This window comes from Streptomyces sp. NPDC127106 (assembly GCF_042677605.1).
Classification (GTDB): Bacteria; Actinomycetota; Actinomycetes; order Streptomycetales; family Streptomycetaceae; genus Streptomyces.
This window is the reverse complement of record NZ_JBHXTC010000006.1, coordinates 89538-138167: the sequence shown is the minus strand read 5'-3', so window position 1 is coordinate 138167 and position 48630 is coordinate 89538. Positions and strand designations below refer to the sequence as shown.

At 72.4% G+C, this 48630-nt stretch carries 43 protein-coding genes and 2 tRNA genes (1 of these 45 cut by a window edge); 17 read left to right on the top strand and 28 right to left on the bottom strand.

Annotation, left to right across the window (positions count from 1 at the left end; genetic code table 11):
- The first annotated feature begins 131 nt into the window (after positions 1–131).
- From ACFVGY_RS08845 to ACFVGY_RS08835, 3 genes are all read left to right on the top strand, one after another.
- Positions 132–1319: an amidohydrolase family protein gene (locus ACFVGY_RS08845; RefSeq protein WP_385673439.1), complete on the top strand. Its 1188-nt coding sequence runs from the start codon at positions 132–134 to the stop codon at positions 1317–1319.
- A gap of 54 nt (positions 1320–1373) precedes the next feature.
- Entirely contained in the window at positions 1374–2030 is a 657-nt protein-coding gene (locus ACFVGY_RS08840) for an NAD(P)H-binding protein (RefSeq protein ID WP_385673198.1), read from the top strand.
- A 272-nt stretch (positions 2031–2302) separates the two neighbouring features.
- Positions 2303–2503, top strand: coding sequence for an EF-hand domain-containing protein (locus ACFVGY_RS08835; protein ID WP_385673195.1), 201 nt, complete (start codon positions 2303–2305; stop codon positions 2501–2503).
- A gap of 180 nt (positions 2504–2683) precedes the next feature.
- Here the strand turns inward: ACFVGY_RS08835 and ACFVGY_RS08830 are convergent.
- Positions 2684–2765: transfer RNA gene (locus ACFVGY_RS08830), tRNA-Tyr, on the bottom strand.
- 200 nt (positions 2766–2965) lie between these two features.
- On the opposite strand from ACFVGY_RS08830, the gene ACFVGY_RS08825 reads away from it, so the two are divergent.
- From ACFVGY_RS08825 to ACFVGY_RS08815, 3 genes are all read left to right on the top strand, one after another.
- On the top strand, positions 2966–3454 hold the full coding sequence (locus tag ACFVGY_RS08825) for a YajQ family cyclic di-GMP-binding protein (RefSeq protein ID WP_360624110.1): 489 nt from the start codon (positions 2966–2968) through the stop codon (positions 3452–3454).
- Positions 3455–3739: 285 nt separating this feature from the next.
- A tRNA-Ala gene (locus ACFVGY_RS08820) sits at positions 3740–3814 on the top strand.
- 450 nt (positions 3815–4264) lie between these two features.
- A complete protein-coding gene (locus ACFVGY_RS08815; RefSeq protein WP_385673192.1) occupies positions 4265–5695 on the top strand; it encodes a SulP family inorganic anion transporter in 1431 nt (476 codons plus the stop codon).
- A 71-nt stretch (positions 5696–5766) separates the two neighbouring features.
- On the opposite strand, the gene ACFVGY_RS08810 is transcribed toward ACFVGY_RS08815, so the two are convergent.
- The 13 genes from ACFVGY_RS08810 to ACFVGY_RS08750 all read right to left on the bottom strand — a co-directional run bounded on the left by ACFVGY_RS08810 (position 5767) and on the right by ACFVGY_RS08750 (position 18337).
- The gene (locus ACFVGY_RS08810; protein WP_385673188.1) at positions 5767–6747 is read right to left on the bottom strand and encodes a glycosyltransferase family 2 protein; all 981 of its coding nucleotides are present in this window, start codon (positions 6745–6747) and stop codon (positions 5767–5769) included.
- Positions 6748–6790: 43 nt separating this feature from the next.
- The gene (locus ACFVGY_RS08805; RefSeq protein WP_385673185.1) at positions 6791–7183 is read right to left on the bottom strand and encodes a YccF domain-containing protein; all 393 of its coding nucleotides are present in this window, start codon (positions 7181–7183) and stop codon (positions 6791–6793) included.
- Positions 7180–8043, bottom strand: coding sequence for a zinc metalloprotease HtpX (gene htpX, locus ACFVGY_RS08800; protein ID WP_385673182.1), 864 nt, complete (start codon positions 8041–8043; stop codon positions 7180–7182). The genes ACFVGY_RS08805 and htpX overlap by 4 nt, the downstream gene beginning before the upstream one ends.
- A 208-nt stretch (positions 8044–8251) precedes the next feature.
- Positions 8252–9865, bottom strand: a complete 1614-nt coding sequence (locus ACFVGY_RS08795; RefSeq protein WP_385673179.1) for an NADH-quinone oxidoreductase subunit N — start codon at positions 9863–9865, stop codon at positions 8252–8254.
- Entirely contained in the window at positions 9862–11433 is a 1572-nt protein-coding gene (locus ACFVGY_RS08790; protein WP_385673436.1) for a NuoM family protein, read from the bottom strand. The genes ACFVGY_RS08795 and ACFVGY_RS08790 overlap by 4 nt, the downstream gene beginning before the upstream one ends.
- A 38-nt stretch (positions 11434–11471) precedes the next feature.
- Positions 11472–13475: an NADH-quinone oxidoreductase subunit L gene (locus ACFVGY_RS08785; protein WP_385673176.1), complete on the bottom strand. Its 2004-nt coding sequence runs from the start codon at positions 13473–13475 to the stop codon at positions 11472–11474.
- A complete protein-coding gene (nuoK, locus tag ACFVGY_RS08780; protein WP_385673173.1) occupies positions 13472–13831 on the bottom strand; it encodes an NADH-quinone oxidoreductase subunit NuoK in 360 nt (119 codons plus the stop codon). The genes ACFVGY_RS08785 and nuoK (ACFVGY_RS08780) overlap by 4 nt, the downstream gene beginning before the upstream one ends.
- A complete protein-coding gene (locus ACFVGY_RS08775; protein ID WP_385673170.1) occupies positions 13831–14484 on the bottom strand; it encodes an NADH-quinone oxidoreductase subunit J in 654 nt (217 codons plus the stop codon). The genes nuoK (ACFVGY_RS08780) and ACFVGY_RS08775 overlap by 1 nt, the downstream gene beginning before the upstream one ends.
- Positions 14481–15095 carry a NuoI/complex I 23 kDa subunit family protein gene (locus ACFVGY_RS08770; RefSeq protein ID WP_385673433.1) on the bottom strand — a complete coding sequence of 205 codons (615 nt, stop codon included), beginning with the start codon at positions 15093–15095 and terminating at the stop codon, positions 14481–14483. Before ACFVGY_RS08770 ends, ACFVGY_RS08775 begins: the two co-directional genes overlap by 4 nt.
- Entirely contained in the window at positions 15092–16051 is a 960-nt protein-coding gene (locus ACFVGY_RS08765) for an NADH-quinone oxidoreductase subunit H (RefSeq protein WP_385673166.1), read from the bottom strand. Before ACFVGY_RS08765 ends, ACFVGY_RS08770 begins: the two co-directional genes overlap by 4 nt.
- Positions 16048–17355 carry an NADH-quinone oxidoreductase subunit C gene (locus tag ACFVGY_RS08760; RefSeq protein ID WP_385673163.1) on the bottom strand — a complete coding sequence of 436 codons (1308 nt, stop codon included), beginning with the start codon at positions 17353–17355 and terminating at the stop codon, positions 16048–16050. The genes ACFVGY_RS08765 and ACFVGY_RS08760 overlap by 4 nt, the downstream gene beginning before the upstream one ends.
- A complete protein-coding gene (locus tag ACFVGY_RS08755) occupies positions 17352–17939 on the bottom strand; it encodes an NADH-quinone oxidoreductase subunit B (protein WP_385673160.1) in 588 nt (195 codons plus the stop codon). The genes ACFVGY_RS08760 and ACFVGY_RS08755 overlap by 4 nt, the downstream gene beginning before the upstream one ends.
- Positions 17930–18337, bottom strand: a complete 408-nt coding sequence (locus ACFVGY_RS08750; protein ID WP_385673158.1) for an NADH-quinone oxidoreductase subunit A — start codon at positions 18335–18337, stop codon at positions 17930–17932. The genes ACFVGY_RS08755 and ACFVGY_RS08750 overlap by 10 nt, the downstream gene beginning before the upstream one ends.
- A gap of 147 nt (positions 18338–18484) precedes the next feature.
- On the opposite strand from ACFVGY_RS08750, the gene ACFVGY_RS08745 reads away from it, so the two are divergent.
- The 5 genes from ACFVGY_RS08745 to ACFVGY_RS08725 all read left to right on the top strand — a co-directional run bounded on the left by ACFVGY_RS08745 (position 18485) and on the right by ACFVGY_RS08725 (position 25550).
- On the top strand, positions 18485–19654 hold the full coding sequence (locus ACFVGY_RS08745; protein ID WP_385673155.1) for a sensor histidine kinase: 1170 nt from the start codon (positions 18485–18487) through the stop codon (positions 19652–19654).
- 142 nt (positions 19655–19796) lie between these two features.
- A complete protein-coding gene (locus tag ACFVGY_RS08740; RefSeq protein WP_385673431.1) occupies positions 19797–21200 on the top strand; it encodes a sensor histidine kinase in 1404 nt (467 codons plus the stop codon).
- Between the two features lie 280 nt (positions 21201–21480).
- Positions 21481–22140: a LuxR C-terminal-related transcriptional regulator gene (locus tag ACFVGY_RS08735; RefSeq protein WP_385673429.1), complete on the top strand. Its 660-nt coding sequence runs from the start codon at positions 21481–21483 to the stop codon at positions 22138–22140.
- A 394-nt stretch (positions 22141–22534) separates the two neighbouring features.
- Positions 22535–24490: a 2-oxoacid:acceptor oxidoreductase subunit alpha gene (locus ACFVGY_RS08730; RefSeq protein WP_385673152.1), complete on the top strand. Its 1956-nt coding sequence runs from the start codon at positions 22535–22537 to the stop codon at positions 24488–24490.
- Positions 24483–25550, top strand: coding sequence for a 2-oxoacid:ferredoxin oxidoreductase subunit beta (locus ACFVGY_RS08725; protein WP_385673149.1), 1068 nt, complete (start codon positions 24483–24485; stop codon positions 25548–25550). Before ACFVGY_RS08730 ends, ACFVGY_RS08725 begins: the two co-directional genes overlap by 8 nt.
- Positions 25551–25611: 61 nt before the next feature.
- Here the strand turns inward: ACFVGY_RS08725 and ACFVGY_RS08720 are convergent, their stop codons facing one another.
- Positions 25612–25968 carry a winged helix-turn-helix transcriptional regulator gene (locus tag ACFVGY_RS08720; RefSeq protein ID WP_385673426.1) on the bottom strand — a complete coding sequence of 119 codons (357 nt, stop codon included), beginning with the start codon at positions 25966–25968 and terminating at the stop codon, positions 25612–25614.
- Positions 25969–26170: 202 nt separating this feature from the next.
- On the opposite strand from ACFVGY_RS08720, the gene ACFVGY_RS08715 reads away from it, so the two are divergent.
- The 3 genes from ACFVGY_RS08715 (at position 26171) to ACFVGY_RS08705 (ending at position 29707) form a co-directional block, all read left to right on the top strand.
- On the top strand, positions 26171–27025 hold the full coding sequence (locus ACFVGY_RS08715) for an NmrA family NAD(P)-binding protein (protein ID WP_385673146.1): 855 nt from the start codon (positions 26171–26173) through the stop codon (positions 27023–27025).
- 164 nt (positions 27026–27189) lie between these two features.
- Positions 27190–28158 carry an EamA family transporter RarD gene (rarD, locus tag ACFVGY_RS08710; protein ID WP_385673143.1) on the top strand — a complete coding sequence of 323 codons (969 nt, stop codon included), beginning with the start codon at positions 27190–27192 and terminating at the stop codon, positions 28156–28158.
- 232 nt (positions 28159–28390) lie between these two features.
- Entirely contained in the window at positions 28391–29707 is a 1317-nt protein-coding gene (locus tag ACFVGY_RS08705) for a M28 family metallopeptidase (RefSeq protein ID WP_385673140.1), read from the top strand.
- A 21-nt stretch (positions 29708–29728) separates the two neighbouring features.
- Here the strand turns inward: ACFVGY_RS08705 and ACFVGY_RS08700 are convergent, their stop codons facing one another.
- The 4 genes from ACFVGY_RS08700 to ACFVGY_RS08685 form a co-directional block, all read right to left on the bottom strand.
- Positions 29729–30145: a hypothetical protein gene (locus ACFVGY_RS08700; RefSeq protein ID WP_385673137.1), complete on the bottom strand. Its 417-nt coding sequence runs from the start codon at positions 30143–30145 to the stop codon at positions 29729–29731.
- On the bottom strand, positions 30142–30345 hold the full coding sequence (locus ACFVGY_RS08695) for a plasmid partition protein ParG (protein WP_256987143.1): 204 nt from the start codon (positions 30343–30345) through the stop codon (positions 30142–30144). Before ACFVGY_RS08695 ends, ACFVGY_RS08700 begins: the two co-directional genes overlap by 4 nt.
- A 140-nt stretch (positions 30346–30485) precedes the next feature.
- A complete protein-coding gene (locus ACFVGY_RS08690) occupies positions 30486–31712 on the bottom strand; it encodes an outer membrane lipoprotein carrier protein LolA (protein WP_385673133.1) in 1227 nt (408 codons plus the stop codon).
- Between the two features lie 262 nt (positions 31713–31974).
- Complete coding sequence (locus tag ACFVGY_RS08685; protein ID WP_385673130.1) at positions 31975–32985, bottom strand: polyprenyl synthetase family protein; 1011 nt, start codon at positions 32983–32985, stop codon at positions 31975–31977.
- Between the two features lie 345 nt (positions 32986–33330).
- Here ACFVGY_RS08685 and ACFVGY_RS08680 point away from each other — a divergent pair, with 345 nt between their 5' ends.
- The gene (locus ACFVGY_RS08680) at positions 33331–35337 is read left to right on the top strand and encodes a CocE/NonD family hydrolase (RefSeq protein ID WP_385673424.1); all 2007 of its coding nucleotides are present in this window, start codon (positions 33331–33333) and stop codon (positions 35335–35337) included.
- 38 nt (positions 35338–35375) lie between these two features.
- Here the strand turns inward: ACFVGY_RS08680 and ACFVGY_RS08675 are convergent, their stop codons facing one another.
- Complete coding sequence (locus ACFVGY_RS08675; RefSeq protein ID WP_385673127.1) at positions 35376–36194, bottom strand: Cof-type HAD-IIB family hydrolase; 819 nt, start codon at positions 36192–36194, stop codon at positions 35376–35378.
- A gap of 141 nt (positions 36195–36335) precedes the next feature.
- On the opposite strand from ACFVGY_RS08675, the gene fahA reads away from it, so the two are divergent.
- Both fahA and ACFVGY_RS08665 read left to right on the top strand, forming a co-directional pair.
- Complete coding sequence (fahA, locus tag ACFVGY_RS08670; RefSeq protein WP_385673124.1) at positions 36336–37559, top strand: fumarylacetoacetase; 1224 nt, start codon at positions 36336–36338, stop codon at positions 37557–37559.
- 221 nt (positions 37560–37780) lie between these two features.
- A complete protein-coding gene (locus ACFVGY_RS08665; protein ID WP_385673121.1) occupies positions 37781–38380 on the top strand; it encodes a Uma2 family endonuclease in 600 nt (199 codons plus the stop codon).
- 75 nt (positions 38381–38455) lie between these two features.
- Here ACFVGY_RS08665 and nuoN read toward each other — a convergent pair whose 3' ends face one another.
- The 8 genes in view from nuoN to ACFVGY_RS08625 are tightly spaced (at most 50 nt apart) and all read right to left on the bottom strand, a layout consistent with a single transcriptional unit that may run on beyond the window.
- Entirely contained in the window at positions 38456–40057 is a 1602-nt protein-coding gene (gene nuoN / locus ACFVGY_RS08660) for an NADH-quinone oxidoreductase subunit NuoN (protein WP_385673421.1), read from the bottom strand.
- Positions 40058–40107: 50 nt separating this feature from the next.
- The gene (locus tag ACFVGY_RS08655; protein WP_385673119.1) at positions 40108–41715 is read right to left on the bottom strand and encodes an NADH-quinone oxidoreductase subunit M; all 1608 of its coding nucleotides are present in this window, start codon (positions 41713–41715) and stop codon (positions 40108–40110) included.
- A 1-nt stretch (position 41716) separates the two neighbouring features.
- Complete coding sequence (gene nuoL / locus ACFVGY_RS08650) at positions 41717–43657, bottom strand: NADH-quinone oxidoreductase subunit L (protein WP_385673116.1); 1941 nt, start codon at positions 43655–43657, stop codon at positions 41717–41719.
- 12 nt (positions 43658–43669) lie between these two features.
- The gene (nuoK, locus tag ACFVGY_RS08645) at positions 43670–43969 is read right to left on the bottom strand and encodes an NADH-quinone oxidoreductase subunit NuoK (RefSeq protein ID WP_179174150.1); all 300 of its coding nucleotides are present in this window, start codon (positions 43967–43969) and stop codon (positions 43670–43672) included.
- Positions 43966–44781 carry an NADH-quinone oxidoreductase subunit J gene (locus ACFVGY_RS08640; RefSeq protein ID WP_385673113.1) on the bottom strand — a complete coding sequence of 272 codons (816 nt, stop codon included), beginning with the start codon at positions 44779–44781 and terminating at the stop codon, positions 43966–43968. Before ACFVGY_RS08640 ends, nuoK (ACFVGY_RS08645) begins: the two co-directional genes overlap by 4 nt.
- Positions 44778–45389, bottom strand: coding sequence for an NADH-quinone oxidoreductase subunit NuoI (gene nuoI / locus ACFVGY_RS08635; protein ID WP_385673111.1), 612 nt, complete (start codon positions 45387–45389; stop codon positions 44778–44780). The genes ACFVGY_RS08640 and nuoI overlap by 4 nt, the downstream gene beginning before the upstream one ends.
- Positions 45382–46749, bottom strand: a complete 1368-nt coding sequence (nuoH, locus tag ACFVGY_RS08630; protein ID WP_385673108.1) for an NADH-quinone oxidoreductase subunit NuoH — start codon at positions 46747–46749, stop codon at positions 45382–45384. The genes nuoI and nuoH overlap by 8 nt, the downstream gene beginning before the upstream one ends.
- Positions 46746–48630, bottom strand: the 3' portion of a protein-coding gene (locus ACFVGY_RS08625; protein WP_385673105.1) for an NADH-quinone oxidoreductase subunit G. The gene runs 599 nt beyond the window's last position; only the last 1885 of its 2484 coding nucleotides appear in the window; its start codon lies off the right edge, out of view; the stop codon is at positions 46746–46748. The genes nuoH and ACFVGY_RS08625 overlap by 4 nt, the downstream gene beginning before the upstream one ends.

Below are 48630 nucleotides of genomic sequence, written 5' to 3'. Positions count from 1 at the left end.
ACCACCGACTCCCCCCCCCCGCCCCCGACGCGCGCCCGGCCCGCGGCGCGGGCGGCGCGGGGCCGGCGCGGGGGGGCGGGGCCCAGGGCCCGGCCCCGGGGGCGCACCCGGCCGCCGCCGAGTCCACCGCGCTGCTGCTCGCCGGGGCCCGGCTCACGGACGGCCGTACGGTCGACGTCCGCCTCGGCGGTGGCCTGATCCAGGCCGTCGGCCCCGCCGGCAGCCTGCCCTCGGCGGCGCTGGCCCGGGTGGACCTGTCCGGCTTCCTGCTGCTGCCCGCCCCCGCCGAGCCGCACGCCCACGGGGACACCGCCCTGACCGCCGACGCCGAAGGGCCCGTCTCGTACGCGCCGGACCAGGTGCAGCGCCGGGCCACCGAGGCCGCCCTGCTCCAGCTCGGTCACGGCGCGACGGCCCTGCGCTCGCACGTCCGGATCGGCGGTGTGCACGGCCTCGGGGCGCTGGAGGCCGTACTCGCCGCCCGCCGCTCGCTGCGCGGGCTCGCCGATCTGACCGCGGTGGCCGCGCCCCGGCTGCTGACCGGGACCGCGGGCGCGGACGGGCTCGCCCTGCTGCGGGACGCGGTCAAGATGGGCGCCTCGGTCATCGGTGGCTGCCCGGACCTCGATCCGGACCCGGCCGGCTTCCTGGAGGCCGTGCTGGAGCTCGCCGCCGAGCACGGCTGCCCCGTGGACCTGCACACGGACGGTGACGACCCCGGCTGGCTGGCCCGGCTCGCCGCGATGGCCTGCGGGATGCGGCCGGGCGTGGCGATCGGCCCGTGCGGCGGGCTGTCCCGGCTCCCGCTGGACGTGGCCCACCGGACCGCCGACCGGCTGGCCGCGGCCGGCGTACGGGTGACCTGCCTGCCGCAGGGCGACTGTGCGGCCCTGGAGCGGCGGGGCCTGCGCACCGCGCCCGTACGGCTGCTGCGTGCCGCCGGGGTGCGGGTCGCGGCCGGTAGCGGGGCGCTGCGCGACGCCGGCAACCCGGTCGGCCGGGGCGACCCCCTGGAGGCCGCGTACCTGCTGGCTTCCCAGGGCGGGCTGCGTCCGGGGGAGGCCTACGACGCGGTGAGCACCACCGCCCGGGAGGCGATGGGCCTGCCGGAGGTGCGGGTGGAGGCCGGCTTCCCGGCGGAGCTGCTCGCGGTGCGCGGGGAGCGGCTCGCGGGGGTGCTGTCCCTCGCGTACAGCCGGATCGTGATCCACCGCGGGCGGGTCGTCGCCCGGACGAGCGCCGTGCGGGAGTACTGCGACTCGGCGGTCGCGGTGGCCCTGGACCTGCCCCGGCAGGGCCGTATGGAGCCGGGCCCCTGAGCGTCCGGCGGGCGTTCGCGGGCGGCCGGGCCCGGGTCGTCGTACGGTCGGCTCATGCGCATCGTCATCGCGGGTGGACACGGTCAGATCGCGCTGCGGCTGGAGCGGTTGCTCGCCGTGCGCGGATACGAGGTCGCGGGCATCATCCGCGACCGGACGCAGGGCGACGACCTGCGGGAGGCGGGCGCCGAACCGGTGCTGTGCGACCTGGAGTCGGCGACGGTCGAGCACGTGGCGGGCATCCTGCAGGGCGCGGACGCCGCGGTGTTCGCGGCGGGCGCGGGCCCGGGCAGCGGCATCGCCCGCAAGGACACGGTGGACCGGGCGGCGGCGGTGCTGTTCGCCGATGCGGCCGAACGGGCCGGGGTGCGGCGCTTCCTGATCGTGTCTTCGATGGGTGCGAACGCGCAGCACGAGGGCGACGAGGTGTTCGACGCCTATCTGCGGGCGAAGGGCGAGGCGGACGACCACGTCCGCACCCGCCTCGGCCTGGAGTGGACCGTTCTGCGCCCGGGGTCGCTGGTCGACGACCCCGGGACGGGGCTGGTGCGCCGGGAGGCGCACGCGGGCGGCGGCGCGGTGTCGCGCGACGACGTGGCGGCGGTGCTGGCGGAACTGCTCGAAACCCCGGCGACGGCGGGCCTGACCCTGGAACTGGTCGCGGGCTCGATTCCCGTCCCGGTGGCCGTCAAGGACGTCGCGGGCAACTGAGGGGGCCGGGAGGTGACGGACGGTGACAGTCGGTCAGAAGTCGGCGGCCACCTCGTCGCCCCCGGCGACCGACGCGCAGCCCGGATCGGGACGCCACTTTCACCCGCCCGGCCCACCGCTCACGGGCGCTCCGGGCGCCGCCCCCACGCGTCGCGCGGAGCGGAGTACGCGTCAGCGCGGATCACCCGAACGCCGAGCCGACCGCCCGTGCCTGCCGCGGCGGCCGGTCGTTGACCCGTGGCCAGTACCTGCGATTGCGAGGGAGACCCCGGATGAACGCCGACAAGCGCGCAGCCTTCGACGAGATCGACACCGATGGAGACGGATTCATCACCGCCGACGAATTCAAGGCGTCCCTCCAGGCCACCAGCACGAAGGTCTCCGACGAGAACGTCGAGGTGATCGTGCGGATGGCCGACGAGAACGGCGACAAGAAGATCACCTTCGACGAGTACGCCAAGTTCGCCCGCTGAGCCGACGCCCAAGGGCGGCCCCGGCCCCCATCGGCCCGCGGCCGCCCTTGGCGCTGCTATCCGTACCAGCAGTACGCCCCTCCCCCAAGCCCCCGACTGTCGCGTCCACCTGCGGCGTCACCGCAACGCAGAACGGCCCCCGATCCGCGTTTCCGCAGATCGGGGGCCGTTCTTTCCATGTGGCGGCGCCAGGATTCGAACCTGGGTAGGCTAAGCCGACGGATTTACAGTCCGCTCCCATTGGCCACTCGGGCACACCGCCATGGGACGTCACCTTCGAGACCGCTTTCCCGCGGTTCTCCCTGGCAACGACGTAAACAATACCCGATGCTCCGGGGTGCTTCGCCACCGGATTGATCAGCGCCGCCGGCGGGTCCGGTGGCTAGGCTTTGCGGAGCGGCCGGGTAGGCCCGCCGCCGCCCCTCCGGGGCACCCACAGCCGACTTCAAGGAGCCACAGCACATGGCCGACTCCAGTTTCGACATCGTCTCGAAGGTCGAGCGGCAGGAGGTCGACAACGCCCTCAACCAGGCCGCCAAGGAACTCTCGCAGCGCTACGACTTCAAGGGCACCGGCGCCTCCATCTCCTGGTCCGGCGAGAAGATCCTGATGGAGGCGAACTCGGAGGACCGGGTCAAGGCCGTCCTCGACGTGTTCGAGACCAAGCTGGTCAAGCGCGGGATCTCGCTGAAGGCGCTGGACGCCGGCGAGCCGCAGCTGTCCGGCAAGGAGTACAAGATCTTCGCCTCGATCCAGGAGGGCATCTCCCAGGAGAACGCCAAGAAGGTGGCGAAGATGATCCGCGACGAGGGCCCGAAGGGCGTCAAGGCGCAGGTCCAGGGTGAGGAGCTGCGCGTCAGCTCCAAGAGCCGCGACGACCTCCAGGCCGTCCAGGCGCTGCTGAAGGGCAAGGACCTGGACTTCGCGATCCAGTTCGTGAACTACCGCTGATCAAGGTCTCTGACCTGCGCAAACACGCTGGGCCGACGCTGGCAGGGCGCAACGGGGGCACATCGCCGAGGATCGTCTCGACGGCTGCCCGCGTTGTGTCCTCGTCAGACGTCGAGCAGTACGCGCTCGGCCTCGGTGCCGTCGAGGCCCGGGCGGCGGCCGCCCCGTCGGGCTGCTCGACGCTGACCTGTGCTGGCTGACTCATCCGGCGGCCCTCTCTGCCGTGCACGGCCGCCCGGAGAACTACTGGCCCGTGGTGGGGCAGGCTGCCTATGATCATCGCAAGCGGGGTCGTAGCACAGAGGTAGTGCGCCTACACAGCATGGAGGAGGACGCCGGTTCGAATCCGGCCGCCCCGCCCTTCAACCTTGAGGACCGCGGTTCCTCGGCTTGCCGTCGAGAGGGCCGGCAGAGCCGCATCCCGCCACCGCGGTCGAGCGGCTGCCAGCAACGTGCCGAGCGGCGAGCCAGCCAGCGCAGCGCCAGCGTGGGGCTTCGCTCTGCTGCTCGCCGGTGGGCTGCTCTCCGAGGCGCAGCCCTTCGCCCCGAACGGCGCGACGTTCGCAGTGTCAGCCGGCTGTCCCGGCATCCAGGAGGCCGCCCGCGGGCTCGTTCGGCAACCCAGTCTTCGCGGTCTGCGGCTGGTCGGAGGCGGCGCGCTGCGGGGGACGGGGAGCGTGGGGGACATGTGCCCCGCGTGCGCGGCGTGTGCGCCCGGGAGGCTTCCGGTGGGGGCTTGGGCTGTGGGGTGCGCGCCCGCCAGGCTGGGGCCATCCGTTGCCACCCGCCACCGCGTCAGGGGGTCTCGTTATGCCTTGGGCCGACACCTTCCGCGAGGACTTCGGGGCTTCCGTCGTCGTCGCGCTGGTCGCCTTGCCGCTGTGCGTCGGGGTGGCGGTCGCCTCCGGGGTGCCGGCCGAGTGGGGGATCGTCACCGGCGTGGTCGGCGGGCTGGTCACCGGCTGGTTCCGGGGCAGCGCGCTCCAGGTGAGCGGGCCGGCCGCCGGGCTGACGGTGCTCGTGTACGAGGCGGTGACCACGCACGGCCTGGCCGCGCTCGGGGTGCTGGTGCTGGTCGCCGGGATGCTGCAGGTGGGGATGGGGGTGCTGCGGCTCGGGCGCTGGTTCCGGGCGATCTCCGTCGCGGTCGTGCAGGGGATGCTGGCCGGGATCGGGCTCGTGCTGATCGCCTCGCAGTTGTACGCGGTGGGCGGGGTGCCGGCGCCCGGGGGGACGTGGGAGAAGCTGGGGGCGGCCCCGGCACTGGCCGGGCAGGCCGACTGGACGGCGGTGGCACTGGGGGCCGGGACCATCGCGGTGATCGTGGGCTGGCGGCGGATGCCGGCGCGGCTGCGGCTGGTGCCGGGCGCGCTCGTGGGGGTGGTGGCCGCGACGGCCCTCTGCGTGCTGCTGCGGCTGCCGGTGCAGAAGGTGCGGGTGGAGGGGGTCGTGGAGGCCGTGGCGCCGCCCGGCTGGGGCGCGTTCGGGGTGCTGGCGTCGGCGGGGGCCGTCGGGACGGTGATCGCCCTGGCGCTGATCGCGTCCGCGGAGACGCTGTTCAGCGCGGCCGCCGTGGACCGGATGCACGACGGGCCGCGGACCCACTACGACCGGGAGCTCGTGGCCCAGGGTGTCGGCAACACCGTGTGCGGACTGCTGGGGGCGCTGCCGATGACCGCGGTGATCGTGCGCAGCGCCGCCAATGTGGAGGCGGGGGCGCGCACCCGTGCGGCCCGGGTGATGCACGGCGCCTGGCTGCTGCTGTTCGCGGTGGCGCTGCCGCAGCTGCTGGCGGCGGTGCCGCTGGCGGCGCTGGCCGGGGTGCTGCTGCATGCGGGCTGGAAGCTGCTGCCGGGCCGGGCGGTGGCCGCGCTGTGGCGGACGCACCGGGGCGAGGCCGTGGTGCTGGTGGCGACCGCGGCCGCGATCGTGGCCACGAACCTCTTCGAGGGGGTGCTGGTCGGGTTGGGCATCGCTATCGCGAAGGCGGCCTGGGAGACCTCCCACGTGCACGTCGAGCAGGTGGCGGAGGAGGGCGGGGAGCTGTGCGTACGGGTCCTGGGGAACGCCAGTTTCCTGCGGCTGCCGAAGCTGCTCGACGCGTTGGACGCGCTGCCGGCCGGGCAGCCGGTGCGGCTGGACCTGAGCGGGCTGCGCCACCTGGACCACGCCTGCCTGACGGCCCTGCACGGGTGGGAGCGCGGTCGGGCCGCGCTGGCCGGCCGCGAGGGCGTCGGCTGACCGGCACGCCGTTCGGCGGCGCGGGTCGGCCCCCTCCGGGCGAGTTCCCTCCGGGGCGAGTTCCCTCCGGGTCAGGTCCCGTCCGGGTCCGGGCGCTTCGGGGTGTCGTCGCGCGCCGAGTCGTAGCCGACGAAGTACGTGGGACGGCGCTGGACGGCGGTGTAGATGCGGCCGATGTACTCGCCCAGCAGGCCCACGCAGATCAGTTGGATGCCGCCGAGGAAGAGCATGGCGACGAACAGCGAGGTCCAGCCGGGCACCGTCCTTCCGGCCAGGAAGACCCCGAGCGAGACGGCGATCATCACGAGGCAGGCGAGGAAGCTGACCACGCCGAGCCAGGTGGCGAGCCGCAGCGGGGCCGCGGAGAAGTTCGTGATCCCGTCGACGGCGAGCCGGATCATCTTGCTCAGCGGGTACTTGGTCTCGCCGGCGACCCGTTCGCCCCGCCGGTAGGTGACCTGGCCGCTGGGGAAGCCGAGCCAGGGCACGAGCAGGCGGTAGACCTGGTGCTGGTCGGGCAGGGACGTGAGGGCGTCCACGGCCTCGCGGCTGAGCAGCCGGAAGTCCCCGGCCTGGGCGGGCACCTGCTTGCCGACGAGGCGGCGCATCAGCCAGTAGTAGGCGCCTGCGGTGTGGCGTTTGAAGCCGGTGTCGGTGCTGCGGTCGGAGCGGACTCCGTAGACGATGTCGAGCTGCTGGGAGCGGGCCAGATCCAGCATCTCCGGGATCTTCTCCGGCGGGTCCTGGAGGTCGGCGTCGATGCTGGCGACGTACGCGCCGACGGCGCGGTGCAGGCCGGCGCGCAGGGCGGCCTGGTGGCCGGAGTTGCCGCGCAGCCGGACGATGCGCAGCTCGGGCCAGTCGGTGCGGAGCTTCTCCAGGAGTTCGGCGGTCCGGTCGGTGCTGCCGTCGTCGACGGCCACCACCTCGTACGCGACCCCGGTGCCCTCCAGTACCGGCCGGAGGCGTGCCACCAGGGCGGGAAGGGCTTCTTCCTCGTTGTACATCGGCACGATGACCGACAGGGTCGTGCCCGTGATCGCAGCCGACACTGGTTCTTCCTGCCCGTGGGTTGAGGCGGCGCCGTCGACCGGCTTACCGGGACGCGAACGGGGCGTCGGTGGGGACGATCTCGCGGCCCAGCGGGAGTAGGGAGAGCGGGACCATCTTGAAGTTGGCGATGCCGAACGGGATGCCGATGATCGTGATGCACAGCGCGATGCCGGTCGCGATGTGGCTCAGGGCCAGCCACCAGCCCGCCAGGAGGAGCCACAGCACGTTGCCCACGCAGGATCCGGCGCCCGCGTCACGACGCTCGACCGCGGTGTACCCGAAGGGCCACAGGGCGTAGACCGCGATGCGGAACGCGGCTATGCCGAACGGGATGCCGATGATGGTGATGCACAGCAGCACGCCGGCGAGGCAGTAGCCGAGGAACAGCCAGATGCCGCTGAGCACGAGCCAAATGACGTTGAGGATGGTCTTCACTGACTGCGGCCTGCCATCTGTTCGAGCCGGGCGATGCGCTCGGCCATCGGAGGGTGCGTGGAGAACATCTTAGAAAGGCCCGCGCCGGGGCGGAACGGATTGGCGATCATCATGTGGCTCGCGGTCTCCAGTCTGGGCTCGGGGGGCAGGGGGCGCTGTTTGACGCCGGCGTCGAGCTTGCGCAGGGCGTCGGCCAGGGCGAGCGGGTCTCCGGTGAGCTGGGCGCCGGAGGCGTCGGCCTCGTACTCGCGGGACCGGCTGATGGCCAGCTGGATCACGGAGGCGGCCAGCGGGCCCAGGATCATGATCAGCAGGAAGCCGAGGATGCCGGGGCCCTCGTCGTCGTCGGAGCGGCCGACCGGTATGAGCCAGGCGAAGTTCACCAGGAACATGATCACGGAGGCGAGGGCTCCGGCGACCGACGAGATGAGGATGTCGCGGTTGTAGACGTGGCTCAGTTCGTGGCCGATGACTCCGCGCAGCTCGCGCTCGTCGAGGAGGCGCAGGATCCCCTCGGTGCAGCAGACCGCGGCGTTGCGCGGGTTGCGGCCGGTGGCGAAGGCGTTCGGCGCGTCGGTGGGCGAGATGTAGAGCCGGGGCATGGGCTGGCGCGCGGACGTGGAGAGCTCGCGCACCATGCGGTAGAGCGCGGGGGCCTCGAACTCGCTCACGGGGCGGGCGCGCATCGCGCGTAGAGCCAGCTTGTCGCTGTTCCAGTACGCGTACGCGTTGGTGGCGAGGGCGACGATGACGGCGATGACCAGGCCGCCCCGTCCGAAGAGGCTCCCGATGAAGATGATGAGTGCGGACAGCCCGCCGAGGAGTACGGCGGTCTTCAGCCCGTTGTGCCGGCGGTGCACGGTACGCCCTCCAAATGGTGCGGCGGGGGACCTCGCGAGGGGCCCACGGTCCAGTGGACCCTTCCTTCCTGGTCAACGCGAGGTGAGGGCGTCTGGTTCCCGGCCGCGTGCCGTCGCGGCCGCCCCGGTGGCCGGGGCGGCGGGGCACGGGCGCGGGTTGCGCCGTCCGGGTGAGCCCGTCTCCCACGGGGCTGCGACGGCCTGCGGCCTACAGCGGGAAGAGGCCGCCCTCGGCGAAGCGCAGCACCAGCTGCGGGGCGCCGGACAGCACCACCGAGACGGCGGCGGTGATGGCGATCGCGACGACGACGGGCCACGGCGTGCCGGCCCGGCCCTCTGCGGCGCCCGTTGCCGCCCCTGCCGCCCCGGCGTCCGCCCCGGCGGCCGGGAGCGGCTCCGGCGCGCGGAAGAGCACGGCGGTCCAGCGCAGGTAGTAGTACAGGGCGATGACGACGTTGACGGCCATGAGGACGGCCAGCCAGCCCAGGCCCGCGTCCACCGCGGAGCCGAAGACGGCGACCTTGGCGAACAGGCCGATGATGCCGGGCGGCAGGCCGGCCAGGCAGAGCAGGAAGAAGGCCAGGGCGAGGGCGGCGGCGGGCCGCTCGGCGTACAGGCCGCGGTAGTCGTCGATCCGCTGCAGCGGCTTCGTGCGGCCCACGAGGGCGGCGACGGCGAAGGCGCCGAGGTTCACGGCGGCGTACATCAGGGCGTAGGCGACGGTGGAGCCGATCTGGTCGCGGTCGGAGTACGCGGCGGCGGCGATCGGGACGAGCAGGTAGCCGGCCTGCCCGACGGAGGACCAGGCGAGCAGCCGTACGGCGCCGCCGGGCCGGTCGGCGGACTGGCGCAGCGCGGCGGCGTTGCCGAGCGTCATGGTCAGCGCGGCGAGGACGGCGAGGGCGGGGCCCCAGATGTCGGAGTACGCCGGGAAGGCGATGACGGTGACGAGGATGAGGCCGGTGAAGCCGACGGCCTTGCCGATCACGGACAGGTAGCCGGCGACGGGCAGCGGCGCGCCGACGTAGGTGTCCGGCACCCAGAAGTGGAAGGGCACGGCCGCGGTCTTGAAGGCGAAGCCGACGAGGGTGAGCGCGACACCGGCCATGGCGAGGGTGTCGAGCTGCCCGGGGACGTCCTCCAGCCGGTCGGCGACCTGGACCAGGTGCAGGGAGCCGGTGGCGGCGTACACGAGGCTGATGCCGAACAGGGAGACGGCGGTGGCCGTGACGGAGGAGAGGAAGAACTTGAGGGCGGCCTCGGAGGAGAGCCGGTCGCCGCGGCGCATGCCGACGAGGGCGAAGGCGGGCAGGGAGGCGACCTCCAGGGCGACGATCAGCGTGGCGAGGTCGCGGGAGGCGGGGAGCAGGGCCGCGCCGGCGGCGGAGGACAGCAGCAGGAACCAGTACTCGCCGGCCGGCATGCGCGCGTCGCGGACGGCGGTGACCGACAGCAGGGCGGTGACCAGGGCGCCGGCCAGCACGAGGAACTGGATGACCAGCGTGAAGTGGTCGGCGGTGTAGCTGCAGGCGGCCGGGTCGCCGGTGAGGCAGAACGTGGCCCGGTCGCCGGCGCGCAGCGGCAGCAGGGAGACGGTGGCGGCGGCGAGGCCGGCGAGGGAGGCCCAGCCGAGCAGCGGCTTGCGGTGCTCGGCCAGGAAGAGGTCGGCGACGAGCACGATCAGGGCGACCGCGGCGGGGATGACCACCGGCATGATCGCGAGCCAGTCGACGCTCTGGACCAGGCTCGCCGCGGGCCCACCGGCGGCAGTGGCCGAGACGGTGGCGGTGGCCGTGGCGGTGGCCGTGTACAGGGCCGTCATGCGTTGCCTCCTGCGAGGAGCTTCTGGACGGCCGGATCGGTGAGGCCGAGGAGGACCGCGGGCCACAGGCCGGCGAGGACGGTGAGGGCGACGAGCGGGGTCCAGGCCGCGAACTCGTACCCCTGGACGTCCGCGAGGGCGGGCACGGCGCCGGCCCCGGTCCGCGGCTGCTGAGCGGGGTCGCCCATGCACACCCGGCGTACGACGATCAGCAGGTAGGCGGCGGTGAGCAGGGTGCCGAAGGCGCCGAGGGCCATCCAGGTGAGGAAGGCGGGCCGGGACAGCCCCTCGGCCGGGTCGAAGGCGCCGAACAGGGCCAGCATCTCGCCCCAGAACCCGGCGAGGCCGGGCAGGCCGAGGGAGGCGACGGCGGCGAAGGCCAGCAGTGCGCCGAGGCGGGGGGCGCGGCCGTAGAGGGCGGCGCCGGTGGCTCCGGCGAGGGTGTCGAGGTCGGCGGTTCCGTAGCGGTCCTTGAGGGCGCCGACGAGGAAGAAGAGCAGGCCGGTGATCAGGCCGTGCGCGATGTTGGCGAACAGGGCGCCGTTGACCCCGGTCGGCGTCATGGAGGCGATGCCGAGGAGGACGAAGCCCATGTGGCCGACGGAGGAGTAGGCGATGAGCCGCTTGAGGTCGCCCTTGTTGCCGCGGCGGGCGAGCCACAGGCAGGCGAGGGATCCGTAGACGATGCCGACGGCCGCGAACGCGCCCAGGTACGGGGCGAGGGCGGCCATGCCCTCGGGGGTGGCCGGCAGCAGGATGCGGACGAACCCGTAGGTGCCCATCTTGAGCAGGACGCCGGCCAGCAGGACGGAGCCGACGGTGGGGGCGGCGGTGTGGGCGTCGGGCAGCCAGCTGTGCAGCGGCCACATCGGGGTCTTCACGGCGAGGCCGATGCCGATGGAGAGGGCGGCCAGCAGCTGGGTGGTGCGCGTGAGCCCGCGGCCGTTGTCAGCGGCGAGTGCCACCATGTCGAACGTGCCGCTGTTCAGGCCGATCAGCAGCAGGCCGAGCAGCATGACCACGGAGCCGAGGAGGGTGTACAGGATGAACTTCCAGGCGGCGGCCTGCCGCTGAGCACCGCCCCAGCGGGCGATGAGGAAGTACATCGGGATGAGGACCATCTCGAACGCGAGGAAGAACAGCAGCAGGTCGAGGACGGCGAAGGTCGCGAGGGTGCCGGACTCGAGGACGAGGAGCAGCGCGACGAAGGCCTTCGGGGAGGGGCCTGCGGGGAGCTTGAAGTAGCTGTACAGCGCGCAGAGGAAGAACAGCAGCGCGGTCATCACGAGGAGGGGGAGCGAGATGCCGTCGATGCCGAGGTGGATCCGGACGTGCAGGGCCGGGATCCAGCTGATGTCCGTGGACGCCTGGAAGCGGGCGGGGGTGTCGTGGTCGAAGCCCGCGGCGAGGGCGAGCGCGGCGACGAGGACCGCGCCGGTCACGGTCACGCCGTGGCGGAGCACGGCCTGTTCGGGGCTCTTGCCCTTCAGTCCGGGCGGGGCCGGCAGCAGGGCCGCGGCGGCGCCGAGGAGCGGTGCGGCCACGGCGAACACCAGGAGGAACTGCATCACGGTCGGGCTGATATCGATCACGGCTGACTCACGGCTCACGATCCGGCGTTGACGTTGGCGAGGACGGCGGTGGCGATCGCCAGCACCACGGCTCCGGCGAACAGGGCGCTCAGGTAGCTCTGCACGTTGCCCGTCTGGGCGCGGCGGACGAGGCTGCCGAGGAGCCGGGGGCCGGCTCCCGCGCCGCTGACGTACGTGTCCACGACCTCGCGGTCGAGGAAGCGGACGAGGCCGGCGGCCGCGCGGACGGGGCGGACGAAGAGCCGGTCGTAGACGGCGTCGAGGTGGAAGCCGGCGGCGGCGTGCCGGTGGAGCGGTCCGAGCAGCGCGCGCCCGGGGTCGGGGGCGGGGCCGGCCGGGACGGCGGGGTGGTCGTGGGTCACCTCGGCGACCTCGGGGGTCTCGGCGGCGGATTCCGCGGCGGCGACGGCCGCGGGCACGGCGGCTTCCCGGTAGGCGCCGGCGGCGGCCCGGGCGGCGGCGCGCTGCCACAGGGCGTGGGTCAGCACGGCGCCGACGACGGCGACACCGGTCCCCAGCAGTGTGGTGGTCAGGGTCGGGGTGAGCCGCCCGCTGTCGAACCAGTCGGCGAGCGGGACGGCGGCGAGGCCGAAGGCGATCGAGGGGATGGCCAGCAGCCACAGCACGCCCGTCATGGCGAAGGGCTCCTTGCCGTGGTCGGGGGCGGGGGCGCCCTTGCCGCGGAAGGCCATCAGCCACAGCCGGGTGGCGTAGGCGGCGGTGAGCAGCGCGGTCAGCAGTCCGGCGACGAGCACGAGCCAGCCGACGGCGCCGGGTACGGACTCGGTGTGCCCGGCCGCGGCCTGCTCGGCGGCGACGAGGACGGCTTCCTTGGAGAAGAAGCCGGCGAACGGCGGGATCGCGGCGAGCGCGAGCAGGCCGATCGTCATGGTCCAGAAGGCGTCGGGGATGCGCTTCGCGAGGCCGTCCATCCGGGACATGGCGGCCAGGGAGTTGGTGCCGGCGGCGTGGATGATCACGCCGGCGCCGAGGAAGAGGAGCGCCTTGAACGCGCCGTGGGACAGCAGGTGGAAGACGGCGGCGCCGCGGTCTGCGACGGCGAGGGCGCCGGTCATGTAGCCGAGCTGCCCGATGGTGGAGTAGGCGAGGACGCGTTTGACGTCGTCCTGGGCCAGGGCGGCGAGGCCCGAGCCGATCATGGTGACGGCCGCCATGGCGGCCATCACGATCAGGGTGGCCGCGGAGGCCGTGAACACGGGCAGCAGCCGGGCGATGAAGTACACGCCGGCGGCGACCATCGTCGCGGCGTGGATCAGCGCGGAGACCGGGGTAGGGCCGGCCATGGCGTCGGGCAGCCAGGTGTGCAGCGGGACCTGCGCGGACTTGCCGGCCACGCCGGCGAGCAGGAGCAGCGCGGTCAGCGTCGGGTGGTCGAGCCGGCCCTCGCCGACGGCGTTCAGGACCTCGGTGATCCGGAAGGAGCCGGCGTCGGTGGCGAGGGCGAACAGGCCGATGAGGAAGGGGACGTCGCCGAGCTTGGTGACGAGGAAGGCCTTCAGGGACGCGGAGCGGGCCGCTTCGGTCTCCCAGTAGTGCCCGACGAGGAAGTAGGAGCAGATGCCCATGATTTCCCAGCCGACCAGCAGCACCATCAGGTCGCCGGTGTAGACGACGACCAGCATGGCGGCGGTGAACAGGGAGACCAGGGCGGCGTACGAGGGGTAGCGCGGGTCCTCGCGCAGGTACGCCGTCGAGTACAGCTGGACGCAGGTGGAGACGACACCGACGAGGACGGCGGTCAGCACGGCGAAGCCGTCCAGGTACAGCGACAGGTCGATCGGCACGGAGCCGGTCGGGGTGAGCCGGGTCGCGGTCTCGATGGGCTGTCCGCCGCCCTGCCGGACGGCGACGAGCACGGCCAGGACGGCGGAGGCCAGGGCGGGGAGGACGGCGAGCGGCCGGACGAAGCCGGGGGCGGTGCGACCGAGGAGGAGTCCCGCGACGGCGCCCAGGAAGGGCAGGAGGGGGACGAGGACGGCGAGGGTCGTGGTGCTCACGCGGTGGCCTCACTCCGGGAGTGCGGGGTGTCGGCGGGGACGGGCTCGTGGCCCTCGACGGTGTCGCGCAGCTTGTCGACGTCCGAGGTGCCGCGGTTGCGGTACACCATGAGCACGATCGCGAGGCCGATGCCGATCTCGGCGGCGGCGATGGCGATGGTGAAGAGGGTGAGGGCCTGGCCGGCGTGCAGGGTGTCGCGGAGCCAGACGTCGAAGGCCACCAGGTTGAGGTTGACGGCGTTGAGCATCAGCTCGACGGACATCAGGACCAGGATGGCGTTGCGGCGTGCGAGGACGCCGTACAGGCCGGTGCAGAACAGCAGCGCCGCGAGCACGGCGGGGTAGGCGAGGTGCATCAGCGCGTCCCCTCGTCGCTGGTGGCGGCGGTGGCGGTGGCTGCGGTGGCGCCGGTGGCTGCGGTGGCTGCGGTGGCTCCAGGGGCCTCGGTGTCCTTGCGGGACAGCACGATGGCGCCGATGAGGGCCGCGAGGAGGAGGACGGAGAGCGCCTCGAAGGGCAGCACCCAGTGCTGGAAGAGGATCTCGCCGGAGACCTTCGTGGAGCCCTGGACCGGCCCGTCGAGGTCGATCCAGGTGGTGCGGAAGGCGTCGACGACGACCCAGACGAGGGTGGTGGCCGCGACGGCGGCGACGCCGAGCGCGACCCACCGGTTGCCGGAGTCGGCGTCCGGGGAGCGGCCGATGGGCGCCCTGGTGAGCATCAGCCCGAACAGCAGCAGGACGACGACGGAGCCGAGGTAGATCAGGACCTGGACCCAGGCGATGAACTCGGCGGTGAGCAGCAGGTACTCCACGGCGATCCCGCCGAGCGCGACGACCAGCCACAGGGCGGCGTGGACGAGCTGGCGGGTGGTGACCGTGATGACGGCCGCGCCGAGGGTGGCGAGGCCGACGAGGAGGAAGGCGATCTCGACACCGGTCGGGGACAGGAACCCGCGGTCGGTCGTGGCCGTCGCGGCGGCGGCCAGGGTGGTGGCTGCGGGGGTCACGCGTCTGCCTCCCCAAAAGTCGGCCCGTCGGTCTCGGGCGCGGCGGGTCCGGCGGCCTCGGCGGCTGCCTCGGCGGCGGCAGCGGCCGCGGCGGCTTCGGCCTTCTCCGCCGCCTTGCGGGCGGCGGCGAGCTCCTTGGGCTCCTCGGCGGCCGGGTCCAGGGCGGGCGGGGCCGGGACGGTCCACATCCACTGGCGCAGCTTGTCGCGCTCGTGGGTCAGTTCGAGGATGTCGGTCTCCGCGTACTCGAACTCCGGCGACCAGAACAGGGCGTCGAAGGGGCACACCTCGATGCAGATGCCGCAGTACATGCACAGGGAGAAGTCGATCGCGAAGCGGTCGAGGACGTTGCGGCTGCGCTCGCGGCCGCCGGGGGTGGCGGCGGGGACCGTCTCCTTGTGGGAGTCGATGTAGATGCACCAGTCGGGGCACTCGCGGGCGCACAGCATGCACACGGTGCAGTTCTCCTCGAACAGGCCGATGACCCCGCGGGTGCGGGGCGGCAGTTCGGGCTGCACGTCGGGGTACTGGGCGGTGTGCGAGCGCTTCGTCATCGTGCGCAGTGTGACGGCGAGGCCCTTGGCGAGGCCGGATCCAGGGATGGGCATCAGCTGATCGCCACCTTCACGATGCCGGTGAGCGCGATCTGGGCGAGCGCGAGCGGGATGAGTGTGGTCCAGGCGAGCTTCTGGAGCTGGTCCTCGCGCAGTCGCGGGTAGCTGACGCGCAGCCAGATCACGACGAAGGCGAGGACCGCGGTCTTCAGCAAGGTCCAGCCCCAGCCGCCGCCGAAGGGCCCGTGCCAGCCGCCGAGGAAGAGGACGGTGGTCAGGGCGCACAGCACGACGATGCCGGCGTACTCGGCGAGCAGGAACAGGGCGAAGCGGAGGCCCGTGTACTCGGTGTACGCGCCAAAGATGATCTCGGAGTCGGCGACGGGCATGTCGAAGGGCGGGCGCTGGAGTTCGGCGAGGCCGGCGGTGAAGAAGACGAGCGCGCCGACGATCTGCCAGGGCAGCCACCACCACTCGAAGGCGTCGACGATGCCGGGTAGGGACACGGTCCCGGCGGCCATCGCGACGGAGGCGGCGGCGAGCAGCATGGGCAGCTCGTACGCGAGCAGCTGGGCGGCGGTGCGCAGGCCCCCGAGCAGGGAGAACTTGTTGGCGGAGGCCCAGCCGGCCATCAGGCTGCCGAGGACGCCGACGCCCATGACGGCGAGGACGAAGAACAGGCCCGCGTCGATGACCTGGCCGACCGCGCCTTCGCCGGGCCCGACGGGGATGGCGATGAGGACGAGGAGGTAGGGCAGCAGGGCGACGGCCGGGGCGAGCTGGAAGATGCGGCGGTCGGCCTGGGCCGGGACCACGTCCTCCTTCTGCGCGAACTTCACGCCGTCGGCGACGAGCTGGGCCCAGCCGTGGAAGCCGCCGGCGTACATGGGGCCGAGTCGGCCCTGCATGTGCGCCATCACCTTGTGCTCGGTCTGCCCGACGACGAGCGGGAGCACGAGGAAGACGGCGAAGACGACGAGCAGCCGCAGGGCGACGTCGAGTACGTCGTTCACGCGTCGCCTCCGGTGTCTCCGTTGTCAGGGGTGGTGTCGGGGGTGGTGTCGGGGGTGGTGTCCGTGCCGGGTTCGGCCTTGCGGGGTCGCCCGGCCGGCGGTTCTTCCTCGTCGAAGGCGGGCTTCGGATCGTGCCAGGGGGCGTCCGAGCTCCGCCGGACCAGCGGTTTGCGCTCGTCGCCCGCGTCCCCGGCGCCGGTCGGCGCGGCGGCCTGGCTCGCGGAGCCGTCGGCGGCGGACCGGGTGCGCCGCGGGGGCCGTACCGGAGCCTCGGCGCCCGCATCCGGAGCAGCAGCGCCCGTGGCAGCGGCGTCGGCCGGCGCGGGCGCCGCCTGACTGACCGAGCCGTCGGCGGTGGAACGCGTACGGCGCGCCGGCCGCGCCGGAGCCTGCGCTCCCGCTCCCGCCCCCGCTTCCGCAGCGGCACCGGCCGTGGGCGCCGCCTGGCTCGCGGAGCCGTCCGCGGCGGACCGGGTACGCCGTACCGGCCGCGCGGCCGGGGCCTCGGCGGCCGCGTCCGGAGCGGCGGTCCCGGCGGGTCCGGCGGTCCCGGCGGGCGCGGCGGGCGCGGCGGTCCCGGCGGTCCCGGCGGTTTCCGCGGTCTGGCCGACGGATCCCTGCGCCGCCGAGCGGGTCCGCCGGACCGGGGCGCCCTCGCGCGGGGTCCGGGCGGCCGCTCCCGCGGCGCGGGGCGTGCGCGTCGGGCGGGCCGGGGCGGGCGGGAGCTGGCCCTTGAGCGGCCCCCAGTCGTTGGGGTCGGGGACGCCCGGCGGCAGCATCTGGCGCCGCTTGGGGCCGCCTTCGGCCTCGGCGCCCTCGCCCGGCTCCTTGGCGCCGGGCCAGGCCTTGGCGACGCGCGCGGCGAGGACGAAGTCCTTGCGCAGCGGGTGCCCCTCGAAGTTCTCGGGCAGCAGCAGCGGCACCAGGTGGGGGTGGTCGGTGAAGACGACCCCGAACATCTCGAAGGTCTCGCGCTCGTGCCAGGCCGCTCCCGCGTAGACCGCGACGGCGGACGGCAGGGAGGGCGCCGTGTGGGGGACGGTCGTGCGCAGCAGCAGCCGGCGTACGCGGCGGTCCTCCAGCGACACCACGTGCGCGCACACGCGGAAGCCGGTACCCGGCTCGTCGACGGCGCTCAGCCAGTCGAAGTAGGTGCAGCCCAGCTTGTCCCGGGCGATCTCCAGGGCGGGGATCCAGCTGCCGACGGGCACGTCGACCGTGAGGACGTCGTACGCGACCTCGGCCACGGCCTCCGGCCCGAAGACGGTCGCGGCGGCGTCGGGGAGCGAGTCGTAGAGGTTCATGCGCCGGCTCCCGGGGCGGGCGGGGGCGTGACCAGGCCGCTGGTGAGCTGTGCGACCGACGGCCCCTGCGTGTAGCGCTCGGCGAGCGACTCCCGGGCGATCTTCTCCTGGAGCTTGAGGATGCCTTGGAGCAGCGCCTCCGGTCGGGGCGGGCAGCCGGGCACGTAGACGTCGACGGGGATGATCTGGTCGACGCCCTTGGTGACGGAGTACGAGTCCCAGTACGGGCCGCCGCAGTTGGAGCAGGCGCCGAAGGAGATGACGTACTTCGGTTCCGGCATCTGCTCGTACAGCCGCTTCACGGCCGGGGCCATCTTGTCGGTGACCGTACCCGAGACGATCATCAGGTCGGCCTGGCGGGGGCCGGGCGCGAAGGGGATGACGCCGAGCCGGATGAAGTCGTGCCGGGCCATGGAGGCGGCGATGAACTCGATCGCGCAGCAGGCGAGGCCGAAGTTGAAGACCCACAGGCTGTAGCGGCGGCCCCAGTTCAGGACGACCTTCATCGGCTCGGGGGCCAGCCGGGACAGGACGCCGAGGCGGCGGGGCTCGGGCAGCAGCTGGGGCTCGGGTGTCACGTCCATTCCAGGACGCCCTTCTTGTACGCGTAGAGCAGGCCAACGGCCAGGAAGCCGAGGAAGACGAACATCTCCACGAGCGTGGTGGCGCCGTAGCCGTCGGCGGCGAAGACCGTCGCCCAGGGGAAGAGGAAGATCGAATCGACGGCGAAGATCACGTAGAGGAACGCGTAGACGTAGTAGCGGACCTGGGTGTGCGCCCAGCCCTCGCCCACCGGGTCGACGCCGCACTCGTACGTCAGCAGCTTCTCGGGGGTCGGGACGACCGGGCGCAGCAGGCGGCCCGCGCCGAAGGCGACGGCCACGAAGAGCACACCGAGGACGGCCAGCAGGCCGACGACCGAATAGCTCTGGAAATAGTCCGCCGCGAGCACGGTTACGGTCGATACCGTTGGGTCGGGCACGTCCGTTCCTCGCTCCTTGGCCACTGTCGACGATCTGGTACGGACGGGAGTCTAGGGCCTGCTTCACACGGGGTGGGGTTATCCCCCGTTTACCGCGGCCCGGCCTCCCCATGGCACCGGCCCGGCGGGATTGGCAGGCTGTGCCGCATGACCACGAGCAACCCGGCCCCCGACAACGACCGCCCTCCTCCCGTGCGCGCGCCCCTGGGAGCCGTGGCCTGGAAGGAGGTTGCCCATCTGTTGGGCAATCTCCCGGCCACGCTGTTCGGGTTCGTCTACACCCTGGCCGTGCTGTCGGTCGCGGGCGGTTTGTCCGTGACCGTGGTCGGCCTTCCGCTGCTCGCCCTCGGCCTGTCCGGATCTCGGCAGGTGGGACGACTGGAGCGGGCCCGGGCCCGGCTACTGCTCGGCGTGCGGGTGGAGGAGCCGACGCCGCTGCCGGGTCCGCGGCGGGCCGGCGGGTTCTTCCCCTGGCTGTTCAGCGCCGTCAAGGACCCGGTGGCCTGGCGGAGCGCACTGTACGAGCTGGTACGGCTGCCGTGGGGGGTGCTCACCTTCACGGTAACGCTGGTCGGCCTGGTCGTGCTGTGGCCGGTGCTGCCGTACGTGGCGCGGGCGCTGACCAACGTGGACCGGGCGCTGGTACGGGGCCTGCTGTCGCCCTCGGACGAGTTGGAGCGGCGGATCGCGCAGCTGGAGTCGGACCGGGGGGTGGTCGTGGACACCGCGGCCGCCGACCTGCGGCGCATCGAGCGGGACCTGCACGACGGGGCCCAGGCGCGGCTGGTGGCGCTGGCGATGGGACTGGGCCTGGCGAAGGAGAAGCTCGCCGAGGACCCGGACGCGGCGGCGGCGATGGTGGACGAGGCGCACGGCGAGGTGAAGCTGGCGCTGCAGGAGCTGCGCGACCTGGCGCGCGGGATCCACCCGGCGGTGCTCACCGACCGGGGCCTGGACGCCGCCCTGTCCTCCGTCGCCGCGCGCTGCACCGTCCCGGTCAGGGTCTGCGTCGACCTGCCCGAACGGCCCGCGGCCGCCATCGAGGGCATCGCCTACTTCACCGTCTCCGAACTCCTCCAGAACATCAGCAAGCACGCACGGGCGAACACGGCCGGGGTCGACCTGTGGAAGTCCGGGAGCCGGCTGCTGATCCAGGTCACCGACGACGGCCGCGGCGGGGCGGCGCCCTCCGGGGGGACGGGGATGGCGGGTCTCGCGGAGCGGCTGGGCGCCGTGGACGGGGTGTTCGTCGTGGACTCGCCGCCGGGGCGGGGGACGGTGGTCACGGCGGAGCTGCCGTGGCGGGCCCGCGGCTGAGTCCGTCGGTACGCGGTCCGAGGTGGGGTTAGCCCCCCTGCGGACAGGCCGACGTGCCGCATGGTCCGGCGGGGGCCGCGGGCGACAGGGTTGAGGGGTGACGGGCCGAGGGAAGGGCGGGCGGGAGATGGGCGGGCGGGAGATGGGCGGCACGGGCGGGCGGGAGATGGGCGGCGGCGACGCGACGGGAGGGGCGGCCGCGGGGGCCGCGGGCGCCGCGGTGCGCACGGGCTCGCACGGGACGGGCGGCCTCGGCCGGGTCCTGCGGGCCCCGGTCTCGGGACGGACCTGGCGGGAGTTCGGGTACCTGCTGCTCTCGCTGCCGCTGAGCACGGGGTACTTCTCGCTCGCGATCACGGGCCTGGCCCTGGGCGCCGGGCTGCTCGTCACCTTCCTCGGGGTGCCGGTGCTCGCCGGGGTGCTGCTGATGTGCCGCGGCTTCGGTCGGATCGAGCGGGCCCGGGCGCGCGGCCTGCTGGGGGCGTCCGTCGCGGCTCCGGAGCCGGTCCGGGCGCGCAAGGGCGGGGTGATCGGGGCCGTGGGGGCGCTGCTGGGCAGCGGGAGCGCCTGGCGGCACGCGCTGTACGCGGTGGTCCACTTCCCGTGGGCGGTGTTCGCGTTCTGCCTGGCGCTGGTGGTGTGGTCGTGCGCCTGGTCGCTCCTGCTGTACCCGCTGTGGTTCTGGGTCTTCCCGGCGTACACGGACCAGCCGGGGTTGCAGCTGTTCCAGAACGGCGACTACGCCTTCCACCTGGATTCGCCCGCGGAGATCGCCCTGTCCTTCCTGGCCGGGCTGCTCCTGACGCTGGCCGTGCCGGGGGTGTTCCGCGCGCTGACGACCGTCGACCGGCTCCTCGTGGCTCGGCTGCTCGGGCCGTCGCGGTTGGCCCACCGGGTGTCCGAGTTGGAGTCGGACCGGGGGGTGGTCGTGGACACCGCGGCCGCCGACCTGAGGCGCATCGAGCGGGACCTGCACGACGGGGCCCAGGCGCGGCTGGTGGCGCTGGCGATGGGGCTGGGCCTGGCGAAGGAGAAGCTCGCCGAGGACCCGGACGCGGCGGCGGCGATGGTGGACGAGGCGCACGGCGAGGTGAAGCTGGCGCTGCAGGAGCTGCGCGACCTGGCGCGCGGGATCCACCCGGCGGTGCTCACCGACCGGGGCCTGGACGCCGCCCTGTCCTCCGTCGCCTCGCGCTGCACCGTCCCGGTCAGGGTCTGCGTCGACCTGCCCGAACGGCCCGCGGCCGCCATCGAGGGCATCGCCTACTTCACCGTCTCCGAACTCCTCCAGAACATCAGCAAGCACGCACGGGCGAACACGGCCGGGGTCGACGTGTGGAAGTCCGGGAGCCGGCTGCTGATCCAGGTCACCGACGACGGTCGCGGCGGGGCGAGGCCCGGGACCGGGACCGGGGCCGGGGCCGGGGGCACCGGGCTGGCCGGGCTCACCGAGCGGCTGAACGCCGTGGACGGCGTGCTGGTCGTGGATTCCCCCGCCGGCGTCGGCACCACCGTCACCGCCGAGCTGCCCTGGCGCACGCGCTGAGCGCTCTGCCGGAGGTGCCGCGAGGGGCCGGCGGTCGTCTGCGGGCCCGTCGTGGCCGGTCGCGCAGTTCCCCGCGTCCCCTCGGGGCCCCCTCGGGGCGCTGCCGAACCGCCGTCGGCTCCGCCGCGGCCGCTGAGGCCGACCCTCCGGAAGATCCACATCCGTTTTCCTCCCGATCCGTACGCACCGCGTCCGCCCGCCGGGGCTGGAATGCTTGGCCCGGTCGGAGTACATCGCCGGAACGTGTGGACGCGGGAGCTGCTGAATCGTGGAAGACAGGGTGCGGGTGGTCATCGCCGAGGACTCGGTGCTGCTGCGGGAGGGTCTGACCCGCCTGCTGACCGACCGGGGGCATGACGTCGTCGCGGGCGTCGGGGATGCGGAGGCCCTGGTCAAGACGGTGGCGGAGCTCGCGGCGGAGGGTGCGCTGCCGGACGTGGTGGTCGCCGACGTGCGGATGCCGCCGACGCACACCGACGAGGGCGTCCGGGCCGCCGTACGGCTGCGGCGCGCGTACCCGGGCATCGGGGTGCTGGTGCTGTCGCAGTACGTGGAGGAGCAGTACGCCACCGAACTCCTGGCCGGATCCAGTACCGGGGTGGGGTACCTCCTCAAGGACCGGGTCGCGGACGTGCGGGAGTTCGTGGACGCGGTCGCCCGCGTGGCCAGGGGCGGCACGGCGCTGGACCCCGAGGTGGTCGCCCAGCTCCTCGGCCGCAGCCGTAAGCAGGACGTACTGACCGGGCTGACCCCCCGCGAGCGCGAGGTGCTGGGCCTGATGGCCGAGGGCCGGACCAATTCTGCGGTGGCCAAGCAGCTGGTGGTCAGCGACGGGGCGGTGGAGAAGCACGTCAGCAACATCTTCATGAAGCTCGGGCTGTCGCCGAGCGTGGGCGACCACCGCCGCGTCCTCGCGGTGCTGACCTACCTCCGGTCCTGACGGACGGCGGCCGGCGGCGGGCGGCCACGACCGCCGGCCGCCCCTCGGACCCCGCCCCGGACCCCACCTCCGCCCCGCCCCGCTCCCGCCGTCACCCCGGCCGGCCTTGTCCCGCCCTTGATCGACTGACACTCTGTCAGCCAGTGGAGTACTGCTTCCGGCCGCATCCCGCCGCACGGGGCTCACACCATCGGGCTCCCGTGCTTTCCCGCACGGCATCAGGAAACGGAATCCGGGAATCCCGGTGAATCCGGCGAAATCCCGCGGAATTCCGCCGGCCGACCGCCCCTCGGAAGATGGTCCGGAGTACGAACGTTTCCGATAAAGGCAGGCGTACCGACGTAGGGTTGGCCGTGGGAGCGGGAACGCCGAGCCTCGAAGGAGGTCCAGTTCAGTGACCAGCCAGGTCAGTAGCCCAGCCGAGCAGGCCGACGGGGCCGAGGGGGCCGAGACGGCCGTCCTCGGCGAGCAGCGGACGCCCCCGGGCCCGGGGGGCGGCAAGGAAGTGCGCCGCCTCGATCGGGTGATCATCCGGTTCGCGGGTGACTCGGGTGACGGTATGCAGCTCACCGGCGACCGGTTCACCTCGGAGACGGCGTCCTTCGGGAACGACCTCTCCACCCTGCCGAACTTCCCCGCCGAAATCCGCGCCCCGGCCGGAACCCTGCCGGGCGTCTCCTCGTTCCAGCTGCATTTCGCCGATCACGACATCCTGACGCCGGGCGACGCCCCGAACGTCCTGGTCGCGATGAATCCGGCGGCGCTGAAAGCGAACATCGGGGACGTGCCGCGCGGCGCGGACATCATCATCAATACCGATGAATTCACGAAGCGCCCGATGGCGAAGGTCGGATACGAGACCTCCCCGCTGGAGGACGGCTCGCTGGGCGCCTACAACATCCACCCCGTGCCGCTGACGACCCTGACGATCGAGGCGCTGAAGGACTTCGGGCTGTCCCGCAAGGAGGCCGAGCGCAGCAAGAACATGTTCGCGCTGGGCCTGCTCAGCTGGATGTACCACCGGCCGACCGAGGGCACGGAGTCGTTCCTGCGCCAGAAGTTCGCGAAGAAGCCCGTCATCGCGGAGGCGAACGTCGCCGCGTTCCGGGCGGGCTGGAACTTCGGCGAGACGACCGAGGACTTCGCGGTGTCCTACGAGGTGGCCCCGGCCACCCGCGCCTTCCCCACCGGCACCTACCGCAACATCTCCGGGAACCTGGCCCTGGCCTACGGCCTGATCGCCGCGAGCCGGCAGGCCGACCTGCCGCTCTACCTGGGCTCCTACCCGATCACCCCGGCCTCGGACATCCTGCACGAGCTGAGCCGGCACAAGAACTACGGCGTACGGACCTTCCAGGCCGAGGACGAGATCGCCGGCATCGGCGCGGCGCTGGGCGCGGCCTTCGGCGGCAGCCTCGGCGTGACGACCACGTCCGGGCCCGGTGTGGCGCTGAAGTCCGAGACGATCGGCCTCGCCGTCTCGCTGGAGCTGCCGCTGCTGATCGTGGACATCCAGCGCGGCGGCCCGTCCACGGGTCTGCCCACCAAGACGGAGCAGGCGGACCTGCTCCAGGCCATGTACGGGCGCAACGGCGAGGCCCCGGTGCCGGTGGTCGCCCCGCGCACGCCGGCGGACTGCTTCGACGCCGCGCTGGACGCGGCCCGGATCGCGCTGACGTACCGGACGCCGGTGTTCCTGCTCTCCGACGGGTACCTGGCCAACGGCTCCGAGCCGTGGCGGATCCCGGACGTGTCGGAGCTGCCGGACCTGCGGGTGCGGTTCGCGGCCGAACCCAACCACGAGCTGGCGGACGGGACCGAGGTCTTCTGGCCGTACAAGCGCGACCCGCAGACCCTGGCCCGCCCGTGGGCGGTCCCGGGCACCCCGGGCCTGGAGCACCGGATCGGCGGCATCGAGAAGCAGGACGGCACGGGCAACATCAGCTACGACCCGGCCAACCACGACCTGATGGTCCGCACCCGGCAGGCCAAGGTGGACGGCATCGACGTCCCCGACGTGAAGGTCGACGACCCGGACCGGGCCCGGACCCTGGTCATCGGCTGGGGCTCCACGTACGGCCCGATCACGGCCGCCGTCCGGCGGCTGCGGGCGGCCGGGCTGCCCATCGCGCAGGCCCACCTGCGCCATCTGAACCCCTTCCCGGGCAACCTCGGCGAGGTCCTGAGGAGCTACGACAAGGTGGTGGTGCCGGAGATGAACCTCGGGCAGCTCGCGACGCTGCTCCGCGCGAAGTACCTGGTCGCCGCGGAGTCGTACAACCAGGTCAACGGAATGCCGTTCAAGGCCGAGCAGCTCGCGAAGGTTCTGAAGGAGGCCGTCCATGACTGAGGTGACCGACGCACCGACCCTGCTCTCCCTGGTGCCGAAGGCCGCGGCCGGGCAGTCCATGAAGGACTTCAAGTCCGACCAGGAGGTCCGCTGGTGCCCGGGCTGCGGCGACTACGCGGTCCTGGCCGCGGTGCAGGGCTTCATGCCGGAGCTGGGACTGGCCCGGGAGAACATCGTCTTCGTCTCCGGGATCGGCTGCTCGTCCCGGTTCCCGTACTACATGAACACGTACGGGATGCACTCCATCCACGGCCGGGCCCCGGCCATCGCGACCGGGCTCGCCACCTCGCGCCGCGATCTGTCGGTATGGGTCATCACCGGTGACGGCGACGCCCTGTCCATCGGCGGGAACCACCTGATCCACGCCCTGCGGCGGAACGTCAACCTGAAGATCCTGCTGTTCAACAACCGGATCTACGGGCTGACCAAGGGGCAGTACTCCCCCACCTCCGAGCTCGGCAAGATCACCAAGTCGACGCCGATGGGCTCGCTGGACGCGCCCTTCAACCCGGTGTCCCTGGCCCTGGGCGCCGAGGCGTCCTTCGTGGCCCGCACCATCGACTCCGACCGCAAGCACCTGACCGAGGTGCTGCGGGCGGCCGCGGACCACCCGGGCACGGCGCTCGTGGAGATCTACCAGAACTGCAACATCTTCAACGACGGCGCGTTCGAGGCCCTGAAGGACAAGGACCGGGCCGAGGAGGCCGTGATCCGCCTGCAACACGGGCAGCCGATCCGCTTCGGCGCGGGCGGGCACAAGGGCGTCGTCCGCGATCCGGCGACCGGCGACCTGGAGGTCGTCGACGTGACCGCGGAGAACGAAGCGCGGATCCTGGTCCACGACGCGCACAGCGCCAGCCCGACCACCGCGTTCGCGCTGTCCCGGCTGGCCGACCCGGACACGCTGGACCAGACGCCGATCGGGGTGTTCCGCAGCGTGGAGCGGCCGGTCTACGACACGCTCATGGCCGAGCAGCTCGACACGGCGGTCGAGAACAAGGGCAAGGGCGACCTGGGCAGCCTGCTGGCCGGCAACGACACCTGGACGGTCGTCGGCTAGCGCGCATACCCGCGAACCGCACGCCGGCGCGGACCGCGCACCGGCTGAGGCCCGGAACTCCTCAGGAGTTCCGGGCCCCGTCGTACGCGGCCCGTGCCGCCTGCACCGCGGGGGTGCGCCGCTCGGTCCAGCGCGCCAGCGCCCACACCTGCTCGGCGGCCTCGCGCCCCAGCTCGGTCAGCGAGTAGTCCACGCGCGGCGGGATGACCGGCTTGGCGTCGCGCAGCAGGAAGCCGTCGCGCTCCAGCGTCTGGAGGGTCTGGGCGAGCATCTTCTCGCTGACCCCGCCGATCTCCCGGCGCAGCTCGCTGAAGCGGTACGAGCGCTTTACGAGGGCGGCGAGCACCAGCACGCCCCAGCGGCTGGTGACGTGCTCCAGGACCCCGCGGGAGGGGCACATCGGAGCCTTCACGCTCATGGCCGGGGCGGCGGCGGGCGGGTGCTGCTTGGGGGGTTCCCCATCACTTACTGCCATACCAGTACCTTACTTTGAAGTGGGTACTTACGAAAGGTTAGCGCTTTCCCTACGGTGGTGTCACAGCCAGAAACACCCCCAGAAACACCCACCAGACACACCCACCAGACACACCCCACGCACCACCCGCCCCAGGGAGAGCATCATGAGCATCGTCGTCACCGGAGCCACCGGAGCCCTCGGCCGCCTCGTCGTCGAGGAGCTGCTGACCCGGGTCCCCGCCACGGAGATCGCCGTCGCCGTCCGCGACAAGACCAAGGCCGCGGACCTGGCCGAGCGCGGCGTCGAGGTGCGCATCGCCGACTACGACGCCCCCGAGACCCTGGCGGACGCCTTCCGCGCCGGCGACCGGGTCCTGCTGATCTCCGGCAACGCGGTCGGCCGCCGGGTGCCGCAGCACACCGCGGTGATCGCGGCCGCGAAGGCCGCCCGCGTCGCCCAGCTCGCCTACACCGGGATCCTCGGCGGCCCCGAGGCCGACTTCGAGCTGGCCGCCGAGCACAAGGTCACCGAGCGGGCCGTGCTGGAATCCGGCCTGCCCTACACCTTCCTGCGCAACGGCTGGTACCACGAGAACTACACCGCCCAGCTGGCCGGCGTCCTGGAGCACGGGACCGTCGTGGGCAGTGCCGGCGAGGGCCGGATCGCCTCCGCCGCCCGGGCCGACTACGCCGCCGCGGCCGCGGCCGTCCTGACCGGCGAGGGTCACCTGAACCGGATCTACGAGCTCTCCGGCGACACCGCCTGGAGCATGGCCGAGTACGCGGCCGAGGTCTCGGTGCAGTCCGGCAAGGAGATCGCTTACACCGAACTCCCCGCCGACGCCCACCTGTCCGCCCTGACCGGCGCGGGAGTCCCCGAGGGCTTCGCCGCCCTGCTCGTCGACGTGGACGCGGCCATCTCGCGCGGCAGCCTGGGCCACACCGGCGGCGACCTGTCCCGCCTCATCGGCCGCCCGACCACGCCGGTCACCGAGGCCATCGCCGCCGCCCTGGCCTGAGGCCCGTACGGGGGGGCCGGGTGCGACCTGCGTGAGTCCGCCCGGCCCGGACCCCACAAGGCCCCGGCGCTGTCATCAGTATCTCCCGCTTATGCACATGACATCGAGGGCCCGCGGCGCTAGGTTCTTGGATGAGGTTGGCCGGAATGTGACGGGAGGCCCGCGTGAAGGCGGAGAACGAGCAGCGCACAGGACTGCTCTACGGATTCGGCGCCTACGGAATATGGGGACTGGTCCCCCTCTTCTGGCCGCTCCTCAAGCCTGCGGGGGCCGTCGAGATCCTCGCCCACCGCATGGTGTGGTCGCTGGCCGTCGTCGGCGTACTGCTGCTGGTCATGCGCCGCTGGGGCTGGATACGGGAGCTGCTGAGCGCGCCCCGCAAGCTCGGCATGACCGCCCTGGCCGCCACGGTGATCTCCGTGAACTGGGGCCTGTACATCTGGGCCGTCAACAACGGCGCGGTCGTCGAGTCCAGCCTCGGCTACTTCATCAACCCTCTGGTCACCATCGCCATCGGCGTCCTGCTGCTCGGCGAGCGGCTGCGCCGCGCCCAGTGGGCGGCGGTCGGCATCGGCTTCCTCGCCGTACTGGTGCTCGCGATCGGGTACGGGCGGCCGCCGTGGATCTCGCTGGTCCTGGCCTTCTCCTTCGCCAGCTACGGCCTGATCAAGAAGAAGCTGGGCATGGGCGGCGTGGAGTCGCTGGCCGCGGAGACCGCCCTGCTCTTTCTCCCCGCCCTCGGCTACCTGTTGTGGCTGGGCACCCAGGGCCGGTCCGCCTTCGGCAGCGAGGGCCTCGGGCACTCGGCGCTGCTCGCCTCGACCGGTCTCGTCACCGCGATCCCGCTCGTCTTCTTCGGGGCGGCCGCGATCCGGGTCCCGCTGTCCACGCTCGGTCTGCTGCAGTACCTGGCCCCGGTCTTCCAGTTCCTGCTCGGCGTCGCGTACTTCCACGAGGCCATGCCGTTCGAGCGCTGGGCCGGCTTCTCCCTGGTCTGGGCCGCGCTGGCCCTGCTGACCTGGGACGCCATACGCACCGCCCGCCGCTCCCGGGCCCGGCTGGAGACGGCCGGAGCCACGGCCCCCGCGAACGCCCCGGCCGCGGCGGCCGCTCCGGAACCCGAGCGCGCATAGACCGGCAGCCCTCCCCGCAACGCGCCCCCGCGGCGCCCCAATACCCCCAGGATCCCCGTCACGGAACCAGCGTGACGGGGATCGTCCGTTTTCCGAACCACCCTGACCGAAACGCGGTCTTGACTGACAGTCATATCCTCACTCAACATCAGGCGCACTGACGCACGATCGCTCACCTGCTCTATCCCCGCACGTTCCGTTCAATCCCCAACGGAATTCCCGGAGCCCCCACATGAGCCTGTTCGTCCCTCGGCGCCTTGCTGCCGTGACCGCGCTCGCGGTCGCCGGCCTCTTCGCCTCCACCGCCCCCGCCGCACTGGCCTCGCCCACGGCGGCGACCGCGGCCCCCACCCCGCCCGACATCCCGCTGGCCAACGTCAAGGCGCACCTGACGCAGTTCCAGACCATCGCCACCGCCAACGGCGGCAACCGCGCCCACGGCAGGGCCGGTTACAAGGCCTCGATCGACTACGTGAAGGCCAAGCTGGACGCGGCCGGGTACACCACCACCCTGCAGACGTTCACCTCCAGCGGCGCCACCGGCTACAACCTGATCGCCGACTGGCCGGGCGGCGACCCGAACTCGGTCCTGATGGCCGGCTCGCACCTCGACTCGGTGACCTCCGGCCCGGGCATCAACGACAACGGGTCGGGCTCGGCCGCCGTCCTGGAGACCGCGCTGGCCGTCTCGCGCGCGCAGCTCCAGCCCACCAAGCACCTGCGGTTCGGCTGGTGGGGTGCGGAGGAGCTCGGCCTGATCGGGTCGAGGTACTACGTGAACAGCCTGCCGAGCGCGGAGAAGGCGAAGATCTCCGGGTACCTGAACTTCGACATGATCGGCTCGCCGAACCCGGGCTACTTCGTCTACGACGACGACCCGACGATCGAGCAGACCTTCAAGAACTACTTCTCGGGAATCGGCGTCCCGACCGAGATAGAGACCGAGGGCGACGGGCGTTCCGACCACGCCTCCTTCAAGAACGCGGGCATCGCGGTCGGCGGCCTGTTCACCGGCGCCAGCAACACCAAGACCTCGGCCCAGGCGCAGAAGTGGGGCGGCACGGCCGGCCAGTCCTTCGACCGCTGCTACCACTCCTCCTGCGACACCACGTCGAACATCAACGACACCGCGCTCGACCGCAACGCGGACGCCGTCGCCTACGCCGTCTGGAACCTCGGGGCGGCCACCCCGGTCCCGCCCGGCCCCTCGTTCGAGAACACGGCGGACGTGAACGTCCCGGACTACCCCGGCGCCGCGGTGAACTCGCCGATCACGGTCTCCGGTGTGGCCGGCAACGCCCCGGCCACCACCAAGGTCGACGTGAACATCGTCCACACCTACCGCGGCGACCTGGTGGTCGACCTGATCGCCCCGGACGGCACCGTCTACAACCTGCACAACCGGAGCGGCGGCAGCGCCGACAACCTCGTCCAGACCTACACCGTCAACGCGTCCAGCGAGGCGGCCAACGGCGTCTGGAAGCTCCAGGTCAGGGACGTGGCCGCACAGGACGTGGGCTACGTCAACAGCTGGAAGATCACCTTCTGACCGACGCCCCTGCCGGTGGCGCTACGCGCCCTCGGCAGGGGCCCGGAGCGAGGCGCCCGACGGCTCCCTGATCAGGGCGCGCAGCTCCTCGGCCACGGCGGCGACGTCCGCGCGGCCCAGCTTCGCCGCCTCGACCAGGTCTCCGAGCTGCTCGGGCGAGGGAAGCTGCTCGGCCCCCGCCACCCGCCGGTAGGAGCGGGTGGCGGCGGCCGCGTAGAACTCGTTCATCGGCGATTCCAGCGCCGGGCACACGGCGAGGGTGTGCAGGAACGCGGCGGCCCGCCACGCGGTGTCCGGGGCGGGCTGTTCGGGCACCATGACGAGGTCGTTCTGGTGCCGGGCGACCGCGGCGGCCACCCCGGAGGGATCCCACACGGCGGGATCGGACGGGAGGTGGTGGGCCAGAGCGGTCCAGGCCCACTCCATGGTGATCTTCAATTGCCGAACCGTTCCTGGAAGTAGCCCCAGTGAACGGCGAACTCCTCTATCCCGGAAAGGAAGTTCTTCCGGTCCTCGTCGAGCTCGCGTTCCGTTACCTCGGTGATCAGCGCGGTCACCGTCGTCCCCTGTGCCGCCGCACGCGCCTTGAGGCGTTCGTGGAACTCTTCGTCCAGGCGGATGGTGACGTGTCTCGACATGCCCCACACGGTACAGCGGGGCTGCTGTACGCACGGCCAGAACGGCCGGAGGGTGGGAAGGGACACAGTCCCCTCCCACCCTCCGGTGTGCGGCCCCACACGGCCCCGCACGCCCCGGATGCGGTCCGGGGCGCGGCGGCCTACTTGTTCGCCGTGGCCGCCTGGACCAGCGCGTCCTTGGTGACCGCGCCGACGTACACCTTGCCGTCGTCCGTGATCAGTGCGTTGACCAGACGGGTCTTGAAGAGCCGGCCCTCGCCGAACCCTCCGGAGACCTTGTCCCCGAGGGAGTTGAGGAACTGCTGGGCTTCCTTGGGGGTGTTCTTGTCGTTCTCCAGCTCCTTCAGGCTGCGGCCGGCACCCGTGTCGATCCGGGCGATGGCCGCCCAGCCCTCGCCGAGGACCTTCATGTCCCCGTCGCCGCCCTTGCCGCCGGCGCCGCCGGTGATGGCGTCCAGGCCGGGGAAGGCCTCCAGGCCCTTGAAGTCCTTGCCGTGGCCCGGGCCGCCCTCGGGGCCGCCCTCCTTGCCCTCGGTCACCTTGGCGCCCTTGGGCGGGGTGAAGGCGAAGGTGTCGGCGGCGGGCTTGGCGAAGTCCACCTTCGTGAAGCCGGCGTCGACGATCGGCTTGCCGCCCTCGGCCGCGAGCAGCTGCACGCGCAGCGGCACGCCGTTCTTGGCGTCCACGGCGATCTTGACGGAGCCGACCGTGGAGCCGCTCTGCTTGGGCTTGAGCACCAGCTGGTACGCGTCCCGGCCGGCCACCTGGGCGTTGTCACCGACGCTGACGTCCGTGGTCGGGCCGGCCGCCTTGAGGATCTCCTGGGCCAGCTCCTGCGGGGAGGCCCCGAGCCGGTCGGCGGTCTTCTTGTGGTCCTGGCCGGCCGCCTTGCCCGCCTCGGGGTCCTTCTGGTGCCAGACCTCGCCGGCCTTGCTGTCGTAGCCCCAGACGTCCGCGCCGTTGTGGATCAGGCTGTACTCGTCCTTGCCGTCCACGAACGTGATCTTCTGGTGGTCCGGTCCGTCGGCCGCGACCCGCAGCGTGTGGCTGCCGCTCGCCAGCTGGGCGAGCTTGTCCTGCGGGTCGGCCGACCCTCCGGCGACGCCACCGCCGCCCGCTCCGCCGAGGAGACCGCTCGCGAGGGACGGCAGCCCCAGGTCGGTGCTGATCTTGGCGCTGCCGGAGAACTGCTCCACCTCCGAGGCGGCGACCTTCTCGATCAGCTGCTGGGCCGTCACCTTCGGCAGGTCCGGGCTGCCTGCGTTGGCGAAGGCCGGGACCATCGCCACGGTCGCGGCGGCCACGCCCGCCACCGCGACCGGTACGGCGTACCGGGCGGCCTTGCGGGACTTTGCGTTCGTTGCCATGTCTGCCCTACCTCTTTGTGTACGGCGGCGGCCTTCCTTCATGCCTGTACCTGTCCACCCCGCGCCGCCACTCTCACCCGTTCTGGTGGGGATGTATCTCCATCTGACCAAAGAGGAGGGGGTCGGGGCGTCACTCCGCGGACTCAACTCCGTGTACGCCCAGGGGATGACATGACAGGGGCCCGGCATCCCCTACCCGTAGGGGATGCCGGGCCCCTGTGTGTGACCTCGGTCGTACCCGGTGTCACCCGGGCGGCGGCAGCTAGCCGGCGCGGTGCACCACCGCGTCGCACAGCTCCTCCAGCGCGGCCTTGGCGGCGCAGTCCGGCAGCGGCGCGAGCAGGGCGCGGGCGTCCTGCGCGTAGCGGACGGTGTCCCGGCGGGCCTGCTCCAGCGCGGGGTGCACCCGCAGCCGGGCGAGCACCTCGGCGTGCCGGGCGTCGTCGGTCAGGTCGCCGTCCAGGAGGCGTACGAGCTCCAGGTCGGCGGGGTCGCCGCCGGTCGCCGCCCTCTCGCGCAGCCGCAGCACGGGCAGCGTCGGGATGCCCTCGCGCAGGTCGGTGCCCGGGGTCTTGCCGGACTCGTGCGAGTCGGAGGCGATGTCGAGGACGTCGTCGGCGAGCTGGAAGGCGGTGCCGAGGCGTTCGCCGTACTGGGTCAGGATGTCGACGACGGACTCGTCGGCGCCGGACATCAGGGCGCCGAACCGGCCGGAGACCGCGATCAGCGAGCCGGTCTTGCCGGCGATGACGTCGAGGTAGTGGTCGACCGGGTCGCGGCCGTCGCGCGGGCCTGCGGTCTCCAGGATCTGGCCCGTCACCAGCCGCTCGAAGGCCTCGGCCTGGACGCGCACGGCCTCGGGGCCGAGGTCCGCCAGGATGTGCGAGGCGCGGGCGAAGAGGAAGTCACCCGTCAGGACGGCCACCGAGTTGCCCCAGCGGGCGTTGGCGCTGGCCACGCCGCGGCGCACGTCCGCCTCGTCCATGACGTCGTCGTGGTACAGCGTCGCCAGGTGGGTGAGCTCCACGACCACCGCGGAGGGCACGATCCCGGGCGCGTAGGGGTCGCCGAAGCGCGAGGCGAGCATGACCAGCAGCGGGCGGAACCGCTTGCCGCCGGCCTTGACCAGGTGCTGCGCGGCATCGGTGATGAAGGGGACCTCGCTCTTGGTGGCCTCCAGCAGACCCGCCTCCACGGCGGCCAGTCCGGCCTGGACATCGGTCTCAAGAGCCTGGTCCCGCACGCTCAGTCCGAACGGCCCGACGACGGTCACGAGGGGTACTCCTGTCTGCTGACGATCACGCTGACGATCACCTGGATTGTCGATGTGTCGCTGCCTTCACTCAAGCCAGCCTATCCGGTCCGATTTGGATCACCGAGAGCACCCGTCACGCCACCGCCGACGCACTGCCCCGAATACCCCGGTATGTTCGTGATGAGCCGAGTCAACCGGAGCGCGCGCCTTGCCCAAAACTGTGACCGAGAGGGAGGATCCGGCGGAGCCGGTCGCCGCGGACGGCGCCGCGGCCACCCGTATGGCGGCCGTCGGATGGCTGACGTCCGCGCGGCCCGTCCCGGCCGCCGCCGGTCCCACGGGGAGGCGGACGGCCCCGTGGACGTGATCATCCGCACCCGCTTCCCCCACGAGACCGCGCACGAGGACGTGCGCATCCCGATGCCCGACGGCGTGCAGCTGTACGCGCGGATCTGGCGCCCGCTCACCGCCGAACCCGTCCCGGCCCTGCTCGAATACCTGCCGTACCGGCTGACGGACTGGACGGCCCCGCGGGACGGGCAGCGCCACCCCTGGTACGCGGGCCACGGCTACGCCTCGGTGCGGGTGGACGTACGCGGCCACGGGTGCAGCGGCGGCAGCCCGGGCGAGGCCTACGCCGACCGGGAACTGGCCGACGGGGTCGCGGTGGTGGAGTGGCTCGCGGCGCAGCCGTGGTGCACGGGGTCGGTGGGGATGTTCGGGATCGGGTGGGGCGGCACCAACTCCCTCCAGATCGCGGCGCTCGCGCCGGAGGCCCTCAAGGCCGTGGTCACCGTCTGCTCCACGGACGACCGCTTCGACAACGACGCGCACTACGCGGGCGGCTCGGTGCTCGCCGCGGACCTGCACGCGGCGTCCGCGACGCTGCTGGCCTTCGCCGCCCGGCCGCCGGACCCGCAGTACGCCGGCGACGGCTGGCGCGAGCAGTGGCTGGCCCGGCTGGAGTCGGTCGAACCGCCCGTCCACACCTGGCTGGCGCACCAGACCCGTGACGCCCACTGGATGCAGGGCAGTGTCTGCGAGGACTACGGGGCCGTGCGCGCGGCGGTCCTCGCGGTGGGCGGCTGGCACGACCCGTACCGGGACACGGTGCTGCGGTTGGTCTCCCACCTGCCCGCCGACCGGGTGCGCGGCCTGATCGGCCCGTGGTCGCACCAGTACCCCGACCGCGGGCTGCCGCCGGGCCCGGCGATCGGCTTCCTCCAGGAGACGCTGCGCTGGTGGGACCACTGGCTGAGGGGTTCCGCCAACGGGGTGATGGACGAGCCCCTGCTGCGGTCCTGGATCTCCGCCTCCCACCCGCCGGCGACCACGTACGAGGTGCTGCCCGGCCGCTGGGCCGGCGACCCGGCCTGGCCCTCCCCCGCCGTCACCCCCGTCACGTACGGGCTCCAGGGCGCGCCGGTGGCCGTGGCCTCGCCGCAGCACACGGGCCTGGACGCGGGGCGGTTCCGCCCGTACGGCAACGACGCCGACCTGCCGCCGGACCAGCGGGAGGAGGACGCGAAGTCCGCGTGCTTCGAGTTCCCGGTGGCGGGCGGGACGCCCCTGGAGGTCCTGGGCCGCCCGCAGGTCACCCTGCGGCTGCGGATGGACGTCCCGCACGGGCAGGTGGCCGCCCGCCTGTGCGACGTCGCGCCGGACGGCTCGTCCACGCTGGTCACGCGGGGCGCGCTGAACCTGTCGGCGCGGCTGGGCCGGGAGCAGGCCGTGCCGTGGCCGGTGGGCGCGTACGAGGACGTGGTGTTCGAGCTGAACGGCATCGGGCACGCCTTCGCGCCGGGCCACCGCATCCGCCTCGCCCTGTCCTCGGCGTACTGGCCGTGGCTCTGGCCGCGGGCCGGCTCGGAGGCCGGCTGGACGCTGGACCCGGCGGGCAGCGCCCTCGTCCTCCCGGTGCGCTTCCCCTCCCCCGCCACGGACGGCGCCGTCGCCTTCGGACCGCCCGAACAGGCGCCGCCGCTCGGGGTGGCCGTCCCGGCCACGCTGGACGAGCCGCGGCCGGAGCGGATGGTCGTACGGGACGTCGCGCGCGGGGCGTGGCGGCTGGAGGTGGACCCGCGGTACGGCGGGACCCGGGCGTACCCGGACGGGCTGGAGTCCACCGAGGAGGTGGGCGAGGTGTACGAGATCCAGGACGGGGACGCCCTGTCGGCCCGGACCCGCTCCACGTGGCGGATCCGGCTGCACCGGCCCGAGACGGGCTGGGACGTGCGGATCGAGACCCGCTCGGAGATCGGCTGCGACGGGGCCGCGTTCCTCACCTCCGACGAGCTGGTGTGTCGGGAGGGGGAGGAGATCGTCTTCCACCGCACGTGGGAGCGCCGCCTGCCGCGCACTGCGGGGTGACGGGGCCCGGGCGTTCGGCGTACCGGCGCGGCGGCCGGTCAGCCGAAGAGCCGCTCCAGGACCACCGCGATGCCGTCGTCCTCGTTCGACAGTGTCACCTCGTCCGCGACGGCGATCAGTTCGCGGTGCGCGTTCGCCATGGCGACCCCGTGCGCCGCCCAGGCGAACATCGGGATGTCGTTCGGCATGTCCCCGAAGGCGATGGTGCGCGAACCTCCGACCCCCAGCACCTCGGCCGCCAGCGCCAGCCCGCTGGCCTTGTCCACCCCGAGCGGCTGGAGTTCCACCGTGTGCTCCCCCGCCATGGTCACGTTGACCATGTGGCCGACGACCCCCCGCGCGACCTCCGTGAGCTCGTCGTCGTCGAGCTCCGGGTGCTGGAGCAGCACCTTGTTGATGGGCGCGGCCCACAGGTCGGCGCGCTGCCGCACCCGCACCGTCGGCAGGTGGGGATGCGGCATCCGGTAGCCGGGCCCTATCAGCATCGCGGCGTCCAGCCCCTCCTGGTCGACCGCCGCCCAGACCTCCCCGATCTCGGCCTCGATCTTGCCGAGCGCCTCCTCCGCCAGCTCCCGCTCCATTTCGACGGCGTGCAGCAGATGCCCGCGCGCCGCGTCGTACACCTGCGCGCCCTGTCCGCACACCGCGAGCCCCGTATACCCAAGGCTGTCAAGGACATGGCGCACCTGTGGCACGGGGCGCCCGGTGACGATGATGTGCTGGGCGCCCGTGGCGCGCGCCGTCGCGAGCGCCGCGTACGAGCGGGCGGAGACGGTGTCTCCGGCGCGCAGCAGGGTCCCGTCCAGGTCAGTGGCGATCAGAGAGAAAGGGGGGGCCGAAGGCGGGGCGGAAGTCACTGCGCAAGGATACGGACCCCAGTGGACAAGTCCTACAAATAGCGCCCGAATCCCGCCTCCCGCAGGCCCCAGCAGCCACGTAACGTATCAACCAGCCCCCGGGACACCCCCCGGACCGCATCGAAAGCGAGGCAGTACCCCATGCCCCAGCAGAGCCCCCTCGATGTTCCCGAGGGCGACCCGTTCGGGCCGTACAACCTCCCGTACGGCGTCTTCTCCACGGCCGGCGACTCCCGCCGCCGGATCGGCGTGCGCATCGGCGGGCACGTGCTCGACGCAGGGGCGGCCGCGGACGCGCTCGGCTCCCCGTACACCGGCCTGCTCGGGCAGCCCTCGCTCAACCCCCTGCTGGCCGCGGGCCGCACGGCCTGGCGCGACGTGCGCCGGGCGCTGACCGCCTGGGTCACCGACCCCGGCCACCGCGAGACGGTCGAGGCCCACCTGCTGCCCCTCGACGCGGTCACGATGCACCTGCCGTACGAGGTCGCCGACTACGTCGACTTCTACGCCAGCGAGCACCACGCGACCAACGTGGGCCGGATGTTCCGCCCCGACGGGGACGCGCTCACCCCCAACTGGAAGCACCTGCCGATCGGTTACCACGGCCGCTCGGGCACCATCGTCGTCTCCGGCACCGACGTCGTCCGCCCCTCCGGCCAGCGCAAGACCCCCGCCGACGCGGCCCCGGTCTTCGGCCCGTCGGTCAAGCTCGACATCGAGGCCGAGGTCGGCTTCGTCGTCGGCACCCCCTCCGAGCTGGGCACCCCCGTCGCACTCGGCGACTTCGAGGACCACGTCTTCGGCCTGTTCCTCCTCAACGACTGGTCCGCGCGCGACATCCAGGCCTGGGAGTACGTGCCGCTGGGCCCCTTCCTCGGCAAGTCGTTCGCCACCTCCGTCTCCGCCTGGGTGACCCCGCTGGAGGCCCTCGACGCGGCCCGGGTCGCCCCGCCGGCCCGCGACTTCCCGCTGCTGCCCTACCTGGACGACGCCGACGCCGACCGCCCCGGCGGCTTCGACCTGCACATCACCGTCTCCATCAACGGGCAGGAGGTCGCGCAGCCGCCGTTCTCGACGATGTACTGGACCGCGGCCCAGCAGCTCGCGCACATGACGGTCAACGGCGCCTCCCTGCGCACCGGCGACGTGTACGGTTCCGGCACCGTCAGCGGCCCCGAGGTCGCCCAGCGCGGCTCCCTGCTGGAGCTGACCTGGAACGGTCGCGACGCCATCGAGCTGGCCGAGGGCAAGCGCACCTTCCTGGAGGACGGCGACACCGTCACCATGACCGCCTGGGCCCCGGGCCCGGAGGGCACCCGCGTCGGCCTCGGCGAGGTCACGGGCCGCGTCGTGGCCTCCCGCTAGTCCGTCTTCCACGGCCCGCGCACTGCGGCGGGGTGGCGGCCCGCCCCGCCGCCCCGCCGAGCCCGCAGGGGACGGATCCCGCCAGACGGCGACGTCCGTCGCATATGCCGACCGCCCATGCCAGCGGCACATGGTCAACACGCGGCCGCCCGCTCACACGTGCGGGCGGCCCCGCGCCGTTCCCCGGCGATACGCTGAACGGACTGGCGAGACTCCAGTTCATGGGAGCACTGATGAACCCGGAATACAGCTGGCCGGAACCCCCGGAGGGCGGCTGGACGGCGGACGACCTGGACACGCTTCCGAATCTGCCTCCGCACACGGAGCTGATCGACGGGAGCCTGGTTTTCGTGAGTCCGCAGACCCGCTTTCACGTGCGCGCGGTGAGTTTCTTCGAATGGCAGTTGCGGGCTTCGGCGCCGGACGGCCTTGATGTGCTTCGGGAGTTCACCATCGACATCGACCGTCGAAATCGCCCGGAACCGGACGTGATCGTGGTGCCCGAGGAAGAAGACGAGAACCCGAACCAGACCCGGCTTCCCGCCGAGTCCGTCCGGCTCGCGATTGAAGTGGTGTCTCCAGAATCGGTCAGCCGTGACCGCGAGACCAAACCCGTGAAGTACGCCCGTGCCAAGATCCCGCACTACTGGCGAGTCGAGAACCAGGATGGCCGGGCAGTGGTCTACGTCTTCGAGCGCGAACCGGCTACCGGCTCTTATACGAGCACCGGCATCTTCCACGACCGCCTCAAGGTCTCCGTGCCATTCCCCATCGACCTGGACCTCACCGAGATCATGCAGAAGCGCCGACGGCCCGAGTAGCCGCTGGCGCGGACACGGCAAGGGCCCGGCTCCCCCCAAGGGAGCCGGGCCCCGGCACGTCCACCCGACAACCGGTCAGCGGACGAAGGTGCTCGCCTGACCCGCCAGGTCCAGGAAGTACTGCGGCGCCACGCCCAGGACCAGGGTGACGGCGACACCCACCGCGATGGTCGTCATCGTCAGCGGCGACGGCACGGCCACCGTCGGCCCGTCCGCCTTCGGCTCGCTGAAGAACATCAGGACGATCACCCGGACGTAGAAGAACGCGGCGATCGCGGACGAGATGACACCGACCACGACGAGCGCACCCGCGCCGCCCTCCGCCGCCGCCTTGAACACGGCGAACTTCCCGGAGAAGCCGGAGGTGAGCGGGATGCCCGCGAAGGCCAGCAGGAACACCGCGAACACGGCCGCGGTCAGCGGCGAACGACGCCCGAGCCCCGCCCACTTCGACAGGTGGGTGGCCTCGCCGCCCGCGTCGCGCACCAGCGTGACCACCGCGAACGCACCGATCGTCACGAACGAGTACGCCAGGAGGTAGAACAGCACCGCCTGGACGCCCTCCGCCGACGTGGCGATCACACCGGCCAGGATGAAGCCCGCGTGCGCGATCGAGGAGTAGGCGAGCAAGCGCTTGACGTCGGTCTGGGTCACCGCGATCACCGCGCCGGCCAGCATCGTCACGATCGCCACGCCCCACATCACCGGCCGCCAGTCCCACCGCAGGCCGGGCAGGACGACGTACAGCAGGCGCAGCAGCGCGCCGAACGCGGCCACCTTCGTCGCCGCCGCCATGAAGCCGGTGACCGGCGTCGGGGCGCCCTGGTAGACGTCCGGGGTCCACATGTGGAAGGGGACCGCGCCGACCTTGAACAGCAGGCCCATGAGCACGAGCGCCCCGCCGATCAGCAGCAGCACGTCATTGCCCATGGTGTCGGCGAGCGCCGGGTCGATCTTCGTGACGGTGCCGTCCACCACGTCCGCGATGGCCGCGTACGAGACGGATCCCGCGTAGCCGTAGAGCAGCGCGATGCCGAAGAGGAGGAACGCCGACGAGAAGGCGCCGAGCAGGAAGTACTTGACCGCCGCCTCCTGCGACACCAGCCGGTGGCGGCGGGCGAGGGCGCACAGCAGGTACAGCGGGAGGGAGAAGACCTCCAGGGCGACGAACAGGGTCAGCAGGTCGTTGGCCGCCGGGAAGATCAGCATTCCGGCGATCGCGAACAGGGCCAGCGGGAAGACCTCGGTGGTGGTGAAGCCTGCCTTGACGGCGGCCTTCTCGCTGTCGCTGCCCGGTACGGACGCCGCCTGGGCGGCGAAGGAGTCCACCCGCTTGCCGTGCGCCGCCGGGTCCAGGTGCCGCTCGGCGAAGGTGAACAGGGCGACGAGCGACGCCAGCAGGATGGTGCCCTGGAGGAACAGGGCGGGCCCGTCCACGGCGATGGCGCCCATGGCCGCGATGTGCGCCTTGTCGCCCGCGTACCCGGTGGCCGCGAGGCCGACGACCGCCGCGAAGGCGGAGGCCAGTGCGGCGACGGCGAGGAACACCTGGACGTAGTAGCGGGCGGTGCGCGGTACGAAGGCCTCGACGAGGACGCCGACGATGGCCACGCCCACCACGATCAGCGTGGGCGCGAGCTGGGCGTACTCGATGTGCGGGGCCGGGATCTTGTCCATGGGGGCCTGCGCGGCGACCGCCCACAGGCCGTGGGCCGAAGTCACGGTGCTCACTTCGCCGCCTCCCCGTTCTTGGCCTCGACGGCCACGCTCTGCATGGGCACGGTGGGCTTCGGGTCGGTCTGCTTCACGTCCGCCATGGTGTACTCCACCGCCGGGTTGACGATCTCGGTGAGCGGCTTCGGGTAGACGCCCAGTCCGATCAGCAGGGCGACCAGCGGGGCGACGACGAGGAGTTCGCGTGCCCGCAGGTCCGGCATGCCGCGGACCTCGTCCCGTACCGGGCCGGTCATGGTGCGCTGGTAGAGGACCAGCGTGTACAGGGCGGCCAGCACGATGCCGAGGGTGGCGATGACGCCGATGACGGGGTACCGCGCGAACGTGCCGACCAGGACCAGGAATTCGCTGACGAACGGGGCGAGCCCGGGCAGCGACAGGGTGGCGAGGCCACCGATGAGGAAGGTGCCGGCCAGGACCGGGGCGACCTTCTGCACACCGCCGTAGTCGGCGATGAGCCGCGAGCCGCGCCGGGAGATCAGGAACCCGGCGACGAGCATCAGGGCCGCGGTGGAGAGGCCGTGGTTGACCATGTACAGCGTCGCGCCCGACTGCCCCTGGGAGGTCATCGCGAAGATGCCCAGGACGATGAAGCCGAAGTGCGAGATCGACGCGTACGCCACCAGCCGCTTGATGTCGCGCTGCCCGACGGCGACGAGCGCGCCGTACACGATGCTGATCAGGGCCAGGACGAGGATCACCGGGGTGGCCCACTTGCTGGCGTCGGGGAACAGGCCGAGGCAGAAGCGGAGCATCGCGAAGGTGCCCACCTTGTCGACGACCGCGGTGATCAGCACGGCGACCGGCGCGGTGGATTCGCCCATCGCGTTCGGCAGCCAGGTGTGCAGCGGCCACAGCGGGGCCTTGACGGCGAAGGCGAAGAAGAAGCCGAGGAAGAGGAGCCGCTCGGTGGTGGCCGACATGTCCAGGGTGCCCGCGGCGCGGGCGGCGGTGATCTCCTGGAGGGAGAAGTTCCCGGCGACCACGTACAGCCCGATGACCGCGGCCAGCATGATCAGGCCGCCGGCCAGGTTGTACAGGAGGAACTTGACCGCCGCGTACGACCGCTGCGCGGCCGCGTTCTCGTCGGAGCCGGCATGTGCCCGGTCTCCGAAGCCGCCGATGAGGAAGTACATCGGGATGAGCATGGCTTCGAAGAAGATGTAGAAGAGGAAGACGTCGGTGGCCTCGAACGAGATGATCACCATCGCTTCGACCATCAGGATGAGGGCGAAGAAGCCCTGCGTCGGCCGCCAGCGCGACGAGCGGGTCTCCAGGGGGTCCGCGTCGTGCCAGCCGGCTGCGATGACGAACGGCACCAGCAGTGCCGTCAGCCCGATCAGCGCCACCCCGATGCCGTCGACGCCGAGCTGGTAGCGGACGCCGAAGTCGGCGATCCAGGCGTGGGACTCGGTGAGCTGGTAGCGCTCGCCGGCCGGATCGAAGCGGACGGCGACGAGCACGGCCAGGGCCAGGGTGGCCAGCGAGAAGAGCAGGGCGAGCCATTTGGCGGCGGTCCGGCGGGCGGCCGGGACGGCCGCGGTGAGGACCGCTCCGACCGCGGGGACCGCGGCCGTCACCGTCAACAGGGGAAGGGACATCTCACACCGCCCTCATCAGCAGGGTCGCGGCGATGAGGATCGCCGTGCCCCCGAACATCGAGACCGCGTAGCTGCGGGCGTAGCCGTTCTGCAGCTTGCGCAGGCGGCCCGACAGGCCGCCGACCGAGGCGGCCGTCCCGTTGACCACGCCGTCGACCAGGCTGTGGTCGACGTAGACGAGCGAGCGGGTCAGGTGCTCGCCGCCGCGCACCAGCACGACGTGGTTGAAGTCGTCCTGGAGCAGGTCCCGACGGGCGGCCCGGGTGAGCACGCTGCCGCGCGGGGCGGTCACGGGCACCGGCCGGCGCCCGTACATCGCCCAGGCGATCCCGACGCCGACGACGAGGCAGGCCATCGTCGCGAGGGTCACCGTCAGGGCGCTGACCGGCGGGTGTCCGTGCTCGTACCCGGTGACGGGCTCCAGCCAGTTCAGGAACCGGTCGCCGATCACGAAGAACGCGCCGGCGAAGACCGATCCGAAGGCCAGCAGGATCATCGGGGCGGTCATGGACTTCGGGGACTCGTGCGGGTGCGGGAGCTCCCCGGCGTGGTGCTCGGCCCCGGGCTCGACGCCCGGCACGGCATCGGCGTCGGGCGCCGGCTGCCACCGCTTCTCCCCGAAGAAGGTCAGCAGCATGACCCGGGTCATGTAGAACGCGGTGATGGCCGCGCCGAGCAGGGCGACCGAGCCGAGGATCCAGCCCTCGGTGCCGCCCTTGGCGAAGGCCGCCTCGATGATCTTGTCCTTGGAGAAGAAGCCGGACAGGCCGGGGAAGCCGATGATCGCGAGGTAGCCGAGCCCGAACGTCACGAACGTGATCGGCATGTACCGGCGCAGGCCGCCGTACTTGCGCATGTCGACCTCGTCGTTCATCCCGTGCATCACGGAGCCGGCGCCGAGGAAGAGGCCGGCCTTGAAGAAGCCGTGCGTGACCAGGTGCATGATCGCGAACACGTAGCCGATCGGGCCGAGGCCGGCGGCGAGGATCATGTAGCCGATCTGCGACATCGTCGACCCGGCGAGGGCCTTCTTGATGTCGTCCTTCGCGCAACCGACGATCGCACCGAAGAGCAGCGTGACCGCGCCGACGATGGTGGTGACGAGCTGTGCGTCCGGCGCCCCGTTGAAGATCGCCGCGGAGCGGACGATCAGGTAGACGCCGGCGGTGACCATCGTCGCCGCGTGGATGAGCGCCGAGACCGGGGTCGGGCCCTCCATCGCGTCGCCGAGCCAGGACTGCAGCGGCACCTGGGCCGACTTGCCGCAGGCGGCGAGCAGCAGCATCAGGCCGATCGCCGTCAGCACGCCCTCGGAGGCCTTGTCCGCGGAGGCGAACACCGGCCCGAACGCGAACGTGCCGAACGTGGTGAACAGCAGCATGATCGCGATCGACAGGCCCATGTCGCCGACCCGGTTGACCAGGAAGGCCTTCTTCGCGGCGGTCGCCGCGCTGGGCTTGTGCTGCCAGAAGCCGATGAGCAGGTACGAGGCGAGGCCCACGCCCTCCCATCCGACGTACAGCAGCAGGTAGTTGTCGGCGAGGACCAGCAGCAGCATCGCCGCGAGGAACAGGTTGAGGTAGCCGAAGAAGCGGCGGCGGCGCTCGTCGTGCTCCATGTACCCGATCGAGTACACGTGGATGAGCGTGCCCACACCGGTGATGAGCAGGACGAACGTCATCGACAGCTGGTCCAGCCGGAACGCGACGTCGGCTTGGAAGCCCTCCACCGGGATCCAGCTGTACACGAACTGCCGCAGGGTCCGCTCGTCGGCCGGGCGGCCCAGCATGTCGGCGAACAGGGCCGCGCCGATGCCGAAGGAGACCGCCGCGAGCAGGGTGCCGAGCCAGTGCCCGGTCTTGTCGAGGCGCCGCCCGCCGCACAGCAGCACCGCCGCTCCGAGCAGGGGTGCCGCCACGAGCAGCGCGATCAGATTGTCCACTGTGTACGCCCCTTACAGCTTCATCAGGCTGGCGTCGTCGACCGAGGCCGAGTGGCGGGTGCGGAAGAGCGACACGATGATCGCGAGGCCCACCACGACCTCCGCGGCGGCGACGACCATCGTGAAGAACGCGATGATCTGGCCGTCGAGGTTGCCGTGCATCCGCGAGAAGGCGACGAAGGCGAGGTTGCAGGCGTTGAGCATCAGCTCGACGCACATGAACAGCACGACGGCGTTCTTGCGGATCAGCACTCCCGCGGCGCCGATGGTGAACAGCAGGGCCGCGAGGTACAGGTAGTTGACCGGGTTCACTTCGAGGCCTCCTCACGGCCGAGCCGCTCCGCCGCGCGCTGCTCCAGCTCCTTCAGGTCCGACAGGGCCTCGTCGGAGACGTCCCGGATCTGGCCGCGGGCCCGCAGCGTCTTGCTGACCGTCAGTTCGGACGGAGTCCCGTCCGGCAGCAGGCCCGCGACGTCCACCGCGTTGTGCCGGGCGTAGACGCCGGGCGCGGGCAGCGGCGGGAGCTGGACGCCCTCGCGGACGCGCCGCTCGGACAGCTCGCGCTGGGTGGCGGCCCGCTCGGTGCGCTCGCGGTGGGTGAGCACCATCGCGCCGACGGCGGCGGTGATCAGCAGCGCGCCGGTGATCTCGAAGGCGAACACGTACCGGGTGAAGATCAGCGTGGCCAGGCCCTCGACGTGGCCGGCGGAGTTGATCCGGCCGAGCCCGTTCCAGTGGTTCAGCGAGGCGTGGGCGATGCCGGCGATCAGCAGGATGCCGAAGCCGAGCCCGCACAGCACGGCCAGCCAGCGCTGTCCCTTGATGGTCTCCTTCAGCGAGTCGGCGGCGGTGACGCCGACCAGCATGACCACGAACAGGAACAGCATCATGATCGCGCCGGTGTAGACGATGACCTGGACCACGCCCAGGAAGTACGCCCCGTTGGCGAGGTAGAACACCGCCAGGACGATCATCGTCCCGGCCAGGCTCAGGGCACTGTGCACGGCCTTCTTCATCAGGATCGTCGCCAGCGCGCCGATCACCGCGACCGTGCCGAGGATCCAGAACTGCACGGCCTCACCGGTCGAGGTGACCGAGGCCGCGGACGCGGCGAGCGCGCTCACGCCCCCACCCCCTCGGCCGGACCGCCGCCGTGGGCCGCCTTCTCCTGCGGGGTCTCGCCCTTGGACACGGCGGCCTGCCGCTCCGTACCGGGCGCCGCCCCCGTCACCAGGCCGCGGTAGTAGTCCTGTTCGTCCGTCCCCGGGTACATCGCGTGCGGCGCTTCGACCATGCCCTCGGTCAGGCCCGCCAGCAGCTGCTCCTTGGTGTAGATGAGCGACTCGCGGCTGGCATCGGCCAGTTCGAACTCGTTCGTCATCGTCAGCGCCCGCGTCGGACACGCCTCGATACACAGCCCGCACAGGATGCAGCGGGCGTAGTTGATCTGGTAGACGCGGCCGTACCGCTCGCCCGGGGAGTAGCGCTCCTCCTCGGTGTTGTCCGCGCCCTCCACGTAGATGGCGTCCGCGGGGCAGGCCCAGGCGCACAGCTCGCACCCGATGCACTTCTCCAGACCGTCCGGGTGCCGGTTCAGCTGGTGCCGTCCGTGGAAGCGCGGGGCGGTGGTCTTCTGCTGCTCCGGGTACTGCTCGGTGAGGCGCTTCTTGAACATGGCCTTGAAGGTCACGCCGAAGCCGGCCACCGGGTTCTGCCACTTCTCGTCAGACATTCTCAGCACCCTCCTCTCGGTCACTGTCAGTATTCGCCCCGCCACTGACAATCAGCTCCCGCTCCCCGCGCGGCCGCCTGCGCGGTACGGGTGCCAGCTGCTGGCCGGGCTTGGGGGGTACGGGGTATCCGCCCGCGAGCGGGTCGAAGGGCGCCGCAGCAGCGGCCGCGGACCGCCCGGCCGCCGCCTTCTCCTTGCGGTCGCGCAGCACGTCGGCGACGAAGGACAGCAGCAGGACCGCGACGACCGCGCCGCCGACGTACAGGACGATCTGCGAGAAGTCGTAGGCCTCGTTGCGCAGCGCCCGGACGGTCGCGACCAGCATCAGCCACAGGACGGAGACCGGGATCAGGACCTTCCAGCCGAGCTTCATCAGCTGGTCGTAGCGGACGCGGGGCAGGGTGCCGCGCAGCCAGATGAAGAAGAACAGCAGCAGCTGCACCTTGATGACGAACCAGAGCAGCGGCCACCACCCGTGGTTGGCGCCCTCCCAGAAGCTGCTGATCGGGTACGGGGCCCGCCAGCCGCCGAGGAACAGGGTGACCGAGACCGCCGAGACGGTGACCATGTTGACGTACTCGGCCAGCATGAACATCGCGAACTTGATGGACGAGTACTCGGTGTTGAAGCCGCCGACGAGGTCGCCCTCGGACTCCGGCATGTCGAACGGGGCGCGGTTCGTCTCGCCGACCATCGTGACGACGTAGATGATGAACGACACCGGCAGCAGCACGATGAACCAGCGGTCCGCCTGCGCCTCCACGATCGCCGACGTCGACATCGACCCGGAGTAGAGGAAGACGGAGGCGAAGGCCGCGCCCATCGCGATCTCGTAGCTGATCATCTGGGCGCAGGAGCGCAAGCCCCCGAGCAGCGGGTACGTGGAGCCCGAGGACCAGCCGGCGAGCACGATGCCGTAGATGCCGACCGAGGCCACCGCGAGGATGTACAGCATCGCGATGGGCAGGTCGGTGAGCTGCATCGTGGTGCGCACGCCGAAGATCGAGACCTCGTCGCCGGGGGGCCCGAAGGGGATCACCGCGATCGCCATGAACGCCGGGATCGCCGCGACGATCGGCGCCAGGACGTAGACGACCTTGTCGGCCCGCTTGACGATGATGTCTTCCTTGAGCATCAGCTTCACGCCGTCGGCGAGCGACTGGAGCATGCCCCAGGGGCCGTGCCGGTTGGGGCCGATGCGCAGCTGCATCCAGGCGACGACCTTGCGCTCCCACACGATGGAGAAGAGCACGGTCACCATCAGGAAGGCGAAGCAGAACACCGCCTTGAGGACGACGAGCCACCAGGGGTCCCGACCGAACAGGGACAGGTCCTCGGCAGCGAGCTGTACCGCGTTCACGCGCCCACCTCCGGGGTCGCCGGGCCGATCCGTACGAGGGTGCCCGGCAGGGCGCCGGTGTCGGCGCGCACGCCCGAGCCCGTGGAGTTCAGCGGGAGCCAGACCACCCGGTCGGGCATCTGCGTGATCCGCAGCGGGAGTTCCACGGTGCCGGACGGGCCGGTCACCGCGAGGACGTCGCCGTCCTTGACGCCCGTTTCGGTGGCCGTGGCGGCCGACAGCCGGGCCGCGGCCTCGTGCCGGGTGCCCGCCAGGGCCTCGTCGCCCTCCTGGAGCAGCCCCCGGTCGAGGAGCAACCGGTGCCCGGCGAGGACGGCCTCACCGGCTCCGGGGCGGGGCAGCGGCTCGGTGCCGGCGGAGACGTCGGCTGCGAGTGCGCCCTCCCACGGGCCGAGCCGGTCCAGTTCGCGGCGCACGGCGTGCACGTCGGGCAGGGCGAGCGGCCGGTCGGCGGCGTCGGCCAGCATGTGCAGCACGCGGGCGTCGGCGGGGGCGGGCGTGCGGGTCATCTGGTCGGGCTTGAGCGCGGCCTCGAACGGCCGGACCCGGCCCTCCCAGTTGATGAACGTGCCGGCCTTCTCGGCGACGGCCGCGACCGGGAAGACCACGTCGGCGTGGTCGGTGACCTCGCCGGGCCGCAGCTCCAGGGAGACCGTGAAGGCCTCCTTCAGGGCGGTCCGGGCCCGCTGCGGGTCCGGCAGGTCGGTGACCTCGACGCCCGCCACGAGCAGGGCGGACAGTTCGCCGGTGGCGGCGGCCTCGACGATCTGCCCGGTGTCACGGCCGTAGCGGTGCGGGAGTTCGTCCGTCCCCCAGGCGGCGGCGACCTCTTCGCGGGCCCGCGGGTCGGTGGCCGGGCGGCCGCCGGGCAGCAGGGACGGCAGTGCGCCGGCCTCGATCGCGGCCCGTTCGCCGGCCCGGCGCGGGATCCACACCAGGGTGGCGCCGGTCGCGGCCGCCGTGCGTACCGCCGCGGTCAGGGCGCCCGGCACCCCGGCGAGGCGCTCGCCGACGACGATGACGGCGCCGGTCCGGCGCAGCGCCTCGGCGGCCTCGGCGCCGCCCGTCTCCAGGCCGGTGCCGGAGGCCAGCGCGTCGAGCCACTCGGGCTCGGTGCCGGGGGCCGCGGCCAGCAGCGTCCCGCCCGCCTTGACCAGGCCGCGGGTGGCGAACGGGGCGAGGGCGAAGGTCCGCTGCTTGCGCTTGCGGTGCGCCTTGCGCAGCCGCAGGAAGACGCCCGGCGCCTCCTCCTCGGCCTCGATGCCGACGAGGAGCACGGCCGGTGCGGCTTCCAGCTCCCCGTACGAAGGCCACGGCCCGCGCAGGTCGACCCCGTACCCGGCGACCTCGGAGGCCAGGAACTCGGCCTCCTCCGCGCTGTGCACGCGGGCCCGGAAGTCGATGTCGTTGGTGTCCAGGACCACCCGCGCGAACTTGGCGTACGCGTAGGCGTCCTCGACGGTGAGCCGCCCGCCGGTCAGCACACCGGCCCGGCCGCGAGCGGCGGCGAGCCCGGCGGCCGCGGCCTCCAGGGCCTCGGGCCAGCTCGCCGGCTCCAGGACGCCCTCGGCGTTGCGGACCAGCGGGGTGGTCAGCCGGTCGGGGCGCTGGGCGTACCGGAACGCGAACCGGCCCTTGTCGCAGATCCACTCCTCGTTGACCTCGGGGTCCTCGGCGGCCATCCGGCGCAGCACCTTGCCGCGCCGGTGGTCGGTGCGGGTCGCGCAGCCGCCCGCGCAGTGCTCGCACACGCTCGGGGAGGAGACGAGATCGAAGGGGCGGGAGCGGAACCGGTACGCGGCCGAGGTGAGGGCGCCGACGGGGCAGATCTGGATGGTGTTGCCGGAGAAGTACGACTCGAAGGGGTCGCCCTCGCCGGTG

Excerpts from the sequence above, each read along its gene's own strand:
- ACFVGY_RS08745 (WP_385673155.1), top strand. The coding sequence starts at position 18,485 with ATGACCACGAGCAACCCGGCCCCCGACAACGACCGCCCTCCTCCCGTG.
- ACFVGY_RS08795 (WP_385673179.1), bottom strand. The coding sequence starts at position 9,865 with ATGACGGCCCTGTACACGGCCACCGCCACGGCCACCGCCACCGTCTCG.
- ACFVGY_RS08760 (WP_385673163.1), bottom strand. The coding sequence starts at position 17,355 with ATGAACCTCTACGACTCGCTCCCCGACGCCGCCGCGACCGTCTTCGGG.
- ACFVGY_RS08755 (WP_385673160.1), bottom strand. The coding sequence starts at position 17,939 with ATGGACGTGACACCCGAGCCCCAGCTGCTGCCCGAGCCCCGCCGCCTC.
- ACFVGY_RS08815 (WP_385673192.1), top strand. The coding sequence starts at position 4,265 with ATGCCTTGGGCCGACACCTTCCGCGAGGACTTCGGGGCTTCCGTCGTC.
- ACFVGY_RS08840 (WP_385673198.1), top strand. The coding sequence starts at position 1,374 with ATGCGCATCGTCATCGCGGGTGGACACGGTCAGATCGCGCTGCGGCTG.
- ACFVGY_RS08695 (WP_256987143.1), bottom strand. The coding sequence starts at position 30,345 with ATGTCGAGACACGTCACCATCCGCCTGGACGAAGAGTTCCACGAACGC.
- ACFVGY_RS08790 (WP_385673436.1), bottom strand. The coding sequence starts at position 11,433 with ATGCAGTTCCTCCTGGTGTTCGCCGTGGCCGCACCGCTCCTCGGCGCC.
- ACFVGY_RS08720 (WP_385673426.1), bottom strand. The coding sequence starts at position 25,968 with ATGAGCGTGAAGGCTCCGATGTGCCCCTCCCGCGGGGTCCTGGAGCAC.
- ACFVGY_RS08835 (WP_385673195.1), top strand. The coding sequence starts at position 2,303 with ATGAACGCCGACAAGCGCGCAGCCTTCGACGAGATCGACACCGATGGA.
- ACFVGY_RS08705 (WP_385673140.1), top strand. The coding sequence starts at position 28,391 with ATGAGCCTGTTCGTCCCTCGGCGCCTTGCTGCCGTGACCGCGCTCGCG.
- ACFVGY_RS08655 (WP_385673119.1), bottom strand. The coding sequence starts at position 41,715 with ATGTCCCTTCCCCTGTTGACGGTGACGGCCGCGGTCCCCGCGGTCGGA.
- nuoK (WP_385673173.1), bottom strand. The coding sequence starts at position 13,831 with ATGCACCTCGCCTACCCCGCCGTGCTCGCGGCGCTGCTGTTCTGCACC.
- ACFVGY_RS08740 (WP_385673431.1), top strand. The coding sequence starts at position 19,797 with ATGGGCGGCACGGGCGGGCGGGAGATGGGCGGCGGCGACGCGACGGGA.
- ACFVGY_RS08725 (WP_385673149.1), top strand. The coding sequence starts at position 24,483 with ATGACTGAGGTGACCGACGCACCGACCCTGCTCTCCCTGGTGCCGAAG.
- ACFVGY_RS08665 (WP_385673121.1), top strand. The coding sequence starts at position 37,781 with ATGGGAGCACTGATGAACCCGGAATACAGCTGGCCGGAACCCCCGGAG.
- ACFVGY_RS08690 (WP_385673133.1), bottom strand. The coding sequence starts at position 31,712 with ATGGCAACGAACGCAAAGTCCCGCAAGGCCGCCCGGTACGCCGTACCG.
- nuoN (WP_385673421.1), bottom strand. The coding sequence starts at position 40,057 with ATGGACAAGATCCCGGCCCCGCACATCGAGTACGCCCAGCTCGCGCCC.
- nuoI (WP_385673111.1), bottom strand. The coding sequence starts at position 45,389 with ATGTCTGACGAGAAGTGGCAGAACCCGGTGGCCGGCTTCGGCGTGACC.
- fahA (WP_385673124.1), top strand. The coding sequence starts at position 36,336 with ATGCCCCAGCAGAGCCCCCTCGATGTTCCCGAGGGCGACCCGTTCGGG.
- ACFVGY_RS08715 (WP_385673146.1), top strand. The coding sequence starts at position 26,171 with ATGAGCATCGTCGTCACCGGAGCCACCGGAGCCCTCGGCCGCCTCGTC.
- ACFVGY_RS08825 (WP_360624110.1), top strand. The coding sequence starts at position 2,966 with ATGGCCGACTCCAGTTTCGACATCGTCTCGAAGGTCGAGCGGCAGGAG.